The sequence below is a fragment of the Leptospira ryugenii genome, from assembly GCF_003114855.1.
GTDB lineage: Bacteria > Spirochaetota > Leptospiria > Leptospirales > Leptospiraceae > Leptospira_A > Leptospira_A ryugenii.
The window spans coordinates 530777-588447 of the sequence record NZ_BFBB01000003.1 but is presented as its reverse complement, the minus strand read 5'-3'; the positions used below and the strand labels follow the sequence as shown (position 1 = coordinate 588447).

Sequence of the window (57671 nt, the reverse complement as noted above, 5' to 3'; positions counted from 1 at the left end):
TACCAATGTTCCTGCCCTGGGTTTAGGAGTCTGGAAATCAAAACCAAAGGAATGTTATGCGGCTGTCGAGGCTGCATTACGATTTGGTTACCGACATATTGATTCTGCTGCAATTTATGGAAATGAGTCCTCGGTGGGTGAAGCTATTCGGGATAGTGGCATACCAAGATCAGACGTATTTGTCGTGACCAAACTTTGGAATGCGGACCAGGGGTATAAGGAAGCATTGGCTGCTATGGATCGTTCCTTAGAAAAGTTGGGTATGGACTATGTAGATATGTATTTGATCCATTTCCCTGTCACAGGCAAGAGACTCGATTCTTGGAAAGCCTTAGAGAAAATTAAGGAATCAGGTAAGGCCAAGTCCATTGGCGTTAGTAATTTCATGGTTTCTCATTTGGAAGAGCTGATAAAGGAGACCTCCATTCTACCTGCAATGAACCAAGTTGAATTCCATCCCTTTCTCAACGACACTAAGCTTTTTGATTATTGTAGATCGAAAGGTATCCTTTTAGAAGCATATAGCCCCTTAGCTCATGGTAAAAAACTGGAAGATCCAAAAGTAACCGCTATGGCAGAGAAGTATGGCAAAACCAATGCGCAAATATTGATCCGTTGGTCTTTGCAAAAGGGAAATGTTGTTATTCCCAAGTCCGTTAATCCTAATCGTATCGCTGAAAATGGGACTGTCTTTGACTTTTCTATTTCAGAAGCTGATATGAAAGAAATGGATTCATGGAATGAAAATTATCGAACTTGTTGGGACCCTTCCGACGTTCTCTAATTTTTTTTCTCTAGTACAAGAATGCTGGATTGGTTTGACTTCTTCGATCCTAAAACCCCATAACCAAAAGGGAAGGGCAGAGGTTCTTGGTTTGCCTCTGTACTGAGTTTCAACATTTCAGCTTGGAACTCCGGTTCGATTGCGCCTGAAAGGTTCCATGATTTCTCATACCTTCCTAAAAGAGTCCTTTCCCATGTCGACTCCGGGAAAAAACGAATGGGAAAACCAGAATCATCTTGGACAACAAACGTAGCTTTGGCGAGGAGGAGGCTTCTAAATGCATTTCTTTTCTCTCCATGGAATAGATACTCCGCAGACTTTGTAAATATACTAATTTCTCCAAGAGATGAAAAGTATTCAAACAATCCATCTCCTTGGACACCTTCCTTGCCCGTTAAAAAGATCTTATAGTAAGTCAATGACTGTTCTTGTTGGTTTAGCTCATCGAAAAGAACCAAAGTAAATCCTTTGTATACGATACCATTGCCTTGGATCAATTCTTCTTTACTCCCGATGACTTTTTTCCCTAATCGGTTTAAAAAAGCAACGAAGACCGGATAGGCACCCGATAGCGCAGGTTTTTTTGTTTCTTCTTTCATTTTCCGATAGGTAAAATAATTTCTTCCCGCTAAATGAAGAGATAATTCCGAAATTCCTTTTAAAACGATTTTGCGGTCTCCCTCTTTTTTTGACTCCCAATGGAAAGGATAACCTGGATCTTCTAGACCAAATAACACATAACGATCTGCTTTTGGAAAAAAAGAAAAAAGATTCAAAACATCAATCCCACTGAAAGGGTATACAACTGTCTCTCCCTTGGCTTTAAAGGACTTTGCCTGTAGGTAAGAGGTGATTTGCTCTCTGCGTTCCAACATTAGCTTCCAAGATTGGTTCATTTCTGTCGAATGCTTGGGGTTTATGGGAGACTCTATCTCTCCAGACCAAATACGATGTGTTAGTTGTTCCTCACTGTTTATTTCTACATTTTTCTTTGAGAGACTTTGGCAGTGGAATGTGAATACGAGCAATACAATAGGCAGCAGACGAAACAGAAACATTCTTTTACCAAAAATGAAAAAACGCCTGTCCTGACAATGAATGGAAAAAAAATGACTGCCTCTTTCTTAAAAAAAAAGACCGGGGCCGACATAGATCGACTCCGGTCAATGGTTCCTAAAAAGAAAGCCGTGTTTGGACCGAAACTGCTATTCTCCGACAGCAACCTCGTCAGTAGAGAAGCTCACGGGTTTTGACTTTGGATCCCGCTCGATGGATTTGACCTCTCTAGTTTGAATCTTCGCACCCTCTTCTAAAAGTGGCAACCCATTTAAATCCCTGATTTGATTTTCTAGAGTAAATGCGATTTCGGGGTGCTCGTTTAGGTAGTTTTTGACCTGCTCTTTGCCTTGGCCGATTTTGTCGGATTTGTAGGAATACCAGGAGCCTGCCTTTGCGATCAGGTCATGTTTCACCGCCAGATCAATGAGCGATGACTCACGACTTATGCCATTGGCATACATAACGTCAAATTCCGCCTGACGGAAAGGAGGCGCACATTTGTTTTTGACAACTTTGACACGTACCCTGTTTCCGATTGGCTCCTCCTTTTCCTTTAAGGTTTCGATCCGACGGATGTCTAGACGAATGGAGGCATAGAATTTAAGGGCGTTTCCGCCTGTTGTCGTCTCGGGGCTACCGAACATCACTCCGATTTTCATACGGATTTGGTTGATGAAAATAACGATGGTATTGGATTTTGCTATGGTACCTGTCAGTTTCCGGAGCGCTTGGGACATAAGGCGTGCCTGCAGACCCATATGGGAATCACCCATGTCGCCTTCAATCTCGGCTTTCGGAACGAGAGCCGCCACGGAATCGATGACGATGAGGTCAATGGCATTGGAACGGACGAGAGATTCGCAAATTTCGAGGGCCTCTTCCCCATTGTCTGGCTGTGCCACAAGAAGGTCGTCCACATTGACACCTAACTTTTTGGCATAGGAAGGATCTAGTGCATGTTCGGCGTCAATGAAGGCAGCAATGCCCCCCTTTTTCTGGCATTGGGCAATGGCAGAGAGAGTCAGAGTTGTTTTCCCAGAGGACTCAGGGCCGTAGATTTCGATGATCCTGCCGGTAGGGAAGCCACCGATGCCCAGAGCGATGTCTAGGTCCAAAGAGCCGGTGGAGACCACATTGAGCTCTGCCATGCGTGTATCAGAACCAAGGCGCATGATGGAACCTTTCCCAAATTGCTTTTCAATCTGACCCAGTGCGGCGTCGATTGCCTGCTTTCTTTGGTCGGTTTCTTTATCTACGGTTTTCTCAGACTTTTCTTTTTTCATACTTAGTTCCATCTCCTCAACGTGTCTCCGAAAGAGTAGGGTCTTGATCGGTCAAACGTGGTTCCGAGGCTCTTGCCTAGATACCAATAAAATCTGCCGCACCCAGCTTTGCGAGTATCTCTTTGCGAGGACTCTGCCCTTTCTTGCGAATTTATAACTGATTATGTCAGATAGCTAAGACAAAATTCCCTGCGGAGGGTTTTTTTTTGATTATGTCCTATATTTTCTGCGCAAGAGACATACTATACAGCCGGTAAGTACTTGTATAGTATTTTTTTAGGAGGGAAAGCCCTCCCTATGCCGATTTTTAGTCTGTATGACAGAATCCACTCTCGAAGTAAAACTCCCGTCCCATGCCAGCCAAAAAATGGTGGAATCCTTTCTTGCGTACAGAACGTACTTAAAAATTGAGAAAAATTACTCTGAACATACGCTCTTTGCTTACTTACGAGACCTCAAATTCTTTTTTGAATTTTGTTTAAAAGAAGAAATCGATTTTTTAAGTGTAGATGTACTAGATGTAAGAGGCTATTTTGCTGACCTAAAAACGACTAAAAAATTAGATAAACGTACACAAAGTAGAAAGTTATCTAGCCTTCGTACCTTCTATAAATTTTTGTTTCGAGAGGAAAAGATACCTGCAAATCCTATACTCTCTGTTAGTTTTCCTAAAACCAAAAAAAAACTACCCAAAAATTTTACACCCATAGAGACCGAAGAGATCTTAGAATTTGAATCAGAAGAAAAAACAAATTCGCTCAATGCAAGAGACAAGGCAATTGTTGAAATTCTCTATTCCACAGGATTGCGGGTTTTTGAGCTCGTCAATGCTAAGTTAAGTGACTTAAATATGGAACTGACTAGTTTGAAAGTTATGGGAAAGCGCAGAAAAGAGAGGTATGTATTTATCGGTGATGAAGCTCGCGAAGCTTTAAAGTCTTATCTGGATGAAAGGGGAAACGCGCATAAAGCAGAAGAAATCTTTCTAAACCAAAGAGGGACAAAGCTTACAACCCGCGGGATTAGATATATTCTGGCAGAACGGAGAGCTCTGTTAGGTATGGAAAAACCTATCACCCCACATAAGTTTAGACATACATTCGCAACGGATTTGTTAAACGCTGGAGCCGATATCCGCGCTGTCCAAGAGCTTTTGGGACATTCTTCATTAACGTCTACGCAAGTGTATCTGAGTGTTTCGAGAGATCGACTACGTGAGGTATACCGAAACGCACACCCTCATGCCAAGAAAGATTAACTTTTCCAAATGTACACTGTGTCCGTACGTTCTGTCCAAGATAAAGGAAAATCTATTTTTTTGAGTTTCATTTCTTTTTCTTTTAGATAGTTTCGAATGCTATTGTCGCGAAAAACAGTTTCGCTTATGGATACTTCTCCAGAACCAGTAACACCTTGCATTTTTGCAGCATAGTTCACTGTGTTTCCGAAGTAATCAATGTTGCTATCCAGGTTTACGGCTAGGCAGTTTCCAGAATGGATACTCACCCGAATCCTTATCTCGGTTGCCTCATTAGAGTTGTGGAACCATCCTTGTAAACTTTCTGCTGCTTTGAAGGCAAAGAGGGGGGCAGGAAAACTGGCCATCACTGCATCACCGATTGTTTTTACAACAGTACCTTTATGCTCTCGTATTATGGTATAAGCCTTCACGAAGTGTTCCCTCACTTGGAGAAAGGCGCCATGGTCGCCTGTAGACTCGTAAAAGCGTGTGGAACCAACGATGTCTGTAAAGAGGATGGTTTGTACACCAATATCCAATTGTAGATTGGTTGCGATTGCCTCCTCGGAGAAAAGATCTCGAAACTCATTGAAATTAAAGAGTTCTTTGGGCCGCAGGCTATTTTGGTCTTCCTTTCGCTCTTCTAATACAATCGTGATTCCCTCATCACTTTGGTTTTGGAATACGATGCCAGGCTTGGGTTTCACTTGGATTTCTTGGTTGCCAAGTTCTTCTGTCCAAACGATTTCTTTATCTAAATTACTTTCATTAACCTCGACCAAATGATACTTCTGTTTGCCTTTTTGGCGTAGACGGTACAAACCGTTTTTGATGAGTAAATCGGAAGAGAAAACTTTTCCAGCAGGTACGTGTTTTGTGAGCAAAATATGTTTTTTTGTGTTGGGTTCAGCAGCACAGAAAAATTGTTTTTCTACAACACGCACAGAAGGGTGCATATGGAATGTGACTTCGATAGAGTTTTGTTCGGTTGTATTGAACTGGATCTCACAAACTTCGCACTCATCATCGGGAGGCATATCACCTAATTTTTGTACACTGGTTCGAACTCCTCTGCAATGTGGGCAAATGACATCCCAGCTCAAGGTAAAGATACCAAATCTGCAACCGTATAAGAAAAATTTGAGCACCTCATTTGGGTCTAAGTCTAAGAGTTGCGAGATGGATTTGACACGGATTCTATCTATCTCATTGTCATTTGCTCTTTTTAAATATTCAATGATTTCATTGGTTGTGGTTTCAGAAATTCCCACTTCTTTGAACTTTCTTTTTGATTCTTCGAGTTTTTCCGGGTGTACCCATTGGAATTCATTTTGAAATGAAATTGCAGTGTTAAATAAAACCTTTGGTTTGTTAGACTTTTGATTTATGATTTCCTCTTCGATCCCAGCAAGGGTTCGCAGAAAATCTTTTTTGATGGTAGGGACTGCAAACTGTAAGAGCAGTCTCATGAAAATGTTTCTGGGTATCCAACCAAAATAAACGAAGAGTTTACTCCTCTCCTCTCCATGTGGCTCGAGAATGAAATAGGTTCTTAGATATTTTGCAAATCCTTTTGAATAAATACGTGCATTAGCTATTTCTTTGAGATATTCCCATTCCCATGGAACTTCCTCCCAAACGAGATCCATTCCGATTTGTTTTGCTTTTCCATTGAGGACCCCATTTCTTTCCTCATAACTAAATTTTGGCAATTCCATACGTTTGTTAAACGAAGAGGTATCAATCAAAAAAGGCCAAATTTCTTCTCGAGTCACTCTTAAATCAAACTCGAAAAGAAAATCCATGGGTTTACCCAGTTTGGTCCATCGATCTTCCCAAGGGTATTTGGCTAGTAACTGTTTTAACTCTATCATTTTGCTTGGATAGAAATCTTTGCGATTCCTGTCTCCTTCCCAATCACAAACAGTTTTCCTGTTTCTTCTCTTAGGATCTGAGCATTAGACGTTTCTAAAGTGTATCCGTTCGGATAAACAAAACGTGGTAGAACCACAATCGTTGGTTCTTTGGTGTTTGTATCAACCTCCCAGGTGAGTGTGAAAAATGACTTGGAGAGAGAATACTTCATCTCTATGGGTTTTCCTTGGATTGCTTCAGCAAAGGGTCGGCAAAAGCCTTCTATAGCCCTACCTCCGCCACCATACAAATCCGGTTCTCTGCCAGGGAGTATTTGGTCTCTTGAGAAAATACTCAGATCTTCTTGGTTCCATCCATCTCCCACCATCAAATCATTTTGGTTGCTCGCTGTATAATTCCAGAGTGTATTATTCAGAAACAATTCATCCATTGCATTGTACATTGTGTCCAAAGCACGTATATGGTGTTTCCAGATGGAAGGGGTATACTTACCACTTTTCCATTTGCGGTATGCCTTCCCTGCATGCAGGTCAAAAGGTATGCCAAATTCGCCGATGAGGGTCGGTACCCCTTGGCGTATCTTTGCGCTTGCCTCTTTAATTCTTGAGAGTTGGCGAACATACATATTTTGGATACCTTTTTTTCCAAATACCAGCCAATGCGAAAGAGGATCGATAGTGATAGGATACCAAAATTTTTTGAATGTTAAAGTGATAATATCATACCAATGGGTCGCATTAACAGTATTTGGTGGCAATTCAGCATTGAATTCTGGTTTCATCAAACCATCCACTGCTTCTCGTTCTGCAAACACCATCCAATCAGCTCGTACATTTTGTATTGTTTTCGCTACCTTTCTGATGAAGGGAATCATATAGTCTCTATCAAAATCGATCGCCTCTCCATTGACTTTTTGGAAAAAATCATTTCGTTCAATCATTGGCGTCCCGTCTTTACTCAAGGACCAGGCTCCTTCCAATTGAAAAGGATCTCCATCTACATAATCCATCCAGATCGAAACCCGATTGGGATTTACATTTACTGTTTTGGATGGTACAAATCCGCCCTTCAATACCGAGAGTGTGAGGTAAGGTAAGTCGATGGAGTAGCCTTGAGCGGCATAGAGCGCATCGATAGGTGACCAAGCAAGTCCAGGTTTTGCCGGATCCTCTTCTGTACCATGGATGCCTCTATCGTTCATTGCTCTTCCGATAAATCCTTTTCCAGGTTCATTCAAAGAATCAAAACCGAGAACATGTTCTTCGTCTTTGATTCGTTTTGCGATCTCTAGCATTGAATTGAGGTAATGATCCTGCAGAAAGTCTTGTACATTTTTCCCATCGATATTAAAATGCCGGGCAAAGTCTTTTCCAGCGAAAAATAAGGTCCACATGATCGCATTTCCAGCATAACGATAATTTTGTGACCAACACATCACAGGGTAGTTTTCTTCTTGTCGAATGCCAGGTCGAGAGTAGTCATATTTGTCCTGCATAACTAGGGCGGCATCTGCTTTTGCTAACTTTGTGTAGTCGATACCTATCTTTTCAAATATCCAGGCTGGTGCCCCATCACCACCTGTCATTCTAGACCAAACATCTTGGTGGAAGTCTACAAAAAGGTAGAATCCATATTTCTTTGCTAGTTTAACAAGGTTAGTAAAGTAATCCAAGTATTCTTCATCATACTCCCCAGGTCCTTTATGTTCAACAGCCTCCCATGTGGTCAGCAATCTCAGGCAATTGAAACCCCAACGAGACAGTCTTGTGAAATGTTCATCAGCTTCTTCCAAAGGAAAGGGTCTGTTTACAAAACTGACCGTTTTATGATCGGAAAAGTCTGTAGGGAACTGGGTTCCCCCCTTGGGATAAGGTACTTTTGTATCTCCTCCTAGATTTACACCTCTAAGGATTCGATAGCGACCAGTATCATCTATAAACCACTCACCTTTAACAGAGAGTTTTTTCATCTCATGTCTCCTTTGCTTGAATAACAGATAAGTTTAAATAACCTAAGAAGTAAAAAAATACAATGAGAACCTCATCATCTTGGAAATAACATTGCAATAGTCCGGAGAGAAAAAAACCAACAAGACCAAGGCACATATAACGGATGGATAGATCGATTTGAGTCGATAGGACACTACGTACGATTTGGATACCGATACAAAAATAAAATATAGCGGCCGGAATGCCAAAGATGACCGCCAAATGGAAGTAGTCATTATGAGAATGTCCTCTTTGCGTTACTTCATAAAAGTAGGCTAAGTTTGGGTGCTCTAACTCTCTTTGTTTGCGTGACCGTTCTATTTCTCTCGGATAATTTCCAGGCCCAATCCCAAAGGTAAAATTTTCTTGGATCAAAGGAAGGCTGGAATCCCAAATAAATGTTCTACCAGAATCAGTGTGTTTTTCAGAGCCAAACAATGGCTTGATTGCTTTTTGCAAACTAGGTGAGGTATAGGTGAGGGCAGCCAGCAAAAGGAAAAAAATTGAAATCGAGATTAGGGTTCTCTTCACAATTTTTTGTGATACAGCTTTTTCAATAAAGATCAATATATAAAGTCCGATAGCGATACTCAAGAGAGTTCCAATCATCGCAGAGCGAGCGTTATTTAAAAAATATACAAGAGTGATGGCGAAGAAACTAAACCCTTTTGCAAAGATCTGCATTTTGTTTTGGTTCTTTTTCCAGGCCTCAAAAAATTGGAAGAGAAAGAAAGGATATACGAAAGAGATAAGCCCGCCAAAAGTCAAATGAGTGTTCATTAGTCCAATCGGAACATAGTAGTCTATACTCGCCAAACTTCCGTAATGGTGTTGGTAGGGCCAAGTTTGAGATGTTTGGTATAGGTCGGATACCAATCGTGCCAGCCGAATGGAGGAAAAACTTGCCAGTAGGCCAGTAACCAGGATTACATACCCAAAGATTTGGAAACTTCTATGAAGTCGTTTTTGGTCTTCCTGTTTAATACCATGCACTACAAAAAAAGCGGACAAAAGCAAGATGTCTTTAAATTCGCTCTTGGATAGTTGTTTCAAACTTTCAATTGCAAAACCGCCCCTTCCAAAATGGTAGAGCACATCAGTGCATTGCCAGGCATAGAACATCACCAAAGAGACAAAAATGGCGGAATTCATCTTTGGTTTTCCAGGGAGGAAGAGATATAAAAACAAAGTAATACTCAAAAAAAGCTGACTCAAACTCACTGAGAAAGCACAGGAAATGATGGACAAGGTTAAAAGAGAGACGTAGGCTCGGTATAACATTTCTATACCGTATGGTATTAGATGGATACTTTTTGTAAAGAGGTTCCGCTTGAGAGTCTTGTATTTTTCCGATACTTTCCTTCCTAAAACAGATGGAGTGGCTGTTTCCATTAAGAATTTCAGCGAACTTTTAAGCCTACGCGGTCATGAATTTACAATTTGTGCGCCTAGATATGGCGAAGACGATTTTGAAAGAATGGGCGACCAGATCCACGTCATCCGATTCCGATCGGGTTTTTTGCCTTCCTATCCAGATATAAAAGTTGTTTTACCATCCCCAGGAAAAATCAAAAAAGTCATCGAAGACTTTAAACCAGATCTCATCCATATCCACACACCTGGTCTTATGGGTCTCTATGCAGTCAATGCAGCAGAGAGATTTGGGATACCTACAATTGGCACCTACCATACATTGATGGCTGAACAAGAGATGTATGTTTCTTTTTATCGCCTATTCAAAATGGACAAACTGTTCTTAAAAATTAACAAATTCAAAAAGAAGCTGAATTTGGATGAATTAGATAAATTGGTAAAATTTGATAACTTTAATATACGGAAAAAAATCATTTTAAAAATCTGTAATGATATCTATAATCGCTGTGATGTTGTCATTTCTCCAAGCCATTTAATCAAAAAGCAACTCGTTGAATACGGAATTCATAGACCGATTACCGTTGTTTCCAATGGAATGGACCTAAAAAGATTCACTGGGAAAGTAAAGTCCTTCTCGGGAGATGAACCAAAGTTTTTACATGTAGGGCGGATTTCATATGAAAAAAATTGTGATGTAGTCATCAATGCCTTCAAAGAAATTACCAAAACCTATCCAAAAGCCACGCTTACCATCATTGGAGAGGGTCCGGCCATAGACTCGTTAAAGAGGCAAGCGGAACACTTGGAGATTGCTCCTTCGGTACATTTCACTGGCTTTGTTCCAAATGCTCAGCTACATGAGATTTATCCCAAGTATGATCTCTTTTTAACTGCCTCCACCATGGAGACACAAGGATTGGTTGTTTTAGAAGCCATTGCTTGTGGACTTCCTGCGGTTGGCGTGGACTCCTTTGCTTTGCCGGAGCTTATCCAAAATGAAAAAAATGGGTACATTGCGCCACCTTTCGATGTAGCAATGTTAGCCAAATTGTCCATTCAACTTTTGTCCAATCCAAGCACGTACAAAACGTTCTCTAAAAATTCTCTGGATATTGCCTCTGGCCATGAAATGGGGCGCTGTGTAGATGAAATGGAATCTGTCTATGAAAAGGTAATAGAGGCAATGAAAGGAAAAGAAAAGAAATCATCACTCTTTGATATGCTAATGGACTTTATGTAAAGAGACTCTAGGATTCCCCTTTTAGGGTGATCATAATCCTAGTGTTCTTCCAGGATTTTCCCGTGCTCTTTTCCAATTCTTCTTTCATGAGTGCATGGACTTTTGATTCGGTCTCTTCATCCAGGTAAACATCTATGATGCGACCGGTGCCTTCTTCGACTGCGTGGTGGTGTCTTTCCATATTGGAATCATATAGAGTCACACCATTTTTCAATTCTAGAGTCCCGATCACACCTTTCTCTGAGAAGAGTTTTAGGTTATTGAATATAGTCGCACGCGAGGCATGTGGAAAGTGGGAATTGATGAGATGAAAGATTTCCTCGGCCGTAAAGTGTTTGTGCGCCGACAGAAGCAAATGTGCCATTTCCAAACGCTGGGAAGTCGCTCGGATGCCGTAAGATTCTAAGATCTCCTTAGTTTTCTGGTAATTTGCTTCCATACGCGCAAAGCTCTCAGTTGTCCTAAATTTGTCAATATTTAGACTGATTCTAAACTATGTCCTCAGGGAAATAATAACCCGTTTCAAGCTTTTTAGGGTTTGGAAACCACTATAGAGCGGAGTAATCGACCCTCATTGCGGTCTTCATAGAGGACTTCCGTTTTAAGGGATCGGATCGGCCAATACATTTGGATGGCTTCCACCATTTCATAGGCCTGAAGGCTATAGTCCAAAAGACTAACGATGAGACCTAAATCCAAAAATCGTTCTCTCTTTTCGGGTTTTACTTCTGTGCTTCGGGAAAGGATGAGCCATTTGTAGATCCTAGCCGATCGATTCACGGCAAGCAAATGCTCTAGGTTTAAACGAGTTTGCGGGAGTTCTGCCGGTGTCTGGTCAAAACGAATTTCTATCGGTTGGTTCGCCGAAATCTTTTGGATAGATTTTGCAAGGTTTAAATCAAATGTTTCGTCATCCAAATATTGAATTGTTGCACAGGTTGCGTACACCGTGTCACATAGATTGCCGTAATTTTTGTGATAAAAGAAAATAAGTAGGATGTGATGTTTTTGAGGGTGGTATAAAACTTTTGCATTGTAGGCTTTGAGTCTACCAAAAACAAAAAAGGATCTCAGACGTTTGTAAATGTTATAGGATACTCCCAACATATCTTTTAAAATGGGAAGATCTGTTAAGCCAAAACCTTTGTATCCTATGTAATAAGGTTCAAAGTGTACAGTCCCCTGTCGTTTTGAAATCTCTCGTAAGTATTCGAGATAATCTTCCAGTTTTGGGTCATCTAATTTTAGGAACGGTTCGTTGATTTCTACAAGAATCTTTCCCGCATTTTTTCCAAAGGCATCCCAAACTTGGTTTTCTCCTGTATCATTGGAAGTAAAAGAAATTTTGGTGCAAGATTCATCGCAGGATATTTGTTCTTCGTATTTTTTCTGATTGGGGGAGGGTAGGATGGTAGTCGGAGTATCCGAATCAAAGTCTTGGTAGCCTGGCGATATATCTTCTGAATGCAAAATCTCTACCAGTGAGAGACATACCAAAAAAAAGATTGTTCGCCTTAAGACTTTCATTGTCTACCACAGAGTATTTACATTTTGTAAGACTCGTATCCTTCTCACTACGTCATAAGGATCTATCAATTCCATACAAGCATGGTCTCCGCGCCAACATTTCACATTTCCATAGATAGAGCATGGTCTACAGGCAAGTTCTACTTGGAGTACACCAGTATCCTCTTGCGCAAATGGGCCAAATCCAGAAAGAGGGTGTGTTGTGCCAAAGATGCCTATCACTGGTTTTTTGAGTAGGGCAGCGATGTGAACGTTGGAGGAGTCCATCCCAATCAAAAGATCCAATCTTTCCATTACTCCCAACTCACCTCGGATACCTAGATGTGCACCTTGCACAATATTGACACGGCTTTCTTTATCCTTTAAGATTTCGAGTTCATGTAATTCATCTTTGCCACCAAACAAGAAAATATGGCAATCCGAAAACTCTTCGAGTAGGATCTTTACCAGCCGTTTTGATTTTTCAAAACTCCATTCCTTAAGTGCATGTCCAGCAAAAGGTGCAAACCCAAACCATTGGCCTTCTTTTTTATCCAAACCGATCGACTTAAAAAAATCTTTGGCAAACATTTTGGATTCTCCGTCCACATTCAGCCAAGGGCCTTTTCGCACCGGTGCATCCAAACCTGCTTTTTTAAAAACATTGAGATAACGATCTACCGTGTGAGGGAGTTTTTCGAGTTTTTTATTGTGGCGTCTTGTTTGTTGTAATTTCTCTTTTCTACCTTTAATGATGCGAAAGGACTCTACTTTTTGGAACCAAAATAGAAAGGAGATGAGTCTGGACCTAAGGGAGCCATGTAAGTCGATGATTTTATCATAAGGGCCTATTTTGTTGATCTCTCTATACAACTTCCAGAGTCCGAACATACCTTTGTATTTTTTTAGATTGATACCGAGGACATTCACATTCGGGATGTTATAAAAGAAAGGTGCAAAATTGCCTCTTGTAACGATTGTCAGTTGCACATTGGAATATTTCGCTGCAATGGCAATGAGAGCTGGTGTCATCAAGGCAACATCCCCCATGGCTGAAAATCTGATGACGAGAAGATTCATTTTTTAGCGTTGTAAAGCGAAGGGTTTAGATTTTGGTCATTGTACATTTTCATCTGTCGGTAAACCTTCATCTTCTTGTCGCCCTTTGCATAATCTTCCAAAAGTTCATCCAAACAAATTTTTAGGTCGGCTCGTTGTTCGAGAAGCACAGACAATTTCTTTTTACATGTTTCTATGTGCTGAGATGTAGCGGCACTATCTGTCCGATCGACTTGTTCTTGCATGTGAAAGATTTTAAGCTCTAATATACTCATGCGGTCGAGAAGCCAAGCGGGGCTTTCAGAATTCAACCGGGCACCGGGCTTGGGTTGTATATCGCGAAATAGTTCCAAGATGAAATCATCCAGCCTTTCCACCATATCCGTTCTTTCTTGGTTGAGTTTATCTATCCTTCTCTTTAAGACGACCACTTCCTCTAGGGCGAGGTTTGGGACTCGAATATCATCTTCGATGTGCCATTGAATGGTATCGATTTGGTTTTTTTGGTATAAGGTATGTTCTAAAGTATTTTCTGGGAATGGGTTTTCACTTGGCTTCTGTGCCTTATGCCAATCAAGGACTGAATTTTGAAAGATTGAGACCGCTTTGTTTGCATCAAGTTTCATCATATTCTCTAATTCTGTATGCTCACACCTGAGGTGTAAGGATTCAATCCAAATTTTAATGGAAAAAGGAACTCGTCAGATCCCTTGGGATCATCATATGCGTTCCACATCTAGACGAAAGCTCATGCTAAACCATAAATAGAAGAAAAATTTCCGAGTAGGGGCTTGGAAATGGACTCCTACTGGAATCTATTGACTTTTTTTCTTGTGATGAGACTCTTTCTTTATGTGCCTTGTTCTCTTTGCAAAAAATGTATGGGATTCTTTTCCTTATTTAATCCTTGCTAATCGAGATGAATTTTTTGACCGCCCAACGAAGGCAGCGGCCTATTGGGAGGACCAAGAAGATGTGTTTGCAGGGCGTGACTTAAGCTCGTTTGGAACCTGGCTTGGTGTATCCAAAAAAGGAAGGCTCGCATTTCTTACCAACAGAAGAAATTTACGAGAACCCAATCCTAGTTCACCTCTTTCACGTGGTAAGCTTGTGAGCGGCTTTTTATTGGCAAAGAGTAGCCCAAGGGAGTACATAGAAGAAATCCAAAACGATAAGGACAAATACCCTGGATTCAATTTATTTGTTTCCGATCTGAAAACAGATCTTTACGTTTCCAATCGCCTTCCGGAATCGCAAACCATCTCAGATGGCATCCATTCGCTTAGCAATGCAGAATGGAATACAGAATGGCCAAAGACGAGTCGCATCCGATCTGGCTTTGCCTCCATTCTAGACTCAGAAAGTCGTAAAGAATCTCTTCCCATCCCATCTTTTTTTTCCCTTTTGGATGACCAAGTGCGTGCGGACCAGAAGTTACTACCTGATACAGGCATAGGTGTGGAGAAGGAAATTCTACTCTCTTCAATTCGAATCCGGGTACCGGGCTATGGGACGCGTGTGAGTACCGTTGTAGCAATTGACCAAAAAGGAATTTGCCATTTTTGGGAGCGAACGTTCCGTACGCCTGATGATGCTGTTGGGAGCACCATCCATGAATCTTTTCGGATTGGATAATAGGTATCTCATACCTTGGGAGCAATGATGAAACGTATCTGTGTGTTTTGTGGGTCTAGTTCCGGCGACCAAAGCCTTTACCGAGAAACTGCCTTTCGGTTAGGTGAAGCCATTGGCGAGCGAGGTTTCTCGCTTGTGTATGGGGGAGCTAATGTTGGCCTCATGGGTGCCGTTGCAGAAGGTACATTGAGTAAGGGTGGTCAGGTAATAGGAGTTTTACCAAACTTTCTGCAAAAAAAGGAAATTGCACATACCAGTTTGACTGAACTCCTCTTAGTTGAGAGTATGCATGAAAGAAAGAGCAAAATGAACGAACTTTCAGATGGAGTCATCGCCTTGCCTGGTGGCTTCGGCACGATGGAAGAATTGTTTGAGGTCCTGACTTGGTCTCAATTGGGTCTACTTGAAAAACCCATTGCTTTACTCAATCTCAATGGATTTTATGAGCCACTCCTCCTTCTCCTTGATCAAATGGTGAAAAGTGGGTTTTTGAAGCAGGAAAACAAAGAGATGCTTCTCGTAGCAAACTCCATTTCTCATGTTTTGGACCAAATGTTAGCCTATTCCCCGAAACACGTAACAAAGTGGATAGAGCCCACACAAATCTAAGGGGTCTCAAAGAAATATTTTTGTATTGACATTTATATCTAAAAGATATATCTATTAGATATATGTTAAATTTCCTATACAAAACAGCGGAAGAAATGAAGGCGGGTGGAAGTTTTGTTTCCTACAAAGGCCATTCTATCTTTTTCAATCAAATCGGTAAGGGAAAAGATCTCTTGCTTTTACATGGTTATCCCTTCAATAGTTTTGATTGGAACTATATCCTTCCTGAATTTTCAAAAGAGTACCGTATAACTTACTTGGACTTTTTAGGTATGGGATTTTCTTCCAAACCACAAGAACATGTCTATTCCTTTGCAGAGTATGTGGACATTGTGCAAACGATTCTTTTTCAGCTAAAGATTCCATCTGTTCATATATTCGCACACGATTTGGGAGTGAGTGTGGTTCAGGAAATGATCGTAAAGGAAGATACCTTAGGTTTTAAAATTGAATCCATTGCTTTTATGAATGGTGGTTTGTTCACTGATGTCTATAGACCTCGTTTCATCCAAAGGCTTCTCTCCCAAACTCCCAATTTTTTTGGGAAATGGATGAGTAGTAAGATCTCGCGAAAGTCAATTGAGTCTTCCCTTTTTTCCGTATTTGGACCCGAGACCCAACCAGAGCAAAGTCTCTTAGACGAGTATTGGAAGATATTAAACGAAGGCGATGGGAAAGCCATCGCCTATCGCATCGGTCGTTTGGTCTTTGAAAAAGTGAAGTACCAAAAGAGGTGGATAGAAGCTCTCCACAAAACGAAGATTCCCTTTTGCTATATCTGTGGGCCATTTGACCCCAACTCTGGCATTCATATGGCGGAACGTTTTAGAAAAGAATACTCCAAAGCATCTGTCTATTATCTCTCCGAAAAAATTGGGCATTGGCCTCAAGTGGAGGCACCCAATGAAGTCATCCAAACTTATAAGTTGTTTTTGAATGAAATCCTCAGGAAAGAAGGATGAAGAGACGAGAAAGTAAAACTCAATATGCATTGTTGGGAATCTTAGCTCAGTGCGAAATGAACGGTTATGAAATCCATAAGTACATCGAATCTACGATTAGTTTTTTTTGGAGTGAAAGTTTTGGACAAATTTATCCAACTCTTTCTAAGTTAGAAGAAAGTGGATGGATCAAAGAATGGGAAAGAGTCGATCGAGAAGGAAAGAAAAAGAAAGTATATAAAATTACAAGAACTGGACTCGAAGAATTTCGCAAGTGGATGAATAGTTCCAAGATACAGGTTCACAAACGAAATGAACTTATGTTTAAGGTGTTTTTTGGGCGCCATATGCAAGCCTCTCGGTTGCTTGAACAATTAGAACTTGAAACAGAAAAAACTAAAGAAGACCTGACTGCCTTGCAGACCTTTCGCAAAGAGTTAAAGATGGATTGGGAAAAACACCCCGACCATGACTTTTGGAGTGTGACTTTGGATTTTGCCGAAAAACAAAATCGATTGCAGGAAGTTTGGTTAGAAAAAGTAAAAGAGATGATTCGAGAAAAAACGAATGGGGAAAAGCCACCCCTCTCCACACGGAAAGGGGCAACAAAGGTGGATTAAGCGAAGAATCGTTTTACGACTTCTTCAGGGAGCTTTTGTCCTGTGAGTTTTGCTCTTTGCACCAACTCCCAGAAATAACGATACGTTGCGCGATCGTGAAGGTCTCCATCATGTTGGATAGGACCCCAATCTGCATCCTGCGCTTTGATTAAAATATCACAAGCTGTTTGCGTTTCAGCAAAGTTTGGTGCCATTGCATCTAAGATTGACTGGATTTGTGCAGGATAAATAGACCACATACGTAAGAAACCAAATTCATCGTGTGCTCTTTTTGCATCTTGGTAAGTTTGGTAGGTATTTTTTAGGTCGAGTGTTACGTTATGTGCAGGGATCACTCCATTCATAAGAGCTGCGGCTACCATAGTAGATTTTGCTCTTCTCAATAGTTCGTGGTCGAACTGACCAGGCGACTTCATACAGCTAGCTGGAATGGCACCGTGGTGTCCTGAAATAAAGTCCATCAAACCAAAGTCCAAAACTTGGAGCCATGGGAGTGCTGCGATTTCGAAAACTTCTGCGAGAGCCCCATGTGTTTCTATCAATACGTGGATGGGTATTTCTCGTTTGATGCCTGCTTTTTTGCAAGCTTCTTGGATGTAGGTAATTTGTTCTTTGACTTGGCTTGCCTTTGTAGGCTTGGGAATCGTAATATATGCAATTACGTTTCCAGCACCTGGTACAATGATATCTACGTCACTTCTCCAGTGTTCGTTGGTATAATCATGGATCCTCACCCCACTCATTTTGTGTTTGTTGAGTTCTGAGTTTTGGATTCGAACGATCATCTCCGCATGTTCTTTTTCTTTTCCAGTTTGGGCACCATCTTCACAGTCCATGGTTATGTCAAAGAGACCGCCCAATTTATTCTGAAGCTCAAGAGCTTTTGTGATCAACTTTTCTGAGCCAGCAAAGTGTTCACATGCTGGGATGATAGGGAAAGGTTTTTCTCCTGCAAAAAGTGCAGACTGCGGGTGGGTGAGTGCCATTCAGAATTCCTATTTTCGAAGTTTTTTACCAAGTTTTGAGAGAAAACGGACAAGGCAAGGAAGAATTCAGGCCTTTTCTCGGGGAAGGCTTGAGGCCAGCGCCTATTCTTTTCCAACAAAAGCAAGAGAATCGAGGAAAGGCATTCAGATTGGGAAAGACAAATATCTTGGCTATACGTAAATGTTTCGATACAGAGAGTTTGGGAATGAAGAGTCAAAAAAAAATCGATTGGAACAAAAGTTGGGATATCACAAAGAAAATTTTGACTCAAAGCAAAATTTCCGGTAAATCTGTGTTAAATGGAGCCATAGGCAACCACTTAGAGAGGTTTGATTTCCTCGCCCAAGGTATGGGATTTTTTGTGAACGGTCAGGCCGTTCCAATCACCAAAGAAGAGTTACAGAAAAGAACTTTCAATTCCAGAATCTGTATTTTGATCCATGGATTGGTAAGCGATGAAACTATGTGGAAAATTCCGAAAACCGATTCAGACTACGGGAGTTTGCTAAAGGAGGATTTAGGCATCGAACCCTTTTATCTCCGCTACAACAGTGGACGTCATATTTCAGACAATGGAAAGGAGTTCGATGAATTGCTTTCTTTTTTGGTGAAACAGTTGCCTAAGGAGTGTAAAGAAATTGATTTAATAGGCCATAGCATGGGAGGGCTAGTGATCCGAAGTGCATGTTACTACGGCAAGAAGAGAAAGTCAAAGTGGATCGACAAAGTAAAGAATGTTATTTTTATCGGGTCACCACACCACGGTGCCCCTCTTGAAAAATTAGGCAATACAGTGAGTACGGTCCTTGGAAAAATCCCCAACCCATTCACCTACCTCACAAAAAAAGCAATCAACCTAAGGAGCGATGGAATCAAAGACCTTCGTTATGGATTTTTGGTCGAGGAAGACTGGAAGGGTAAAGATTTGGACCAATACATACGCTTTGAAAAAACACATGTTCCCTTGTTACCAAAAGTAAAATACTATGTGATCACAGGCACACTTATGGAAGACACAAGCCATTGGTTATCTGAGTTATTTGGAGATGCTATTGTTGGGAAATGGAGTGGCCGAGGGAAGTCTGCTGATGAAAAAGATGAGCTACTCATTCCCAAAGAAAACTTCAGAGAATTCGGAGGGATCACGCACATCCAATTGATGCATGATTTGAAAGTCTATGATCAAATCAAAATCTGGTTGCAATAACAGAAATCGTTTATTTATTGCCTTACGTTTCTCTACTTATACTTTTCGTTTAACATAGGCAGGATTTCCTTCTACTCAAGAAATGTGGCTAGGCATTCCGGTCTTTTCTCTTCTGAAAGAACAAAAAATGAGTGATTTCTTTTGAGCAGGTTCTAATTCTGAAGAATCAAACCTATGTTACGAATCACAATTTATTTCATAATACTCTTTACCCTTTCTTGTAAGAGTATGGGAATACCACTAGAAGAAACCAATCTAATTGCAAATGTGCCTGTAGACCAGTGTACCAAACACATTGATATGCGCTCCTATCGGATTCTATTCCTGTTGCCCATTTGGAAATCAAATCTATCAAGTGAAACTTTATCAGATGATGATAGACTTTTACAAATAAAAGAATATGCCAAACCTTTCGACGTTGTGGTCACACTTGCTGGATTTTTGTTCTCTGTTGTTTCTTCTACGTCATCGTACACATATTGCACATCCAAAGAATGGGAAAAAGTTAACTCACAGAACATGAGCACTTCTTCTCAGCTAGGAAAAATTTCTTTCTTCAAAGCGATGAATGGATCGAAACCGATTCAACAGGTGGTCTTTCAAAAGGATGATGCTGAGTTAAATGACTCTGAAAAATCAAAGATCAGAGAACTTGCCCAGTCACTAAAAAATGTGCAGGAAAATTATCAGATACTACTCGTTCATAAGACAAATACGTCTGGCGATATTGCCTACCAAACTAGATTGATGAAGAAGAGATCGGAGGAAATACGTGCCATCCTATCCGCAGAGGCGATCGATTTACAAAGGGTACAGACTGTCTTTACTGAAAAAGAAATAGATGCTGCTGACACAGTTTCGGTGACCTCTATTTACTTAGCAATCGAATAAGCAAATTTTGATGCCCGAACGAGATATATTTACTCCGCCCGAAGGCCCTCCAGGGCCCATGCCTGGATTAGAAGGTATATTTTCAGAATGGGGGGAAGAGGGGATGCGGAATTTGGTCTCTCGTTTTTATGATTTGATTGCCGAATCAAAAATAGCTGCAATGTTTCCAGAAGAGCTTACTCTCGCCAAACAAAAGCAGGCGGACTTTATGATTCAGGTAACGGGGGGACCTTCACTTTATTTACACAATTGGGGACCTGCGAGGATGAGAATGCGGCACTTTGCTTTTCTTATTAATGAAGAGAGCCGCCAGGTTTGGCTTTCTTGTTACAAACAATCACTCGAAGAATTCTCTTTCAGCCAAGAATCAAAAGCGATTTTTTTAAAATTTTTGGATCAATTCAGCCGTTGGATGGTTAACCAAGCTTAACTCTTATTTGTGGCTATCGAGTAAGTTTAGAATGACTGCCTTTTGGGCATCTAAGCGATTCTCAGCTTGCGTAAAGATGATAGAACGTTCCGAAGATACAACTTCTCTTGTGATTTCATAGCCTGCATGGATCGGCATATCGTGCATCACCTTTGCTTTTGTATGTTTTAAGAGTTCTTGGTTTACCTGGTAGGGCATCATCAATCGAATTCTCTCTTCCTTTTCTTTTTGGAATTCCGGGTCGTTGAAAAATTCCATATCTACCCAAGTATCAGTATAGATGTAATCTGCGTCTTTTACGGCTATCTTTAAGTCTGTTTCCCAAGTGAGAGTTTTTTTTGCCTGTCCCCTTTTGACGACTTCTTTTACGATAGATTCTTCGTGGGCGATCGGAGTAACCAGAGTTAGATGAATACCTAATGCTGCCGTAATTCCTATCAAGGAGTTTACAACATTGTTATGTACTCCAATGTAACAGATTTTAGTTTTTTTCCAATCATTTGGCCTGTCATTTGCGATCGTCAAAATGTCTGCCAGTGCTTGGCAGGGATGGAATAGATTGCAACATCCATTGATGACCGGTACTTGCGAGCCCTCTTTTAAGGTAAGTAAATCTTCGTGTTTCTTGAGTCTTGCCATAATGATGGAGACATTCCTAGACAGATAGGCTGCTTCAAAGTCAATGTCAGAGAGTGAAAAGTTGGATGACATCCAATCCAGAAATATGGCATGGCCTCCGAGTTCAGTCATCCCAGCCTCAAAGGAAACCCTTGTCCTCGTTGAGGTTTTTTGGAATAACATAGCCATAGAACGACCTGCCATGTGTCCAAAGAAGTAGACTCGGTTATTTTTTACATAGATGGCAAAGTTTAGGAGTTCTTCGATTTCCGAATCCGTCCAATCTTTCCAAGAGATTAAATGTTTGGGTGCAGACATACAGATGGCCTACCTTGAGTATCGGCATAGCGCAGCTCTGGATCAAGCTCCCTCTGGATAAATCGTAAGGAATCTAAACTTAGGCAGCAGCCATAGAGCGTGCAATGAATACGTCAGGTAACAAGAGCTCCTCATCAAATTTGACTCCAAATTGGATGCCTTGCTCAGTTGTTTTTAGCCAAACCACTTTCCCAGAATATTTGATCTTACATTTGGTCAGTTCACTTTCTATGATCCCAGTGACCAGATCCTTTTCTTTGACATCGACACCCATTTCCAGGGTTGCTCGCACACCCATCTCTGAGATGTTATCGAAACTCGCGAGAAGGTATTCAGGGGATCCATTCACTGAGTAAATCTTTACAACGAAATCATCCCATGCCGCCGTGATTCTTTCTTTTTTTCTCGATTCCATGATTAACTCCTGCTAGACTCATATGCATAAAGTATGCCAACATGGAAAAAAGTAGAAAAGAACTCGGTTCGAAACAGAAAAAGCACGGCTTTGCCTCATCTTGACGGATTTTAGAACAGCGATCTCTTTGGATCTAGGCAATGTGCTGAGAATCTGAGCAATTTAGGGGCATTCTAAAAAAAGACTCAGTCCATTTGAAAACTCTTGAAAAAAGGTCCAGAAGAAAAGAAATGAGCCTACCGAGGGATTTCTATGACAAAACAAAAATACACTCTTTCTGTTTTGGTAATTCTTTGTCTTGGGCTCGTAGGATGCGGCCCCTCACAAGAAACCAAAGAACTGCAAGCAAAGGCAAAACAAATGTTGGGTGCACTTCCTACCAGCATGCCAGGCGCTGAAAACGACACTCCTGAGCTCATTGCACTCGGGAAAAAACTCTACTTCGAAAAGAAACTTTCCCAGAATAATACCCAATCTTGCAATTCCTGCCACAATGTAGAAGGGAAGGCGGCTGGAGTGGACAATTTGCCTACCTCTCCAGGTGCATTTGGAAAAACAGGAGATAGAAATTCGCCCACTGTTTTAAACGCAGGATTCCATTTCTTACAATTTTGGGATGGTAGAGCTAAAAATTTACATGAACAGGCAAAAGGCCCGATTTTGAACCCAGGCGAAATGGCGATGCCGAATGAGGCAGAAGTGCTAAAGAGGCTAAAGGATGATTCTGAATACCCAGGTTTATTCGCGAAAGCATTCCCTTCTGCGAAAGACGCGATTACGTACGAAAACCTAGCAGAGGCCATTGCCGCATTTGAGAGGACCTTGGTCTCTCCTTCTCGATTTGATGACTTTGTGAATGGTGACCACAGTGCCCTCAGCCAAGAGGAACAGAACGGACTTCAAACATTTATTAGCTCAGGATGTACTTCTTGCCACGGAGGTAAGTTACTCGGCGGGGATTCGTTCCGCAAACTTGGCCAAGTCAATCCATATGAAACCAATGACTTGGGAAGGTTCAATGTCACAAAAGATGCAAGTGATAAGTACTTCTTTAAAGTGCCGTCCCTCCGCAATGTTGCTTTGACTGGACCCTATTTCCATGATGGAAAGGTGGCAACTCTAGAAGATGCCATTAAGAAGATGGGATACCACCAGTTAGGCCAAAACCTCTCTGAGGCAGATGTCACAAAGATCGCAAAATTCTTAGGTTCTCTCTCCGACAAAACAAGAACCAACTAGTCAATTCTAAAGATGATGTGCCGATAAGGCACATCACTTCCTACCATACATCCTGATTCCATCGGCAATCAAAGACTGCGTTCGGCTATGCCATTTTTCTAGAGTAGAAATCCGTTTGGATGGGTTCATGGCTTCCAATGTGCTCCTCCAGCTAGCCATGGTCAATTGGCGGAAGGGCAATAGCAATAGAGAGGCGATGATCCGGGGTTCGGGGTCGGCGGGCTCAAATCCTTCGTCTTTGGAAATTTGTTCTGCAATCAAACCTTCGTAGCGATCCCAGAGGAGGGAAAGCCGAGGCTGCAGTTCTGGAATGGTCATAGAGGTATGGAAACCAGGGAAGGATCCCAAAATGGATTCCCCTTGGAGTTCGTGGATCAAATCCCAAAGAAAGCCTTGCATGGCTTCGAGGTAGGAGCTACCTGGCTTTCGGTTCGCAAGCGCTGCCAGGATCTCTTCGCAAAAATTGGACTCTTCAAAAAACAGAAGATCATCTTTGGAGCGAAAGTAGGTGAAGAGAGTTTTTACGCTGACATTGGCATGGTCGGCTACTTCCGCAACCGTCACTTGGGAGAAGGGGCGCTCTGAAAACAATTCCCGAGCCGACTGGGCAATCGCCTCTTTGATTAGGTGTTTCTTTCGTTCTCGCAATGGCAAACGGTCCAATCGATCTCCTCCCTAGGGCTTAAAATTGGCACTTTTCTTTTTCTAATTTTGTTCTTTTTCTTATGGATTGCGAATTTTAGTCAATCTATAAATCAATTTAAAGTCTATAAATGTATATAAGACTTATAAAGTCGAGTTAAATATAATATAAGTAGTGAAAATATTTTAACTTAAATTCGTAACTGACTTTATTTTTACTTCTAATTCATTTAAAATGCTACTTTATATATAAACTCATCTTCTAAATCACTTTACTTCCGTATTTTCCCTGTTCCTACACGTTCCCATCTTTCTTAAGCCTTCCCAACTTGCCGCCGGTAACCTTTAGTCCGCCTCTATCGACATACGGAAGGTGAGCAAGGAAGGTTTTGAATTTTTGTTTTCCTAAAAAGGAAAATGGGAAGACTGTGATTATGTCCCTAGATAAGAAAAACCAGGTGTTTGAATGGATGAAATCCTATGCCTACCGCTTTTCCGAAAAACCCTTTCGGCTAGCAAGCGGAAAGGAATCCCAACACTACTTCAATTGCAAAGAAATCACCCTCCACCCAGAACGCCTCCATCTCCTGTGTGAAGTGCTCATCGAGGAGGTAATCCCCAAGTTCCCGGGTACTTTTGGCGCCATTGGAGGCCTGACCTTGGGCGCAGATCCGCTCACTTACGGACTCGCACTCGCTTACCAAGCGCGTGGAATCCAAAAATACCCGTTGATCATACGAAAAGAAGCAAAAGACCACGGCACGGGGCAACAAGTCGAAGGGTTCCACAAGGAAGTAAAACAATGTTTGGTGTTAGATGATGTGATTACAACTGGTGGCTCTACGATCAAGGCCGTAAGAGCATTGCGAGAGGTTGGGATCGAGGTGACAAAAGGTGTTTGTATTTTAGACAGACAAGAGGGTGGACGGGAAGCATTGGAAAAGGAAGGGATTCATATGGAAGCCCTCTTTCGGAAAGAGGATTTTCGATGACAGAAAAAAAACTCTTTCTTTATAACACGGATTTGTTCCGCAAAAAATTATTACAGAGAACGTTGATTGTTCTCTCGATGTTTGTTTTGTTCTTGGGCTTTAATACCCTTCAAATTCCCGCAGAAGAGAGACCAAAATTCCTTTTGATCTTTCTACCATTATTTGCTGTTCTGGTATGGTTTTTAAGAAAGAATTTCACAAAACAATTAGAAATACTTACAAAAGGGATGGTAGAGTTGCAGGGTGGCACGATTAAACAGTTTGATGCCTACGGAAGTTGTGCGGCAATTCGTAACAAAGATATTGAAAAGATAACAAGAGATAAATTTCGAGGGTATGAACGGATCATCATTGAGACAAAAGAACGTATATTCCCCATTGTCAACTTACAAGAAATAGATGCTTTTACTGAAGAATTGAGAAAAGAAACCAAACTTGAGATCGTCTATGACAATGAAGATGAAAAACTATTCACTTGGAAAAATGCTCTTTTTATGAGTCCTTCAATATTTTTTCTAGTTGTTTTGAAATTTCCTGGACTCTCTGAGAAGTTTCCTTTTTTAAACTTAGAATCCTTTTATTTGTTTTTCAACGTAAACGTGATTATCTTTTTTCTCTACCTTCCAGAAAAACCAAATTATTTGAATGTAAAGTTCTCCTTTAAAAGGAGAATGTTATTTATCAGTTTGGTATTATTTCTCTTTCAGGTGTATATCAATTTAAACAAAGCAGGTTTTTTCGAATCTTAACTAGCCTGCTTTGGCTGTGACCCTTGTCTCATGATGTTGAGCTTGGCTTGGCAATAACGTCTAAGCTCAATCATTTCTTCCATATAACGCTTCAATATACGGTCTTCGTTTGTGCGAGTTTCCATAAGGTTAAGAGTATCACGGATAAATTTTAATTCTTTTTCTTGGGAAATTTTCCCTGTTTGGATCAATTTTTTTATAATATCAAATTCATATTTTCTAAAATGTACCCTTAATAGGAATTCAACAGTGAAACTCTGAGTCGCCTTTGACCAACTAGGATCTTGCTTTTCCTTGCCAGATTCCTTCATGATGTCAACAGCTCTTTTGGTTTCTGTTGCCTGTGAGAAAGCAGAGGATATTTCTTCCGTCGTGCTTTCGCTTGCATACAGCTCTTGGAGTTTTTGTTTTCGCCACTGTTCCGTATACTCGTAACTAGTGGATGAGAGTATCCTTAAATACTCTTCTAACATAACAACAAGGTTGATCGCTCTACCTAAAGGAGTGTTGTTGTATTCTTTAATTCTTGGGAATAGCTCTCTGGAAATCTGAAAGGAAGATTTTCGTTTGTAATTACTAGATTCATAAATTCTTTCTAAACTAGTATCAGCGTCTCGTTTTAGCTCGGTCAAAATTTCATGCTCGGCAATCATGTACACTTCTTCGCCGTAGACAAATAAATTGGGATCCGGAGCTACCGTATTGATAATGAAGATATAATGGCTCTCTCTAAGATTGTAGAGAATCTTTCGAATCTCATCTTCCGTTCTACTAAACTGAGCAGCCCAAACTCGTAAAAAAGTGTCTGAACCAGGGATTTTGTCCTTGGTTTCGATATTTTGTTTTCGAATGGAATCGACCAATTCCAAGGCAACTTTGATTGTTCCAGCCATGGACAAAATTGAAGGACAAATTAGCAGATTGTAAAGTATTTATTCCTATTTTAGGTCCTGGGAAAGCTTAGAGTTTTTTTGTGAAGCGAATGCCAGTAAGGAGACAAATGTAGCTAAGACTGGTACAAGAAAGAAGCCGATCCCTAACCAAGAAATCGGGTAACGAAAATCTAGACTCCAGCCAAATGCATTTTTATTGATCCCAAAGACCACGACTGGAGCAACTAGGGCACTGTTCAAGACACCAATTAGGAAACCAAAGCCTGTTAAAAATGCGCTTTGGAAGAAAACAAATTGAAAGAGCTGAAATTTGTCCATGCCGATTGCACGTAAACTTGCGAGTAACTTCCCCTTTTCCTTGATCTGGTACAAAAGAGCATTTAACAAAGAAAGCATTGTTAAAAAAATCGAGGATAACTTCAAGAGATCTAGGCTTTTGAATACCTGCCTCATTCCTATTACATAAAGATTTTTCAACTCATTTTGGTTTAATAGTTTTAAACTTTTATGCTTTTTGACTTGGTTTTGGAGCTCTTTTTCTGCACTTGATCGATTTGCCCCAGTGGGCAATTGAATTCGCAATGAATTTAAGTATTTAATTTTGAAATAGAGGTCATAATGGTCGGAGCTCATCATAATTGTTCCCCTTTCAGAAAAGAAATGCTCTTTCACAGCTTTGATTCGAAAACTAGTCATTCCTCTTTTTTCGGTATGAAATGTTAAAAAATCGCCGTCACATTTTTTTTCTAAATAGCAAAAGTTATTCGATACCATAATTTCATTTTCTTTAGATGAAAAAGGATATGCATGTAAGGTGTAATAATTTTTTTCAACGGGGAATTTTGGCTGTATAATGAATGGTTCTAATTTCCATTCTGGATACTTATTTTTCCATTCATCATACAAAGAAATTGGAATTCCAGGTTCGCCTGTTGCTAGTTTCTCTTCGTCAATCAATGAATAGTCAAAAGGATTTTCTTCTTCCACCCACCGCAAAAGAGAACTTTCATAACTATCCGTTAATGTTTGCAAAGTGAACACAAGTGCAATCGATAAAAAGATCGTAGATACAGTTATGGAATTGTGAAGTGGCTCTCTTCTGATCTCTTCCCATGAGATCCTGAGTAAAGCCTTTCCAGCTAATGAAGGAAAGATGGCAAATAAAAAGGAGAAGGCTTTTTGGATGCACATTGGCAGAAGAAGAACTGTCCCTATGATGATGAATCCAACACCTAAGAGTCCATATATGATGGATTGTGGTTTTGGAAAGAGACCAACGGTGATGCCAATGAGCACAAATAAAATGGCCACCCAGAATGAATAGAGAAAAACCTTTGAATGTGTTTCTTTATCTTCTGATCTTTCTCGCACCAACTCAATTGCTTGGATTTGGTAGGATTTCCATGATGAAGAAAGAGCAGCAGCTAAGGCTCCTAAGGATCCAATTGCTAAACTAGAAAGATAAATCCAATCAGGTACATTATGGTAAGAACGAATTTGTTGTTCATCAGTAATGGTATTGGAGGAAGATAGAATAGGAAAATCAATGAGATATGTGCCCAATAACACTCCTAAGATAGAGCCAACTAGACCTAATACAAAGGCTTGTACAGCAAACAATACAAAATTTGAGAAACGGCTATTGCCTAAACTCAAAAGGATACCAAATTCTTTCTTTCTCGCATAGAATAAAGAAGAGAAAGCATTTGTGATCATAAAGAACGAAATGAGAACGGAGACAAGTGAGACTACTAATAAATTGATTTTGAGAGAGCCAAGTGCTTTTCCCGTTTTTTCTCTTATTCCCTCTCTAGTTTCCCATGTGATTGAGTGTTTCTTTATCTTTTCGAAAAAAAGTTCAGAAAAGCCAGCGTTCTCTTGGTTTGGAACAATAGAGTAGATAACAATTTTTGAATATTGTTGGGTTTTGCCACATATTTTCTGTATGGTTGTGATATCAGTGAGGAGAAAGGCGCCAGATTGTTTGGTAGTAGAAACTTTGTTTTTGGTAAGGTCGATTTTTTGTTGACAGATTTGAATGTTGATAGCATCTCCCTTCGCAAATAATTGGGCAAATGCTTCTTCACTCATCAGGATCGGAATTTCAAAATCGGATTGTTTTTGGTTCTCAGGAAAGATGGTATACGCAAAGATATCCTTCCCTAAGATCGGGATTGATTTTAGTTGGTCTTCGTCACCTCTAAAGTAAATAGACTCCTGCAGAATCGGATCGATTTCATAACCATTCGGCAAAATCTTTGCTAGATCTTTCAGATCAAAGTCATCAGACGGGATGAAATGTTCCATTTGACCCACAAAATTTTCACCAGAGTAGGCGATCTGTGAATCGATGAAGGATTCTTCGGCTCTCCAGGAATTCACTTGAGTTGTAAAGAAGAGTGAAATTCCCAAAGCAATGCTCACCAATGAAAGGAGCATCTTCTGTTTGTTATCTGCATGGTATTTCCAGAGATAATAATACCAGATAACTTTCATGAGGAGTGTATCACTCCATCCAACATCTTCAAATTGATATCACCTCTTTGGCCAATTTCAGGATTGTGAGTCACTACCAAGAGTGTCATCGAATGGTCTCTAACCAAATTGGAAAGTAGTTCCATAACCTCGTGCGTGGAATTGGTATCGAGATTTCCAGTAGGCTCATCTGCCAAAATTAATTTTGGATTGTGTACTATGGCACGAGAGATGGAAACCCTTTGCTGCTCTCCTCCTGAAAGTTCTCTCGGTTTGGAATGTAATTTATTTCCTAAGCCAACGCGTTTTAGAATCTCTGCGGAGATTGCATGGGCAGTCTTTTGTTTTTTGCCTTGTAATAGCAATGGAACGGATACGTTTTCAAGTGCAGTGAGGTAGGGAAGTAAATGAAAAAATTGAAATACAATTCCAATCGTATTTCGCCTGTACAGAGTTAGTTGAGTTTCCGAAAACTCTAGGATATTCTCTCCAAAAACTAGGACTTCACCTGATTTGGCTTGGTCTAGCCCAGAGAGTATATTGAGAAATGTCGACTTCCCGCATCCCGAAGGACCCATCAAGGTAATGAGTTTCTTTTCTGGTAGAGATAGTGTGATATCTTTCAGGACAAGGTTTTCGCTTCCGAATTGATCGTACGCCTTACAGAGATTTTTTATTTTGATCGAATCCATCCACTTTCCTTTGATTTGTACTCGTCTGTCATAAAAGTGCTTTCCATTTTTGGTTTTTTTGCATAAGCTACCAGAAGGATCTACCGTGTTTGTCCGAGTACTGCTTTGCCTTTTGATTCCCTTTTTTTTAACAGGTAAGGTGAGCTTTACCCTCAGTTATGACTCACTTTGGGAAGAGTCGCGCATTTCAGAATCCTCAGAGGAAATGTCAGACGTTCTCGAAGGAAAACTCTTGGGCATCCTCTCCTTGGTTTGCGAAATTCCAAGGCCCTGCCACCAAGACATTAGTCTGGTCTCTCATTTGATTCGTTCGTTTAAATCTACTGATTCTGATGATTGGATCAGAAATCGTGCACCGCCCTTCATTTAAGATTTCTCACAGTCTTTATTTTTTTGAAGAGGTATTATGACGGATAAACAGATGCGCTTTGCATTCAGCGCTTTTTTAGTTGGGATGGCAGCAGTCCTTCCTTTGTGTATGTTCTTATACATGAGCCCTGGCCCTTGGTCGGAAGATTTCCCTTTGGCCCTTGGTCTGGTCTTACAAGCATACATCGGATTTTCAGCCTTTGCCTTGGTGCAATCGTATGAAATGGTACATTCCAATCGTATAACTTTTGGCTATGTGATATTTTGGTCCGCCTTGGGCATCTGTTATCTTGCAGGAAAATCTGTCCTCCTTCCTGTATCACTTGAGATTGCGTCCTTTTCCACGATCATCATATACTCTGGAACAGAGTTCGGGAAGAAACAAATTGAAAGTTTAGGTTCACTTTTATTTGCATCTGGCATTGCAGTCCTCTTTCTCTCTGCATGGGTTTTTTTACCGGAAGAAGATCCACGTGGGTATTACTTTTTAACGATTGGACTTCTCGTGAAATCTGGATTTTCTGGCTTTCACATTTGGTTGCCAAAAGTAAATGAAGGTGGGCCATCTCACGCCTTAGGTTCGTTTGCTGGGGCACTGGAAATTTTTCCGCTTCTGCTCTTTTGTAGGTATGTCCTTCCCAATCTCCAAGATCCATTCTTGTATAGTATCCTGTTTCCTTTGGCCGCCTTGGGTGTGTTTTTCGGGGGTATTACCTCTTACTTTCATAAGGATCCCAAAAAAGCCCTTGCCTATAGCTCAATTGAATCTATAAACTTTTTATGGCTTTGTTTGGCAATTTCTGGGATGTTTCAATCAAGCTCTGAACCTGACTTACGATTTTTAAGTCATTCCTTTCTCATTTTATTTTATTTGAGTTTATTGCATCATTCCTTTTCAAAGACGTTTCAATTGTTCTCAATCGGAATGGTGGCAAGGCTAAGAAACTCTAGTTCTACGGACGAAATGAAAGGAATTGGGAGGTTGATCGGCATCAATCCTCTATGGATGGGGCTTGGGACTTTTAGTTATGCGGTCTTGCCAGGAACACTAGGTTTTATTTCGGAGGCTACCTATTTATTTTTGAATGCAAAGATCTTAGATATGCCTCTTGGGCGTTCCGTTTTTCTTCTGCCTGCAATGATTTTTATTTTCTTTGGAATCGTTTTGGGAGGGTTTACTCATATTCGACTATTCTTAAGTCTCTTTCTATCCTTCCCTCGAACGGATTTTTCCCTGACTGAATGGAATGATACACGTAGGTTTTGGGTTTTTCTGTCACTGGGAAGTTTAGGAATCATGATCATTGGGATCCCTTTGTGTTTGCCATTCTTTCTCAAAATACCTTTCCTTCAAAAACATTTGGACCCTAGTTTGGCAATTTGGCTTTCGCAATTGAGTATTGTTTCTTGTATTACGGTTGCTTTCATTTTGAGTTTAGTCTGGTTTCGTTGGTCTCATCGCATTACCAAAAGACAATATTGGGATTGTGGCAACCAATACATAGGACCTGAACTTTCTGTACCTTCCACGGTATTTACAGAACCGCTCCGAAATTCATTGGGTAGATATTTTTTGACACCAAAGGGACTTTCCATCATCGACCAAAGTATCTTTTCGATTTTTTCTTACATCTTAAATATAGGTCAATTTCTTGTAGAAAAAAAGAAGAACCATGATGAGGAAGTAAGCAAGTATTTGGCGATCTCATCTGCTTTTCTCATTATCATCTTAGCAATATCCATTGCGATAGAATGGAGCCATTTATGATACAGATCAGCAGCGAGATAATTTTATTCTACCAAATCCTTTGTTTTATCATATTGCCATTTATATTGGGCGGAATCGTTCGAAAAGTTCGAGCGAGGGCACAAGGAAGAAAGGGACCAAAAATAGTTCAGTTGTTCTACGAGATTAAAAAATTTTTACAAAAGGAACCAATTGATAATCCTGCTTCTTCCGTTTTCGCTGAAATATCTCCTATGGTAGCGGTATACTCTGGACTTATACTCTGGTCTATTGTGATTTTCGAATGGGCACCCTTTGTGATGATTCCCTTTTTTCTCGCACTTTACCGATTTGCCATTGTTAGCTTTGCCATGGAAGGAGGTACATCGTTTGGTGGATTGGGCTCTGGGAGAGAAATTTTACTTTCGGTAATGGCTGAACCTACCATTATTTTGATGATCCTTGCTGCACAATCCCATATTGAAATCTCCATGACCCCTGCGGGTGCTTTTATTGGAATTCTCTTTTTAGCTCTCTCGTTTATTGCAATTTTAGCAGAGTTAGCCAAACCTCCCTTTGACGACCCAAGGACACACCTTGAGCTTACGATGGTTCATGAGGCTATGCTACTTGAGGCATCTGGACGGACGATGGGATACTTAGAGCTCGCATCTCAGTTAAAACTTTCTGCATTGTTAGCATTTTTGATCAAACTAGCTGTAGAACATTCAAAATTGTTTCCGATAGGCGAGTTTGGAAATCTCTACAGAGAATTGGCAGTCCTGCCTGGTGTGATCCTTCTGGCAATACTACTCGGGTATTGGGAAGCGAATAGTGTTAGAAGGAAATGGTCCTGGGTGCCTGAATTTATGGGTTTGTCATTTCTTGCAATATTGATATTAGGAACGCTTGTTAAGCTATCATAAACTATATGTTATACGATTTTATTTACCTTTTGCTTTTTTTAACTGGAGTGGTTGTTCTTGTTGAGAATCGTCTGCACCGCATCACTCTTTTTTTGAGTTTGCAAGGATTTTTGTTAATTTTCCCTGTATTACAAACTCATCATGAGGACATTCCGCACTCTTTAGGATTGATCAGTTTGGTGGTCACCTTTAAGGGAATTTTAACTCCATATATTCTGAATTGGACCGCAAAAAAATCCCAAATGAGGGAAAGTACAACGCCAAGATTTGGCTACCTAGCCACTTTATTGTTTCTTGTGGTTGGCTTAGTTCTTGCTGTCAAACTTACGGAAGGTGTCATCGAACTATCGATTCCAGTTCATAAGATAGGACTCATTTACGTAATCCTTATGATTTATGTAGGAGTATTGTGTTTTATTGTTCGAAAGAACTGGTTGGCCCTGATTGCTGGTTTTTGTGTTTTTGAAAATGGAATTTTTGTACTCACTCTAGTCTTAGATGAAGGATTGCCATTTGGTTTAGAATTTGGCTCCTTTTTGGATGCAGTGCTTGTTATTGTATCAGGAGGGATATTGCAACTATCTCCTCACCTTCATGCTAAAGGAGGAAAACATTGATGAAAGAGATATTTTATGCAAGTGGCATATTTTCCTTTTTAGTTATCTTTTGTTTGTTTATCTTTGCTGCTACAAAAGGCCAAACAAGGATTTGGCTTTGGTCACTTTTAAAGATCTGTTTTTTTCTTGCACTTTTTACCTCCTGGCAAACTGACAATATTGTCCTAAAATGGATTTTGATTGAAGCATCGACTCTTTTTGGATCTTTATTAATTTCATCGAGTGGTACGGAACGTTCTTTCCAGGTAGGGTGGAAGTATCTATTAATCAATTCCTATGGTTTAGGCATTGCTTTTTTAGGAATTATTATCCTACTCTTTGCTTCAAGGCCTTTGGAGTCTTTGGATTTTACTTCCTTACGCTTAGGTCTTGAAGGACAACATGGAATTTTGATCAAAACTTCTCTGTTGTTAACTATTTATGGATATAGTGCAAAATTAGGACTCGTACCAAATCATTTTTGGGTTGGTGATACCTATGGCGAGAGTCCGAGCCAAACCTCATCACTCATTGCATCCTTTGTTCCGGTTTCAGTCGCACTTGCTCTACGTCCGCTGATACAATTAGAGAAAGAAGTGAATTCTTCTTTAGTGAATTCCGCAAATGGAATTTTGTTTTTAGGAGTCCTTACCATTCTATACGCAACATGGGTTTTGCAAAGAAGAGATGACATTCGGAGGATTGCGGCAAAGGTTGCTCTCTTTCATACAGGTATGCTGGCCGTATTTCTATGGTTAGATGTTAACGATACCATCTTTTATTTTCTACTTGCAACCACTCTTCTTATAAAATTGATCATTTTTGTCTCTATGGGGATTTTAAGAATGGATTCAGGACATCGATTGATTGAGCAGATTCTTTCTGCGAAGGGAATTAACCAATACTCTTTTTATGGTTATTTCTTTGCACTGATTTTGGCTTTTGTGTTTCCTCTTTCACCTGTCTTCATCCTTGACATGGAAATGATCAAAACTGGACTCATTAGAAATCAGATATGGCTCTTTTTATTTCCATTCCTTGGTTTGGTTTTTTTCTTTATCGCTCTCAATAAGGTTCTTCCCATTATCCGATTGGAACATAGGCCATTTGAAAAAGACCAAAGCAGAATATTGAGCATACGAATGTTTTTTTTAGTCCTTTGTTTTTTGTCGGCCTTGGCTCTAGGGTCTTACGGAATGTTTGGGCTTGTGGAAGGGGAGATGTAGATGGCAAATGTTACTGGCTTATATAAATCAAATCTTTCAGGCAAATACATTCAATTCGTATTGAACGAAAATCGGATTGTTGTCCAAGAGCCAGAAGGTAAAAAAAGTCCCATCGACTTTTTGTTAGATGATTCCTATCCGATTTGGCTTTTGAGACACTCCCTTGGCAAAGATATGTCTGAGGAGGACTATTCTCATTTAAAAGAAGAAGATTACCTAACAGAGAACCGAAGCAAAGTTTTGAGTTTGCACCAAAAGTCGGGAAATTTACGAGATTTATTCTACCATGGACTAAAAGTTCCAACCAGTGATGAGCAATACTCGCATGCTGTTGGTCCAATTCATGCCGGTATCATTGAACCTGGTCACTTTCGGTTTGTTGTAGAGGGAGAGAGCATACGGCATTTAAGTATACGCCTTGGTTTCCAACATCGTGGAATCATAAAGCAGATGTTACAGTCAAAACCAGAAAGGATTTTAGCCCTTTCTGAGACAATTTCTGGAGATAGTTCTGTTGCTTACGCTCTCGCATTTTCATCCATGATGGAAAATGGATTGGGCATTCAAATTCCATCAAATGTGAGAATCTTTCGCTCACTTCTCTTGGAATTAGAAAGAGTCGCCATTCATATCGGGGACTTAGGGGGATTAGCAGAAGATATAGGTTATTATCCATTGTATGGAGTTTGCGTAACAGACCGTGGGGCTGCCTTAGGTCTCATGGAGACTTGGATTGGAAATCGGTTTGGGAAAGGGGGGATACGTCCAGGTGGATGTCGGACCAACCAAAGGATTTCTCCGGAAGATGCGAAGAATGCCTTCTATGCATTAAAAAAAGTATTCTATAAAAATATTGAACCACAGATCTTACGTGCCCTTTCTGATTCGACCATTAAAGAACGATTGCAAGGCTGTGCAAATATTTCAAGAGACTCTGTCATTAAACACGGATTTGTTGGACCTTGTGCAAGGTCGGCCGGTGTTCCTATTGATTTAAGAACACAGCAGCTTGAATTCCCAGATTGGACTCCTCTTTCCGTACAGGATGATCATATCAATTTCGGAGGAGATGCTTGGGCAAGATTTTATTTAAGGTATCAAGAAATCAAACAATCACTCCTTTGGATGGAAGCTCAGATTGAGAAATTAGACTGGAATTCTCTTTGGTCAAAAGAGCAAATAGGTGCTACCTTGCTAGAAATCAAGTTAAAGCAAGGATTGTATTTTGAGGCGGTAGAAGGCTGGAGAGGGATTATCTTAACCTGTATAGAGGTCGATGCGAACGGAAAGATTACGGATATTTATGTGAGAGACCCATCCGTATTAAATTGGCATGCCTTAGAACTTGCCGTGCGAGGGGAATTGATTGGAGATTTTCCTTTGAACAATAAATCATTTAATTTAAGTTATGTGGGTTTTGATTTATGAGACAAATTTTAGAATTGATTAATTTCTTTCGGCCAAGCCAAGTCATGGATTGGAAAAAAGTTTCACCCATACATCCCAAAAACCGTGGTATCCCTACACCGAAAGGTACATTTGAGTCATCTTGCGGTAGTTGCCAAGTTTGCGTTGATCATTGTCCGACAGCTGCCATTCAAAAGGTCTCAAATGAACGTCTTGTATTTGATTATGGTGCTTGCCTGCAATGCGGTAGCTGCTCATTATTCTGCCCTGAAGAGCGACTTAAGGATTCTGGTTTTGTGCACGTTTTCTCAAAACACCGTGATGATCTAATTGTTGCCTATGAAAACGGAAAGATGCTCCTCAAAGTAAGTGGGGAAGACCATAGCAACCACTTAGAATTTACAAAGTTGACAGAGCGCTCTGGATTTTTGTACAGAGAGGTGGCTGCTGCGGGCAACAACACTGTCGAATGTGAATTGAATGCTTCCTTCAATTCTGTGTTCGATTCGGAACGAGAAGGGGTTCGTTGTGTAGCAAGCCCCAAACATGCGGATGCCATTGTCTTCTCAGGTCCTGTTTCCCAAGCAATGGAACAGCCTTTGGAAACGGCCTTTGCTGTTATCGCCCCACCGAAAGCATTGGTTGCTTGTGGAACGGAAGCAGTGAGTGGCGGCCTTTTCCCCCAAGGCAAACTTCCCAAAGAGCCTGACCTCTTCATCGCTGGGGACCCTCCCAGACCAGATGTGATCCTTTTGGCCTTTCGTCATTTGATGGGAAGATTTTCATTTTCTTTCCAAGAGGCGCTTCACAAATTTCTGCAATCGGGAAAATAAGGTCTGTGGAACTAGAAAAAGAAGAAATCGTTCGTATCCTATTTGTTGAGCCAAACAAAAAATCATATGAGACTCTTGCTGAGCTTCTTAAGTCTTGGTTTGGAGATTATATCGAAATTGTATGGCGCTCTCTCTTTGAAAATGGAATGGAAGAGCTTAAAAAAGGAAACTATGATCTTCTGATTTCGGAAATATCTTTTCCTGAAAAAACTGATACCGAAGAATCAGTGTTAAGCGAAATAACAGATAACGCCACTCCATTAGAAGTTCCCATAGTCATTTTTTCTCAATCACATGATAAATCTATCCCCATCTTATCCTTTCAGATGGGGATCAGTGAATTTTTTTCTAAACGAAGATTGAAACGATCACTCATGGAACATAGATTTCGAAATTTGTTCCGAGAGATTTATAGAAAGAAAGTGATTTCCATTCAGATGGACGATTCACTCAAACGATTTCAAGAAATGTATGGAATGAACCAATCCGAAATCCAAGATTTAAATACTCTGGTAAAAAAATTTAAAAAGGATCTGGAAAAGGAATACGAAGAAAAATTAAAATTAGATTTTGAAAAAAAGAAAATGCAAAACGTCTTTGGTATGTATGTAGACCCTGTGGTTGTAGAAAGTATCATGAACAATACCTTTTCTTTGGACCAAAAAGGGCATACACAAGAAATTTCGGTCATTTTTTCTGATATTCGTGGTTATACATCCCTTTCCGAAAAACAGCAACCAGACCAGGTCATTTCTTTTTTAAATGAATACTTTACCGCAATGACAGAAGTCATTCTTGGATATGGGGGGATGATAGATAAGTACATAGGTGACTCTATCATGTGCCTCTTTGGTGCGCCCATTTACCAAGAAGAACATCGCTTAAATGCTCTTGACTGTGCAATAGAAATGTTGCAGGTATTTCAGCTTTGGCAGCCCAAATGGAAAGAAATCTATGGGTTCACGCCAGAGTTAGGAATCGGCCTCGCTTCGGGTAACGCGATTGTTGGCAATGTTGGCTCCTTTCAAAAATTGTCCTACACGGCTGTTGGAGATACCGTAAACATGGCCAGCAGATTGGAATCGATGGCAAAACCAATGCATGTCTATATCTCGGAGGAGTTGTACCAAAAATTGCCAGAATCATACTTAAAAAAGTATACCTATACTGAGCTTGAACCTGTGAAGATCAAAGGCAAAGAAGGCCTTCATAAAGTAATAAGCGTACAACCTGTAACCTAGACTATAAAGAGGAGCAAAATTGATACAACTCATGGTTGTTCAATTTGTTACCATAGTTGTCAACGAATTTTGGATTTGAATCTACATCGATCGAGAGAACTTTACAATACTCTAAAAACTCATTCTCTGTATTCGCTTCTTTCTTTCCGTGCTGCGTAAGTCTAGCAACCAATCCACCAAAGCTAATCACTTGCGTGAGCAAACTTTGTTCTGCTATTGGCTTGGATTTTTCTTCAATCACTTGCACAATGGGACTTGGAAGTTTCCAAAGTTGTGCGGCGCCGATTCCTAGCTCGCTGGAATCTACACCATATGCTTTCTTTTCTAATTCAAGGATGGACAGGTCAGAAGTTTGGTATTCAGTGAGAATCTCGATGTATTTGGGTCTGTCAATTGTGTTTAAAATGATCTTTCCTAGGTCCTGCATAAGGCCACAAGTTAAGGATAGATCTGCCTCTTTTTTAAATTTCTTTTCTTCGCAGAGAAATTGAGCGAGGATGCCCTTCGCGATGGAATGGTCCCATACCTCATCTCGAAATTTTTTATAGTTTCCTTGGCTGAAAAGGGAATCGGTCATCGACATAGCCACCATAGATCGCACGGTCTTAAATCCTAAGCGAGTGATGACTTGTTTCATATTTGCGATGGCATTGCCCCGGGAGAAAAAAGGAGAGTTAGCAAGTTTGAGAAGTCGCGCAACAAGAACCTGGTCCGATTGCACCTTCTTTTCTAATTCACCAAATCCCAATTCATTGTCATCCTCTAAGGATAGAATTGAGATGAGTACAGGTGGAACGATTGTTAGATCTTTGATCTTGGAAAGGTATTCATCTAGGCTTGCCATGGGTCTTTGCGACCAGTATTTCCAGGCAAGCTCTCACTTAAAAGCAAAAAGTCTCTAGTTGTTTTGCATCATCCGCGCAAATTCAATGTCTTTGTAGTAAAAACTCAAGATCTCTTTGTAGTCAAAATTCTCTTTTGCCATAGCGTAGCTTCCCCATTGCGAAAGACCCACACCATGTCCTGATCCAACTCCCTTCAAAAAGAAATTTCCATCCTCTTCTCTGCGGATTCCGAAACGTGTAGATTTCAAACGGCTCGCACCCATTAGCTTTCGAAATTCTACAGCCTTCATTTTTTTTGTGCCGCGAGTCCCTAAGATTTCCAGTTCATTTACACGGGAAGAAGGGAAACGATTTACCACTACAACGTCTTGTATTTCTCCTAAGTTTAAAGAAGAAAGGATTTGGTTCATAGAGCCTTGCGAAATTTTTTCTTCCCAGGCAAAGTTTTCTGCGTCCTTATCATACTCTGACCGAACGCTTACGAGGTAATCCAATTTGCTTCCCCAAACATTTACTGGGTCTTCTGTTACACCACCACTGTTGGAATGAAAGAAACTTTGGATAGGAGCACCACGATAGAGAAGAATCAATCCTTGGGTGTCCTCCACAGCTCTCGTGGTATTCATATGCTCTTTGGTTTTCCCGCGATAGACTTGGGTATTTGTTGTCGTATCAACATCATAGGGCTGTTTTGCCTTTGCTATCATTTCGCGAACAACATAAGTTCTAGCACAAACAGCTTGTGCCTTCAATGCCTCATCTGGCCAAGAAGCTGGAACTTCAGAGGGCACAACAGAAAAAAGGTATTCTTCCAATGGAACTTTGTTGATAATGAGCACCTTTCCATTGTAAGGTTTGATTTCTATTTGGCCTCTATACTGGCTACCTTTGTACTCGATGTAATCTCCTGTGGAAACCAATCGAATGGGTGCTTTAAGGGCACTTGGATCCATACTTAAAAATTCATATGCCTTTTTAATGACTAAGTCATTTGCATCATAGACCTCAATGGTCTCTTTGCTTCGAAAGCTTTCTTCTGTACCTGCTTCCGAGAGGAGCACCCGTACAGTGGAAAAGCCAAGATTTTGGTCGGAAGGAACCCATGTGGAGACGACCATTGTGCGACAGCCGACCAAACTGATGAAACCTAACATTGGTATCGAAACAAGTCTTAAAAAATTCATACTTCCTCTCAATGTAAAGATCGGATGGATTTTAGATTTGCCCTGGCAAAAAACGGTTATATTTTTCTCTGCAAATGGATGACAGACTCACAATGGGGGGTGTGTGGGTAGGGGTCGACCAAAAGTCCCCCTTTTAGTTGGTAGACTTCCTTTAAGGACTTTAAATCTTCTCCTTGGGAATAGGGATTGCAAGAGATATAAAAAACATCCCTCGGACCAAAATCTTTGATCCAATACATCACCTTCGCCCCAGCCCCAGCACGCGGAGGATCTAACAATAGAACTGCGTTTTCTTCCCTTGGCTCCGTCCTTTCTTCTTGGAATAGATTTTTCACCTCGGCATAGATTTGTTTTTCTGGAAAGCGAGCTAGCAAAGTCTCCTTTGCCATGGCAATCGAAGAGGGACTGAGTTCCCAACAGTGAATCCGTTCAAAACGTTCTCCAAATAGATGGGAAAAAAAGCCACTTCCCGAAAACAGGTCTAACAATGCCTCACTCTCTTTGGGGAGTGAAGCTTCCAAAAATTCTAAAATCGGTAAAAAACCTTTAGGATTTGGTTGAAAAAAGGAATCGAAAGGAATTTTAAATTCCTTATCTAATATAGTCTCTTTAAAATAAGAGTTCCCTCGGACTACATTTGACTCACCTTGGGCTGACACTTCTGATTTCATTCGATTGAAACAAAATACAATGTGTTCGCAGGAAAGAGCCTCTTTCGTGCTGGAAACAAAAGATTGGTATATCTCTTGGCGATCAAAGCCTTCGGTAAAGGTAAAAATGACCATCCTGTCTGTTTCACTTTGGGAAGTGCGAATGGTAATGTACTTCAATCCACCGCTTTCTGACCTTCGGTCCCAAGGAATCTCAGGGTATTGGGAGAGGAGGTTTCTGCATTCACTAAGCAATGCATTTGCATTGTCTGCCTGGATCAAACAGGTACCGACATCTACGACTCGGCGAAAATTACCACGTGCCCGTAGGCCAATGGTAGGCCCTGGGAAAACGCTGAAGTCCATTCTCCCTCTATATCCAAAGCTTTGTTCCGCGGGCATCGTTTGGAAGGTAAATCCGAAACCATCAGAGAAAAGTTTTTGGATGGGTGCGAATTTCAAATCACATTGTAGAGAGTAATCTATGTGTTGGCCAAGGCATCCACCACAAGCACCGAAATGCGTACACAGACCTTCTGGCCGTTCTACTTTTTCTTTCCATCCTTCCCAAAGATAACGTGCCTTCCGTGATCTTTTTTTAAAAAAACTGACCTGGATGGTATCTCCCGGGAGCGTATAAGGATAAGACACCTTTCTTCCGTTAGGTGCAACTCCGAGTCCATGAAATTCATGATTTAATGCGGTTATGAGGATTTCTTCCAATGTTTTATTCTTGCCAAGCAGGATTCTAACCTATAAACTTTCGCTATGTCTTTTCTGCATAGATACTTTTCGGTTAGCTTGGTCTTACTTTTTCTTTTACCCATTCTCGACCTCCACGCGCAAATCCTATTTACAAAACAGATCTTGGACCTTCGGTCCGAGAAAAAAATTGGTTCAGGTGGACAGCGCTGGAGCTTTCGACCTGGAGACTCTTTGGTCGTAGAAGAAAAATCGGCAGATCTAGATGATGATCCAGAATTTGAAGAGATCAAACCTTTGGTGTTTGCGAATGCACTTCCCACCTTGCCAGACCAAGCAAAAACTGGATGGATCTCAGGGTTCCAAATCCAAACATCCTGGGACACTGTAAAGGATGGCGATGGAGAATTCTACTTTCCTGATTTCTCTGAATACTTTGAAAAATACAAAGGCTATGCCTGGTACAGAACCGAAATCTCTATTAGTCCAGAAGACCTTAAATCAAAATTTAAGTCTCGTTATTTGGTGCTCCGATTGGGGCAGATCAGTCAGGCCGACGCAGTCTATTGGAATGGACATTTTATTGGTAGTACTGGGCTAAGTCTTGACACCCCTCCAGATACCTTTTTAGAAGAAAAACAATTACTCCCAGATAAAACTCGCTTTTATAGAATTCCTGTTGGGCTGATTCGTTTAGATGAGCCAAATATTCTTGCTGTGAGAGTTTTTGCCAAGTACCCGATTAGCCCGGGCCTATCTCATGATAAATTTTACATTTCCTCATTGAAGTATTCAGAACGTGCAGAGTATTGGAATGATTTCAAGAAAATATTTGTCATCGTATTAACACTGTTACTTGGTGCTTTCTATCTATATTGGCAATTTTTATTTCGGAAAGATGAACATGCCACGATCTTCTTCTCACTTGGATCGATCTTCATGGCTCTAAATACTCTATTCCAAAGCCAAATCATTTATTCAATAGTCAATGACGGATTTTGGATCAAAAAGATTGAATATGCAACATGGATTGCCTTGGCTCATTTTCTCTTTAATTTTGTCGTACAGTTTGCTAAAGTTCACCAACATTGGATATCCCTTGTGAATAGAGGCTTGGATATCGTTGGAGTCATTAGCTTTGTCATTGCACTTGCCCTTCCTAACTTACATTCTTTGAGTATCTTTTTCTCCTATTGGTCATTCCTAAATATTGCTCTAGGGATTGGGCTTTGTTATATCATCTTCTTAGGAAGAAAGATACCTGCAATGGGCACGGTTTCTTTTGGCGTTTTGTTTATGTTTTTATTGATCCTGAACGATGTGTTTGTCGACTTACAGTTGTCTTTCTATCCAGGTGACACCTATCTGAAAGATTATGCCTTCGCAGGTTTCTCAATCTCTATTGCATTTTCCATCATTGGCAATATGGTTGAGTCTCGAAAATTGGTAGAACGACAGAAAGAAGAAAAAGATAGACTCTCTCGGTATTTTTCTCCTGCAGTTATGGAAACTATCGTGAATGATCATATTAAATTAGGTGGTGAAGAAAGAGACATTGCCACACTTTTCTCTGACATTGTTGGTTTTACTACATTTTCTGAAAAAAATCCTCCTTCTGTCGTATTGGATCATTTAAATGCAATATTTGAATCACTTTCGGAACTAATTTTTGAATACTCCGCCACCTTAGATAAGTTCATCGGTGATGCGATTATGGCATTTTGGGGAGCTCCGAAAAAAACAGAATGGGATGCCTACAAAGCCATTGCCTGCGCTGTACAAATGCAGAAAAAAATGATCCAAATCAATGAAGAATTGGGTTTGCCACCGGGGACTTTTCGGCTACGGATCGGAGTGAACTTTGGAGAGGCCATCGTCGGAAATATTGGATCAGTCAAAAGGATGGATTATACGGTTATTGGTGACGCCGTGAATACAGCAGCACGTTTGGAAAGCCATGGTGTTCCAGGTAAAGTAGCCGTTTCAGAAGCCGCATTTTTGGCGGCCGGTGGAGATAAATATATCAAATATGAAGAAAAAAAGGAGCTTAGCCTAAAAGGAAAAGCAGAACCTGTTTTGGTCTATTTTGTTACGGAAGTATTGCCGCACGATTGATTCAAAGGTTCAACCAATGCTTTCGCTCGGTGTCTGGTAAACGATCTATCGCATAACGAAGCATGGTACGAGGCATCTCTTTGTGGTGCTCTGAGAGAAATTGGTTGAGACTTGCTTTGTGCCGGTTTCCAATTTCACGTAGCATCCAACCTGTTGCTTTGTGGATGAGGTCGTGTGGGTGTTTGAGTAGGATTTTGCACATGTGCAAAGTATCTGAAAAATCTCCCATACGTATCCAATAGAAACTAGTCATTACCGCGATACGAGTTTCCCATAGATCCTTTGAGTTTACCAAACTGTGGATGTAGGAACGATCAGCTTGGAAATAATAGTGACCAAGAATTTTATCAGCTGAGGAGTCCACGAGATCCCAATTATTGACGCGGTCCATTTTTTCTATGTAAACTCTAACCCAGGCCTCTCTTTCCTCGACTGTTTTGGCTCTCTTTTGGTAACATAAAACCAGTAGAAAAAGAGCTGTTAAACGAGCTTCATGGAAAGGTTCATCCAGTAAAAATTGAATATCCTCTTTTTGGATTTGTTTATAGTATTGTTTTGCAATATTTCTTTGCTCAGGCACAACAACGCCTAAAAATTTATCCCCGTATCCATATTCACCTTTTTCTGTTTTGAAAAATTTAGGATAGAACTTTGCCTTTTCTGGATTTGCTTTTTTCTTTAGGGATTTTAGGACTTCTTTGGCAAGAGTTGTCATATCTGTATAGAAACCGTTAGACCTTCGTTACTCAATTTTTCACTGACAGTCTCACACTCTTCTAGAGAGCCTATGAAGCAAACAGCCTTACCATGATTATGTGCTTCAATGGCAATCATTTTGGCTTCTTTTTTGTTTTTAAAACAAATCTTCATTAAACACATTTCGACATGTGAAAACTCATTCACGGAATCGTTGTATAGAATCACCTTTCGAAAGTAGATATTTTCTTCTTCACTAAGTGTATCTTCCTCTATGAGGACATCTATCTTTCTGCGAGTGCTCATGAAAAAAGCGATTCAGGGTCTCCTTCCAACGATTTTACATAGTCCAGATAAGATTGCATCTTAAATTTTTTCATCGTTGACTGAGATGACATATACCGTATATTTCCAAAAACATTTCTTTCCGGAAACCATGGTCTGTCGAAGAGTCCGAAACACCAAAGGATTCCTGTATACGAATTTGGATTTCTTCCATCATAGGCGTACTTGTTGTTTAGATACTCTAGAGTATCAAAGGCTTCTTCGTAAGTGGCCGACCACTCTATCACTTTTTTCCCCCAAAGCATTCGCATATAATTGTGCATCCGGCCAGTCAATGCTAACTCAGTTTGCGCTGCGTTCCAGAGAGGGTCATGCGTTTTCGCTGCTTCCCAGGTACTTCGGTCGTATAGGAATTCCCTATGGTCTTTTTTATGTTTTTTAAGATTCTCTTTTACCCAATCAGGTAGATCTTTTAAATCTTTTCTAAAACTAGGGTTTTTGAAAAAGAACAAATAGCCAATGTCTCGCCATGTGATGAGTTCATCTAAGTAATGGTTGGCTGCTGGATCCTTTGTGTAAAAAGTCTCCCTATCCCCAGCTTTTCCAAAGCTCAATTGTTCCCAATCGAGCCCTTTCGGAGAAACGGATTCCATTACGGCTCGCACAATCTCCTCTGCTCCAATGTGGCCAAAATGTAAATAGGGAGATAAAAAGCTAACAGGTGTTTCTACGGGAGGTTTTGGGTTGGACCTTTCGTCGGCATACTTCGTTATTTTTTTGTCCAAAAAATCTTTTAGCAATCGTAAGGCGACACTACGTCCACCGATGACACCTTTCACTGGGGAGGTGGTTTCTTTCAACTGGATTTGCATGAGGAGACTTGAGATTTGGTTTGTTTCAAGTTTTAGTTCAGAAAAGGGTGCGGCATACTTTCCATTTGTTCCTTGTATATCCGATTTGTTCCACTTAGGTTTTGCAAAGGAAAGAAGGAAATCAGGAAATTTTTTCTGAATCCATGTGCGCATGATCCGAGCTGCAGAGGCTGGTCTCTCAAAGAGTGAAAGTGGGATAACAGAGTTCCCATCTACGGCTAGTAACATGACATCGCATTTGTCAGCCAATGACTTGCTTTGTTCCGGGATGATGAAACATGGAAAATCATCGGTTACAATTGCATACGCATCCTTCGCGATATTTCTTAAAATTCCCTTTCCATTTTGCGCTCTTGTCTCTACAAAAGCCCAATAATTGATCCCCAATTCTTCGGCTCTCTTTCTGTTTTCTATCATACCCTCCAGAATGAACTGGTGGATCCTGGGAGAGCTCCATTCATAATCTGATCTGAGGCCTTCATAGACTAGCAAATGTTTGTTGTATGATTTTGCGAGTTGTAATGCATATGCAAATGAATGGTTTGCATCAAACCTTCGGTAGGCCTGCATCCAATAAAGAATGTATTTCCCTTGTTCATTGATAGGCTTGGAGTTGAGCTTGCGGATTCTTTCTTTGGGAACAGTCATATTTCATTAGATAGATGTAGGATTTTGTTTGATCAGTCTTTTCTTACAAATCTGAAATAAAACTCACCTCTTCATCTGATTCAACTCTTTGCAAACCTAGAATTTTGTTTCCGTTTAAGAAAAAACCTGCCTTGTGTCTTTTGGATTCAATCTTTTCCATGTAGCTGATGTGGAGGAGAAGTCCGAAAGAGACTGTCCTGACTGGACCAAACTTTTCTAGTTCTTTCTCGTGGCAGTAATCTTTCACTTCATCCCAATGGTTGCCTGGGGAGAGTTTTTGCTGTATGGTCGCCACTTTCGTCCATTGGTTTTGATTTTTTGCAAGTAGGTGGATTTCCTCAATTCCGTTTGCAAAATTGGAAGATCTCTTATAAGAACCTAATATAAGTTTGCAGAATTTTTCTTGGTAAGTTTTGAGATTCCAAAGAGTCTCTTCTTCGAATAATGCTCTTTTAAGTTCGAATTGAAAAGGGATTTGGTTTTTTTTCAGTATCAATTTTAAATACAGATACCTTTCTTCTTCCGACATTCTTTGCAATTTTTGAAACACAAACTCAAAGGTATCTTTTTTCTCAATTCTCTCCTGTAGTCCGTCCAAGTTTTCTACTTTCCAGTCATTTAATTCTGGATCTTTTGGGTATTTGTTTGGAGGGAAAAGAAGCGCCATCGTTAAACAAGAGTTTTTTGTTCTTTTTTTGCTTTCCTCAAACAGAGATTCCGGTATCTGGAATGTTTGGCAAAGAAAACGTTTCAATTCAAGACTGGATAGTACCTCGTAAGGCCTTGATTCTATAATTTGTTTTAAAAAAGCAAATTCTGAGACATTTAGATTCTCTTTCCACTCACTAGCTAGCGATTGTGCTTTCTGTCTGTCTATGGAGCTTTGTCCTGTGCTAAGGATATTGAGAAATTGAGATAGTTTCATGAAAAAATGAATGGTTCTGCTTGGATGCCAAGAGTTTGCAAATAGGATACAAGTGGTTCACAAAAGCCATGCATGACCAATACTTTTTCAGCTTGTGTGGATCGTATGGCTTGTAAGAGTCCATTCCAGTCTGCATGGTCGCTCATGATGATTTTATCTCTAGAAAATGGGTTATTCGTATCTGAGCGCAACCAGCCGGATGCAAAATATGATTTAATATCTCCAAGATGCTGTGCATATCGCCTAAGATCTGTTTGTGGAGTGCAAATTAGGAAAGGCGAAGACTCCTTTGTTCGAAGTTCCGAGAGTGGGGAGTGTTTTGGAAATAAAATACCTTTGTCTTGGTAGATTTTTGTGATTCTGTATCCTGGATCTTCCAGATATATATTTCCCAAGGATTCAGATAGCCCCGCCAATACCCTTTGCGTTTTTCCTAGGGAGTAGGCGAGTACAAGCATCGTTTTTTGTTCCGCTATGCAGTCCAACCAGAGTTGGTTAATTCTCTGAGAGATGACTTCTTCTTCTTCCCAATGGTAAATGGGGAGACCAAATGTTGACTCCGTCACAAATACATCGCAGCGGACTGGTTCAAAGGCTTGGCAGGTAGGATCAGTTTGTAATTTATAATCACCGGATACAACCCAAACCCCTGCTTTGGTTTCGATACGGATTTGAGAAGAGCCCAAGATATGGCCTGCCGGGTGGAAACTTACCTTTGCATCGCCCAAGCGAATTTGTTTTCCGTACGGAATGCCCTCTATCTGCAATTTATTTCCTAAACGTTCTCGCAAGAGAGGGATAGTGTCCATATGGCATAAATAGTATTTACTTCCTCGGCGTGCATGGTCTGAGTGGGCATGTGTAATCAGGGCACGTTCCACTGCGAGTTGTGGGTCGATAAAGAAATTGCCAGCTTCGCAATAGATGCCTTCTCTCTTTCCGACTAAAGTAGCCTGCATGTTGGAATTCTACGCAAAGCTAGTCTAGGGAGGCAAATGATTCTTCCCAATCCCTCCTTTTTGGTCACTATGCTAAATAAATAAGCATAATGCCAATAAAGCCTTTAGATTCTCTGCAGATCTAGTCCAAGGATTATATACATAAATAGGCAGAATGAGGGCTTTCTAGACATCTCTCTATTTTTTTTATCCTTTTTGCCTATTTTTTACCTGCTAGGTACCATTCTTGCACCCCATTCTGTAAAAAAAGGAAAGGATTAATGGCAAATATGAAAACACATTTCAAAAAGATAGCCCTCCTGCTCCTGGTACTTCCGATGTTCCTGTATGCAGATGAACCTGCGAAGGTTGCGGACCCAGTGGCAGAAAAGCTGGCAGAGATCGATACTCTGAAAGTTGGTTTAGACACACTCTGGGTTTTAGTAGCAGGTATGCTTGTGTTCTTTATGAACGCAGGTTTTGCCTTGGTTGAGTCTGGCTTTTGCCAAGCAAAGAACACAGTGAACATCCTCGCAAAAAACTTTGTCGTTTTTGCTGCGGCCACATTTTCGTATTGGGCCATCGGTTGGGGCCTCATGTTTGGTGATGGAACACCCTATTATGCAACGGAAGGTCTTTTTTTCCTAGGTGGAGCTGACAATTCTCCGCTCACAGGAGACGCCTACCAAGGGGTGTACTCCTCCATGAATTGGACAGGAGTTCCACTTTTAGCAAAGTTTTTCTTCCAATTAGTGTTTGCAGCGACAGCGGCAACCATCGTTTCGGGAGCAGTTGCGGAAAGAATCAAATTCCACTCCTTCCTCATCTTTTCTTTTATCTTAGTGGCATTTATGTATCCCTTTACCGGCCATTGGGTCTGGGGTGGTGGATGGCTTTCCAGCATGGGTTTCCATGACTTCGCAGGTTCGACCGTCGTACACTCCGTAGGTGGTTGGGCAGCCCTCGCAGGTGCTATTGTACTTGGTGCAAGAAAAGGTAAATTTTTACCAGATGGTCGCATCAAACCTATATTAGGTCACAATATGACATCTGCTGCACTGGGAACTTTGATTCTCTGGTTGGGCTGGTTTGGATTTAATCCAGGTTCTACGATGGGAGTAGGTGATGGTTCTGTTATGGCTCACGTCATCGTTACGACAAATATCTCTGCGGCTTTGGGAGCTTTGGCTTCTACCATCACGGCTTGGGTCATTCTAAAGAAACCTGATCTTGGTATGATCCTGAACGGAACACTCGCAGGATTAGTGGGCATCACAGCACCATGTGCCATCGTAAGCCCTGCCTCAGCTGCCATCATCGGAACCGTTTCTGGTATCCTAGTTGTCTTGTCTGTGTTATTCTTTGACAAAATGAAAATCGATGACCCGGTTGGTGCAACATCCGTTCACTTAGTATGTGGTATTTGGGGAACACTCGCTGTGGCCATCTTTGGTTACGAAGGTTCTCCTGCCGGTGTTCCAGTTCCATCCCTAGGAACCCAAATCACAGGCATTCTCGCAATCGGTGGATTCACTTTAGGTATCTCGTTCATTCTTTGGTTTGTCCTAAAACTAGCTGGTGGAATCCGAGTGAGTGAAGAAGAAGAAGTATCAGGACTTGATCTTGGCGAACACGGTGCTGAAGCATATCCAGACTTCAATATCCGAGTTCACGGTTAATATAAGGAGCATATAAATTATGAAAATGATCGTAGCTATCATTCAACCGCATAAACTTGAAGAAGTGAAAGCGGAACTAACCAAAAACGAAATCTATCGTTTGACTGTTTCTGATGTGCAAGGGTATGGACAGCAGAAAGGTAAAACTGAAGTTTTCCGTGGGCACGAATATACCGTGAACCTCTTACGCAAAGTTCGTCTCGAAATCGCTGTCAATGATGAGTTTGTAAAACCAACAGTGGATGCAATTCTGAAAGCAGCTAAGAACGGAGATGGTAAAATTGGGGATGGAAAGATCTTCATTATGCCACTTGAAGAAGTAGTTCGTATTCGAACTGGCGAAAAAGGAAAGAACGCAATCTAATTCTCGTTAGGTCTGGTGTTCGAACAATCGGAAGCGCAAATTTCTCGGTAAGAGGGATTTGCGCTTTTCGTTTTAAATATCGATTCTGGAAAAAAATTCTCCAGCCTTTTCAGAAAACTGAATATCCATCATGGATTGGTAGCCGCTCGGCATTGGGTTGATCTCGACTGTGGTCGCACCATTTGCTTTTGCAAAGGCAGCCAATTGAACTGGTACGCCAACCGATCCGGATGTCCCGACCACGAATAGAAAATCCGTTTCTTTCAAAAAAGAAAACGCAAAATCTAAATCACCCTCAAAGTAAGATTCTCCAAACCAAACGATATGAGGCCGCAGTAGAGAACCACAAGAGGGGCAATGCGGAGGTAAGGAATCCCAAAAGCGATCACGATCGGACAAGAAGTATTTACACTTCGTACACCTAGCGGAAAAAATATCTCCATGTAAACTTGTGACTTGTTGCGAACCAGCTCTTCTGTGCAGGCCATCTACATTCTGAGTGAAGAGATGGAATTCAGGGAATTTTTTCTCCCAGTCCGCTAACTTGAGATGTGCAATGTTGGGTTTTGCTTCAGAGCATATTTTCTTTCTCCATTCATACCATTCCCAAACCAACTGAGGGTCTCTTCGGAAGGCTTCCGGTGTCGCCAATTCCTCTGCTCTGTATTGTTTCCAAAGCCCGCCTTCTCCTCGAAAGGTAGGGATCCCAGACTCCTGAGAAATGCCGGCACCGGTGAGGACTGCAACTCGCTTGGCTTGTTTTAGTTTGTGTATGAACTCTTGCATCCACTCGAGCTTGGGAGCTTTGTCATTTCCTTGTCCACCAGAAAAAGTTCAGACAACCTGCCTTGCTTGACGAGCCTCATCAAAAGACTCAGAATGGTCTCGGTCATTGTACCAAAGGAAGAATATGAAATCGATACTGCTTAGTCTTTGTATATTTTTATTAGGAGCCAATCTCTTTGGAAAAGATGTCGCAAAAAATAAAATCCAATTCCTCGTCGAAGAAAATTTTATCTCGCTAAATGACGAGCCCTTACAAGCTACTCTTTCAGAAGAATACTATGTGAAAGTTTTGGGACAATACAATCTCAAGGAAAATCGACCAGACGGTCTCTACTATACTTGGGACCAATTGGGCATCAAAGTAAAAGAAGACCCAGCCAGTAAACAAATCAATCAAATCTCAATCTATCTAACTGCAGGAGGAACAAGCACCACCAAATCTCCGTTTAAAGGTAAACTTACCATTATGGGCAAATCACTTTCTTCCTCTGCTAGTCCAAGCGCATGGAAAAATGAGCTTATCTGCCAGCAGATCTTTTGTGCTTTTAAAATGGATAACCAGACAGTGGTCACAAATTTGACCTCTGACCAAAAAAAGTTCCAATACGTGCAGATCACACTTCCGTGAAACCTGTTTTGGAGTGACCAGAATATCTAAATTTTTCAAAAAACTAATTGCATTAGTTTTGTATAGCTGGACTCCTTGTAAAAAGCTAATCTAATTAGTTTTTTACAAGGAGTTGTTTATGAATCGTTTTCTGTTTTCTATTTCATTTTTTGCCTTGGTTTTTCTGGCAAAGAATCCTGTTTTTGGGGAAACCGTATTGGGATTGGGCTACAAAAAAATCGGTGTTGGGACAAGAAACATAGTGATGTTACCGGGTATAGGAGATTTGAAAGAGAACTATCTGGATTTGGCTACCGAACTTAGCCAAGAAGCCCAAATCCATTTATTGGACCTACGGGGAACAGGTGAATCAAGGACAGACTTTGCTTCCTACGGAGCGGATGAAACTGCAAACGATTTGGAGGCCTTTATCGTGCAGAATGATTTGAGAAATGTGATCATCGTCGGCAATTCTATGACCTGTGCCTCTGCAATCTTAGTGGCCACTCGCATACCAGAACGCATCCAACATATATTTTTAACAGGTCCCTTTGTTGAGGACAAAGAATTAAGTTGGGGACTCAAATGGGGAATCAAGGCTATGTTTAATGGTCCTTGGGGAGCTTGGATGTTCCAGAATTATTATATGAGTTTATATCCAGTTACCAAGCCAAAAGATTTAGAGACACATGCATCTCGCATTTATGAAAACCTAAAGGAAAAAGATAGATTAACGGCTGTTCGGTCCATGTTCCTTGCATCTAAACCTAAATCGGCCGAGGCACTTTTTAAGCTAAAAGTGCCACATACCTTTGTGATGGGAGACAAAGACCCAGACTTTGATGATCCCGTTTCGGAAGCAAAGAGGCTACAAAAGATCACGAATGGAGATCTAGAAATTTTCGAAGGAAGTGGTCATTATCCTTATAAAGATAATTTTAAGAGATTAGCGCAGGTAATTCGGAGACAATGGGAAAAAAACTAGTCCATAAAACAGGAAGGCCTAGAAAAGAAACTAGAGTGCTAAATCGAGAGCTCATAACCGATGCGGCCTGGGCTCTTGCCAATCAATTCGGAGTCAGTGGTTTTTCTTTGAAAGACTTGGCAGAGAGATTGAACATTCGTTCGCCTTCTCTCTACAACCATATTCAGGATTTAGGAGAGGTGCAGAGAGAACTCTCTGCCAGAGCGCTCCTCGAGCTAAATCGGTATTTGGTGGAAAGCCAAATGTCTTCCCAAAACAAACCATCTAAAGAAAGGTTTCAAAATTTTTGTGCCTCCTATAGAAAGTTTGCCGCAACTCACCCCAAGGTCTATGAAACAATCTTAGGCAGTCCGAAAGAAAACGAAAGCCATAAAAAAGCTGCCGAACAAACTCTACGGATATGCCAAGATTCTCTCGGCTTAAAAGTCCTAGATAGTGAGGCAGTTCATAAAATCAGAATCCTCCGTGCCACCTTACATGGATTTGTGAGCATAGAGTTCCAGTCTGGATTTGGTTTGAAGGAATCAGTAGAAGAAAGTTTCCAATGGCTTGTGCAAATGCTCTACGAGCAAGTGGTATCGCGATGATTTGTATTTCCCTATAGGCAAATCTGAGACAGAGGAAAAAACTATACTTTTCTTACGGAGGAATCCAAAAAATCCTGTAATTATCTATGTCAAATTTACAGATCACACTTCCCGACGGTTCTCACAAAACACTCGAGAAGGGAAAATCCTTTCGAGATTTTATCGAGACCCAGCTTCCATTTCTGAAAGATAAGGCCTTGGCCGTACGTGTGAATGGAGAAACCAAGGACCTCAGCCTCTGTCCAGAAACTGATGCGACGGTACAATTTTTGACATTTGAAGATACAGAAGGTAAGGAAGTTTTCCACCACTCTTCTGCACATTTATTGGGTATGGCTGTTCAACATCTTTGGCCTAATGCTCGTTTAACGGTAGGACCCGTTATTGAGAATGGTCCAGGTTTCTTTTTTTATGATATTGATTTTGGTGATGTTGTCATCACCACAGAGGATTTACCAAAGATAGAAGCAGAGATGGCAAAAATTGTAAAAGAGGATCTCTCGGTAAAACGATGGGAGCTCAAAAAAGAAGAAGCCATTCAAAAATTTAAGAGCGAAAATGAACCATATAAGGTTGAACTCATCCAAGGATTTGATTCCGAAACTGTTTCCCTCTATGGGCAAGGGGATTGGTATGACCTTTGCCGTGGTCCACACGTGCCACGCACTGGACTCTTAAAAGCATTTAAGCTAACAGCCATTTCGGGAGCATATTGGAAGGGTGATTCCAAAAACAAGATGCTGACTCGGATATATGGAGTTTCTTTCCCATCCAAAAAGTTATTGGACGAATACATCTTTCTCATCGAGGAAGCAAAGAAAAGAGACCATAGAAAGTTAGGAAAAGAATTGGATTTGTTTAGTTTCCAAGATGAAGCTCCTGGCTTCCCATTTTGGCACCCTAAAGGAACTCTCCTCTGGAATACTTTAGCCTCCTATATTAGAGAGCAATGTTTCCAAAGAGGTTACCACGAAATCAAAACCCCAACCATCTTAAATTCAACGTTATGGAAGAGGTCAGGCCACTGGGATAACTTCAAAGAAAATATGTACTTCACCGAGATCGATGAAGCCGACTTTGCCGTAAAGCCCATGAACTGCCCCGGCTGTTCCTTGATTTATAAATACCATATGCATTCGTATCGTGAACTTCCCCTCCGCTATATGGAATTGGGAACAGTCCACCGACATGAGATGTCGGGAGTATTACATGGTTTATTCCGAGTGCGCGCCTTTACACAAGATGATGCTCATATCTATGCTCCCTTAGATAAGGTAGAATCAGAGGTAGAAGACATTATCGACTTTACATTTGAGGTGTACAAAAAGTTCGGATTTTCGGAATTTAAAACCTTTATAGCGACAAGGCCAGAAAAATCACAAGGAAGCGACGAAGATTGGAACCTTGCAACCAATGCCCTCCACGATGCCCTCAAAAAGAAAGGTATCGAATACGGCATCAAAGAAGGGGAGGGAGCCTTTTATGGTCCCAAGATCGAATTCAACATCAAAGACTCTTTGGGTCGATTGTGGCAATGTGGGACTGTACAGATTGATTTTTCAATGCCCAACCGTTTTGAATTAGAATTCACAGCCTCCGATGGAAAAAAACATGCACCTGTCATGATCCATCGTGCGATTTATGGCTCCCTGGAACGATTCATTGGAATCCTCATCGAACACTACGAAGGCAAATTCCCTCTTTGGCTGAACCCAACTCAGATCCGCATTGTCACAGTCGCAGAATCTCACAATGATTATGCGAAGGATGTGTTCAGGGATTTGAAGAGCCGAGATTTTCGCGTCGAGATGGACTTGCGAAACGAAAAAATTGGTGCCAAAATCCGAGAATCCATCTTGCGCCGTGCGAACTATACTGTAATCCTTGGCGATAAGGAAAAGGAACAGGGAACAGTTTCCATTCGCCGATTGGGTGAAGAAACTACAGAAACACTTTCTAGAGATGGCTTTTTAGCACTTTTAGTAGGCGAAGTTTCCTGAAAGCGAAAGATTATGGATGCAGAAAAAGAAGACCGCGCAAAGGCATTAGCGGCCATTCGCGAACGGGAGCAAAGTGCTCAGAATTTAGTCCGAAAGGAGGCTTTGCTCTGCTTTCGGATCATCCAAAGGCAAGAGGAGGCACGTGAAGGTTCGGCTCAGATCCTACGCGATACCTTTATCAAAAACTTTTTGTCACTCGCATCCGAGTTTGACCTTAAATCTGACGAAAAATTTCGCAACACTCTCCAAAAGGTGATCACGAGCTCAGGTCGTTTCCGTCTTGCAGACCTGAATGAATTTTGTACCAAGATTTCGCAAGCCTTCCGAAAGGAACTTCTCTACAAAAAAGATAGGCGCAACCAGTTCTCACTCGATGTTCTATTCCAAACCATTGACCTTCTCAGCACAGGTAAAAGCGAGGAAGGCGGAAGCCTTGCTGACAAAGACACAAGCGACCTCTCGCACACCGAAAAAGAGTCTATGCTCCAGCATTTCCGGGCATACAATACTATGAATGCCAAGATCCTAGCCCAAAGTTCCTTGAAGGATGCCCTCCTCAAAAGAGAGCAATTGGAGGATGAAGTGGCTTTGGCTTTTAAAGACCTTACCATAACCTCGGTAGAGCTGATCTTTCGTAATATCATAGCCCAACATCTACTCGCGAAGAAATACCGTTGTGATACTTTGATCTCGGAATGGGCCAAAGAATATGGTTTCGATGAAGAGATGAAACAGAGAGTGGCAAAGTACATCCCACCTGATACTGCCCTCCTACAATTCCGAACCAAATATGCCCAAGCTGTCCAATCCAGCAAAAACCAGGACCAAGGCTCTTTGGATGTCTTTGAATCCGACCTCTTTCTCCTTAGGTCTTTGGCAAATTACTTCACATCTTGGATTATGCAGGTTTCGGAGATGATTTCCGGTTAGTTTGCCCCTAAAATCGGGCAGAAATGTACTTGATCCCCGTATCCTTGGCACAAGCATGGAAGTTTTAAGAACGTTCGGAGACTGAATGCAGAAAAGGCCCAACCCGAGAGGGAACCCAAACCAAGATAAATTTGCCCACATAAGAATCAATGAGCAGATCACAGGAGTGAGTACCGTAAGGCTCGTTTCAGATGAAGGATCTGATATCGTAACATTTGATGAAGCTTTGCGAAGAGCAAAGGAAGCTAACTTGGATTTGGTGGAAGTTTCGGGAGATCAAGATGTGCATGTGTGCAAATTGATCGATTTTGGTAAGTACAAATTCGAACTTCTCAAAAAGACAAAAGAAGCGAAAAAGAAACAACACATTGTCACTGTCAAAGAGATCAAAATCAGACCTCGTATTGACAACCATGACTTTGAGATTAAGAAGAGACACGCGCTGGAATTCCTGTCTAAAGGGGATAAGGTGAAAGTAACTCTTCGATTCCGAGGCAGAGAGATGGTTCACTCTGAAATCGGAATGAATATTATTAACCGGTTCGTCGAGGACCTAAAAGAGCAAGCCTCTCCCGAAAAGTTACCGGTACACGACGGAAAAACCATAGTGGTCGTGCTGAACCCAATCGCCCAAAGTAAGGGCTGATCAAAGGAAAAACAACTATGTACAAACTCAAAACCAACAGAGCTGCTGCAAAGCGCTTTAAGTTCACAAAGAATGGAAAGATCAAAAGAGGAGCTGCTTTTCGAAGGCACATCCTTGAAAAAAAATCTCCCAAGATGAAGCACCAAAGCCGTGGAATGCATGTCATCCACGAAACCGATTACAACCGAGTAGAAAAACTTCTACCTTACGGAGGTTAAGCGATGCCACGTGCCGTCAACGGAACTATCCATAAAAATAGAAGAAAAAAAGTCCTCCAAAAAGCGAAAGGCTTTCGTGGTGCTCGATCAAAACTCTTCAGGACAGCAAAGTCTGCTGTTATGAAAGCAGGCCAGTGGGCCTATCGTGACCGTCGCAAGAAAAAATCAGAGTTTCGGAAACTTTGGATCACAAGGATCAATGCAGCTGTTCGTGAAAATGGAATGTCTTATTCCAAGTTCATACATGCATTGAAAACCCACGGGATCAATTTAGACCGCAAAACTTTGGCGGACCTTGCATACAACCACAAAGAAGTGTTCAATGCCCTGGTAGAAAAAACCAAGGTATCAAAATAAATTAAATGCTTGATTGGAATAGAATAGCACGTCTATTCTATTCCATCGGATTGCCACCATGTTGAAACTCGAAACCATTGAAGAGCTTGAAAGCAAAGTAGTGAAGGCCCTGGAACTCATCCAGGATCTCAGAACGGAAAATAGTCGTCTCGAAGCAGAGAATGAGTCTTTGCGTGCAGAGAACGACCAGATGAAGCTTGCCATGGAAGAAAAGGAAAGAGAGCTCAAATCTCTACGCTCTCAACTCCAGGATGCAAACCAACAGTTGGCGGAATTAAAGGCAAGAGAAGAACAGCTTGAGACAAAGGTGCATAAACTTTTGGGCCGTTTGGATGGCATCCCGACTTCCTCATCCCAGCCAAAGGCTGCGCCAAGCCCAGCACCTGAGCCAGTTGCTCCGAAAGCGGCTGCCCTTGCCCCAAGCCTACCGATGGCATCCGAAGACGATGATGAAATTATTTTACTCGATGAAGATGACTCTGATTTCTCTCCAGAGGAGTCCGTAGAAATCGCACCTGCACAGTCCTCAGTTGGGAACGAAGAGATTTCCATCGTTTCTGATGATAC

Annotated in this window: 58 protein-coding genes (2 of these 58 running past the window's edge); 33 read left to right on the top strand and 25 right to left on the bottom strand. The window is 41.0% G+C overall.

The features are described 5' to 3' along the window. A protein-coding gene (locus tag DI060_RS07200) for an aldo/keto reductase (RefSeq protein WP_108975720.1) crosses the window boundary here: on the top strand, positions 1–784 show its 3' portion. Its footprint begins 44 nt before the window's first position; the window shows 784 of its 828 coding nt (coding positions 45–828); the start codon falls outside the window, past its left edge; it ends in the stop codon at positions 782–784. On the opposite strand, the gene DI060_RS07195 is transcribed toward DI060_RS07200, so the two are convergent. Beyond that, positions 781–1842 carry a hypothetical protein gene (locus DI060_RS07195; RefSeq protein WP_108975184.1) on the bottom strand — a complete coding sequence of 354 codons (1062 nt, stop codon included), beginning with the start codon at positions 1840–1842 and terminating at the stop codon, positions 781–783. The two genes, DI060_RS07200 and DI060_RS07195, sit on opposite strands and share 4 nt — an antisense overlap. A 147-nt stretch (positions 1843–1989) precedes the next feature. Further along, the gene (gene recA, locus DI060_RS07190; protein WP_439956892.1) at positions 1990–3138 is read right to left on the bottom strand and encodes a recombinase RecA; all 1149 of its coding nucleotides are present in this window, start codon (positions 3136–3138) and stop codon (positions 1990–1992) included. Between the two features lie 304 nt (positions 3139–3442). Between recA and xerA the strand changes: the two genes are divergently transcribed. Further along, positions 3443–4384: a site-specific tyrosine recombinase/integron integrase gene (gene xerA / locus DI060_RS07185; protein WP_108975180.1), complete on the top strand. Its 942-nt coding sequence runs from the start codon at positions 3443–3445 to the stop codon at positions 4382–4384. Here the strand turns inward: xerA and DI060_RS07180 are convergent. The 3 genes from DI060_RS07180 to DI060_RS07170 are packed head-to-tail and all read right to left on the bottom strand — an operon-like array spanning position 4381 to position 9510. Continuing rightward, positions 4381–6240: an adenylate/guanylate cyclase domain-containing protein gene (locus DI060_RS07180; protein ID WP_108975178.1), complete on the bottom strand. Its 1860-nt coding sequence runs from the start codon at positions 6238–6240 to the stop codon at positions 4381–4383. The genes xerA and DI060_RS07180 overlap by 4 nt on opposite strands. Then, positions 6237–8210, bottom strand: a complete 1974-nt coding sequence (locus tag DI060_RS07175) for a glycoside hydrolase family 5 protein (RefSeq protein ID WP_108975176.1) — start codon at positions 8208–8210, stop codon at positions 6237–6239. The genes DI060_RS07180 and DI060_RS07175 overlap by 4 nt, the downstream gene beginning before the upstream one ends. A gap of 1 nt (position 8211) precedes the next feature. Continuing rightward, positions 8212–9510, bottom strand: coding sequence for an O-antigen ligase family protein (locus DI060_RS07170; RefSeq protein ID WP_108975718.1), 1299 nt, complete (start codon positions 9508–9510; stop codon positions 8212–8214). A gap of 49 nt (positions 9511–9559) precedes the next feature. On the opposite strand from DI060_RS07170, the gene DI060_RS07165 reads away from it, so the two are divergent. Beyond that, positions 9560–10843: a glycosyltransferase gene (locus tag DI060_RS07165; protein ID WP_108975174.1), complete on the top strand. Its 1284-nt coding sequence runs from the start codon at positions 9560–9562 to the stop codon at positions 10841–10843. 7 nt (positions 10844–10850) lie between these two features. On the opposite strand, the gene perRA is transcribed toward DI060_RS07165, so the two are convergent. From perRA to DI060_RS07145, 4 genes are all read right to left on the bottom strand, one after another. Beyond that, positions 10851–11282 carry a peroxide-responsive transcriptional repressor PerRA gene (gene perRA / locus DI060_RS07160; protein ID WP_108975172.1) on the bottom strand — a complete coding sequence of 144 codons (432 nt, stop codon included), beginning with the start codon at positions 11280–11282 and terminating at the stop codon, positions 10851–10853. Between the two features lie 92 nt (positions 11283–11374). After that, positions 11375–12370, bottom strand: coding sequence for a hypothetical protein (locus DI060_RS07155; RefSeq protein ID WP_108975170.1), 996 nt, complete (start codon positions 12368–12370; stop codon positions 11375–11377). A 3-nt stretch (positions 12371–12373) separates the two neighbouring features. Next, positions 12374–13429: a glycosyltransferase family 9 protein gene (locus tag DI060_RS07150; protein ID WP_209451995.1), complete on the bottom strand. Its 1056-nt coding sequence runs from the start codon at positions 13427–13429 to the stop codon at positions 12374–12376. After that, positions 13426–14034 (bottom strand): DUF4254 domain-containing protein, encoded by a 609-nt coding sequence (locus DI060_RS07145; RefSeq protein ID WP_167836947.1) that lies wholly within the window; start codon positions 14032–14034, stop codon positions 13426–13428. The genes DI060_RS07150 and DI060_RS07145 overlap by 4 nt, the downstream gene beginning before the upstream one ends. 226 nt (positions 14035–14260) lie before the next feature. On the opposite strand from DI060_RS07145, the gene DI060_RS07140 reads away from it, so the two are divergent. The 4 genes from DI060_RS07140 (at position 14261) to DI060_RS07125 (ending at position 17213) form a co-directional block, all read left to right on the top strand. Next, positions 14261–15043, top strand: coding sequence for an NRDE family protein (locus DI060_RS07140; RefSeq protein ID WP_108975166.1), 783 nt, complete (start codon positions 14261–14263; stop codon positions 15041–15043). Positions 15044–15067: 24 nt separating this feature from the next. Then, a complete protein-coding gene (locus tag DI060_RS07135) occupies positions 15068–15652 on the top strand; it encodes an LOG family protein (RefSeq protein ID WP_209451994.1) in 585 nt (194 codons plus the stop codon). Positions 15653–15714: 62 nt separating this feature from the next. After that, positions 15715–16614 carry an alpha/beta fold hydrolase gene (locus tag DI060_RS07130; RefSeq protein ID WP_108975162.1) on the top strand — a complete coding sequence of 300 codons (900 nt, stop codon included), beginning with the start codon at positions 15715–15717 and terminating at the stop codon, positions 16612–16614. Then, on the top strand, positions 16611–17213 hold the full coding sequence (locus DI060_RS07125) for a PadR family transcriptional regulator (protein WP_108975160.1): 603 nt from the start codon (positions 16611–16613) through the stop codon (positions 17211–17213). Before DI060_RS07130 ends, DI060_RS07125 begins: the two co-directional genes overlap by 4 nt. On the opposite strand, the gene DI060_RS07120 is transcribed toward DI060_RS07125, so the two are convergent. Continuing rightward, positions 17210–18199, bottom strand: a complete 990-nt coding sequence (locus DI060_RS07120) for an HpcH/HpaI aldolase/citrate lyase family protein (protein WP_108975158.1) — start codon at positions 18197–18199, stop codon at positions 17210–17212. The genes DI060_RS07125 and DI060_RS07120 overlap by 4 nt on opposite strands. A gap of 206 nt (positions 18200–18405) precedes the next feature. Here DI060_RS07120 and DI060_RS07115 point away from each other — a divergent pair, with 206 nt between their 5' ends. The 3 genes from DI060_RS07115 (at position 18406) to DI060_RS07105 (ending at position 20728) form a co-directional block, all read left to right on the top strand. Beyond that, complete coding sequence (locus DI060_RS07115; RefSeq protein ID WP_135355011.1) at positions 18406–19407, top strand: esterase/lipase family protein; 1002 nt, start codon at positions 18406–18408, stop codon at positions 19405–19407. Between the two features lie 228 nt (positions 19408–19635). Then, complete coding sequence (locus tag DI060_RS07110) at positions 19636–20298, top strand: OmpA family protein (protein WP_167836939.1); 663 nt, start codon at positions 19636–19638, stop codon at positions 20296–20298. Positions 20299–20305: 7 nt separating this feature from the next. Further along, positions 20306–20728, top strand: a complete 423-nt coding sequence (locus DI060_RS07105; protein WP_439956891.1) for a globin domain-containing protein — start codon at positions 20306–20308, stop codon at positions 20726–20728. A 3-nt stretch (positions 20729–20731) separates the two neighbouring features. Here the strand turns inward: DI060_RS07105 and DI060_RS07100 are convergent, their stop codons facing one another. Next, a complete protein-coding gene (locus tag DI060_RS07100; protein WP_108975149.1) occupies positions 20732–21664 on the bottom strand; it encodes an ornithine carbamoyltransferase in 933 nt (310 codons plus the stop codon). Positions 21665–21743: 79 nt separating this feature from the next. Beyond that, positions 21744–22079, bottom strand: coding sequence for an LEPBI_I2431 family sigma-54 regulated protein (locus DI060_RS07095; RefSeq protein WP_108975147.1), 336 nt, complete (start codon positions 22077–22079; stop codon positions 21744–21746). 252 nt (positions 22080–22331) lie between these two features. On the opposite strand from DI060_RS07095, the gene DI060_RS07090 reads away from it, so the two are divergent. Then, positions 22332–23318: a cytochrome-c peroxidase gene (locus DI060_RS07090; protein WP_108975145.1), complete on the top strand. Its 987-nt coding sequence runs from the start codon at positions 22332–22334 to the stop codon at positions 23316–23318. Between the two features lie 33 nt (positions 23319–23351). On the opposite strand, the gene DI060_RS07085 is transcribed toward DI060_RS07090, so the two are convergent. Beyond that, positions 23352–23981 carry a TetR/AcrR family transcriptional regulator gene (locus tag DI060_RS07085; RefSeq protein ID WP_108975143.1) on the bottom strand — a complete coding sequence of 210 codons (630 nt, stop codon included), beginning with the start codon at positions 23979–23981 and terminating at the stop codon, positions 23352–23354. A gap of 413 nt (positions 23982–24394) precedes the next feature. Between DI060_RS07085 and pyrE the strand changes: the two genes are divergently transcribed. Both pyrE and DI060_RS07075 read left to right on the top strand, forming a co-directional pair. Then, complete coding sequence (pyrE, locus tag DI060_RS07080) at positions 24395–24952, top strand: orotate phosphoribosyltransferase (protein WP_108975714.1); 558 nt, start codon at positions 24395–24397, stop codon at positions 24950–24952. Then, positions 24949–25701, top strand: coding sequence for a hypothetical protein (locus tag DI060_RS07075; protein ID WP_108975141.1), 753 nt, complete (start codon positions 24949–24951; stop codon positions 25699–25701). The genes pyrE and DI060_RS07075 overlap by 4 nt, the downstream gene beginning before the upstream one ends. Here DI060_RS07075 and DI060_RS07070 read toward each other — a convergent pair. From DI060_RS07070 to DI060_RS07060, 3 genes are read right to left on the bottom strand one after another with little or no spacing between them, the layout of a single operon-like run. Next, positions 25698–26594: a hypothetical protein gene (locus DI060_RS07070; RefSeq protein ID WP_108975139.1), complete on the bottom strand. Its 897-nt coding sequence runs from the start codon at positions 26592–26594 to the stop codon at positions 25698–25700. The genes DI060_RS07075 and DI060_RS07070 overlap by 4 nt on opposite strands. 45 nt (positions 26595–26639) lie before the next feature. Continuing rightward, positions 26640–29090 (bottom strand): FtsX-like permease family protein, encoded by a 2451-nt coding sequence (locus DI060_RS07065; RefSeq protein WP_108975137.1) that lies wholly within the window; start codon positions 29088–29090, stop codon positions 26640–26642. Beyond that, positions 29087–29761, bottom strand: coding sequence for an ABC transporter ATP-binding protein (locus DI060_RS07060; RefSeq protein WP_108975135.1), 675 nt, complete (start codon positions 29759–29761; stop codon positions 29087–29089). Before DI060_RS07060 ends, DI060_RS07065 begins: the two co-directional genes overlap by 4 nt. 85 nt (positions 29762–29846) lie before the next feature. On the opposite strand from DI060_RS07060, the gene DI060_RS07055 reads away from it, so the two are divergent. Genes DI060_RS07055 through DI060_RS07020 form a run of 8 tightly spaced genes read left to right on the top strand, consistent with a single transcriptional unit; the run spans position 29847 to position 38085 of the window. Next, a complete protein-coding gene (locus tag DI060_RS07055) occupies positions 29847–30131 on the top strand; it encodes a hypothetical protein (protein ID WP_135355010.1) in 285 nt (94 codons plus the stop codon). Between the two features lie 36 nt (positions 30132–30167). Then, a complete protein-coding gene (locus tag DI060_RS07050) occupies positions 30168–31898 on the top strand; it encodes a proton-conducting transporter transmembrane domain-containing protein (protein ID WP_108975131.1) in 1731 nt (576 codons plus the stop codon). A gap of 5 nt (positions 31899–31903) precedes the next feature. Beyond that, positions 31904–32782, top strand: coding sequence for a respiratory chain complex I subunit 1 family protein (locus tag DI060_RS07045; RefSeq protein WP_108975712.1), 879 nt, complete (start codon positions 31904–31906; stop codon positions 32780–32782). 5 nt (positions 32783–32787) lie between these two features. Continuing rightward, positions 32788–33399 carry a formate hydrogenase gene (locus DI060_RS07040; protein ID WP_108975129.1) on the top strand — a complete coding sequence of 204 codons (612 nt, stop codon included), beginning with the start codon at positions 32788–32790 and terminating at the stop codon, positions 33397–33399. Continuing rightward, the gene (locus tag DI060_RS07035; protein WP_108975127.1) at positions 33396–34604 is read left to right on the top strand and encodes a formate hydrogenase; all 1209 of its coding nucleotides are present in this window, start codon (positions 33396–33398) and stop codon (positions 34602–34604) included. Before DI060_RS07040 ends, DI060_RS07035 begins: the two co-directional genes overlap by 4 nt. Beyond that, positions 34605–36032 (top strand): hydrogenase large subunit, encoded by a 1428-nt coding sequence (locus DI060_RS07030; RefSeq protein WP_108975125.1) that lies wholly within the window; start codon positions 34605–34607, stop codon positions 36030–36032. Next, complete coding sequence (locus tag DI060_RS07025; RefSeq protein WP_108975123.1) at positions 36029–36844, top strand: NADH-quinone oxidoreductase subunit B family protein; 816 nt, start codon at positions 36029–36031, stop codon at positions 36842–36844. Before DI060_RS07030 ends, DI060_RS07025 begins: the two co-directional genes overlap by 4 nt. Positions 36845–36849: 5 nt before the next feature. Next, positions 36850–38085 (top strand): adenylate/guanylate cyclase domain-containing protein, encoded by a 1236-nt coding sequence (locus DI060_RS07020; RefSeq protein WP_108975121.1) that lies wholly within the window; start codon positions 36850–36852, stop codon positions 38083–38085. 1 nt (position 38086) lies between these two features. Here DI060_RS07020 and DI060_RS07015 read toward each other — a convergent pair whose 3' ends face one another. Genes DI060_RS07015 through DI060_RS07005 form a run of 3 tightly spaced genes read right to left on the bottom strand, consistent with a single transcriptional unit; the run spans position 38087 to position 41487 of the window. Continuing rightward, complete coding sequence (locus DI060_RS07015) at positions 38087–38929, bottom strand: HDOD domain-containing protein (RefSeq protein ID WP_108975119.1); 843 nt, start codon at positions 38927–38929, stop codon at positions 38087–38089. Positions 38930–38983: 54 nt separating this feature from the next. After that, the gene (locus DI060_RS07010) at positions 38984–40114 is read right to left on the bottom strand and encodes a SpoIID/LytB domain-containing protein (RefSeq protein WP_108975117.1); all 1131 of its coding nucleotides are present in this window, start codon (positions 40112–40114) and stop codon (positions 38984–38986) included. A 56-nt stretch (positions 40115–40170) separates the two neighbouring features. Continuing rightward, positions 40171–41487, bottom strand: a complete 1317-nt coding sequence (locus tag DI060_RS07005) for a class I SAM-dependent RNA methyltransferase (RefSeq protein WP_244594303.1) — start codon at positions 41485–41487, stop codon at positions 40171–40173. A gap of 45 nt (positions 41488–41532) precedes the next feature. On the opposite strand from DI060_RS07005, the gene DI060_RS07000 reads away from it, so the two are divergent. Beyond that, on the top strand, positions 41533–43581 hold the full coding sequence (locus DI060_RS07000) for an adenylate/guanylate cyclase domain-containing protein (protein ID WP_108975113.1): 2049 nt from the start codon (positions 41533–41535) through the stop codon (positions 43579–43581). A 1-nt stretch (position 43582) separates the two neighbouring features. Here the strand turns inward: DI060_RS07000 and DI060_RS06995 are convergent, their stop codons facing one another. The 5 genes from DI060_RS06995 to DI060_RS06975 are packed head-to-tail and all read right to left on the bottom strand — an operon-like array spanning position 43583 to position 47966. Then, complete coding sequence (locus tag DI060_RS06995; protein ID WP_108975111.1) at positions 43583–44296, bottom strand: DNA alkylation repair protein; 714 nt, start codon at positions 44294–44296, stop codon at positions 43583–43585. After that, the gene (locus DI060_RS06990) at positions 44293–44583 is read right to left on the bottom strand and encodes an ATP-dependent Clp protease adaptor ClpS (protein WP_108975109.1); all 291 of its coding nucleotides are present in this window, start codon (positions 44581–44583) and stop codon (positions 44293–44295) included. The genes DI060_RS06995 and DI060_RS06990 overlap by 4 nt, the downstream gene beginning before the upstream one ends. After that, positions 44580–46082, bottom strand: a complete 1503-nt coding sequence (locus DI060_RS06985; RefSeq protein WP_244594302.1) for a cryptochrome/DNA photolyase family protein — start codon at positions 46080–46082, stop codon at positions 44580–44582. The genes DI060_RS06990 and DI060_RS06985 overlap by 4 nt, the downstream gene beginning before the upstream one ends. Positions 46083–46125: 43 nt before the next feature. Then, positions 46126–47007, bottom strand: coding sequence for a hypothetical protein (locus DI060_RS06980; protein WP_108975107.1), 882 nt, complete (start codon positions 47005–47007; stop codon positions 46126–46128). After that, positions 47004–47966 carry a ligase-associated DNA damage response exonuclease gene (locus tag DI060_RS06975; protein ID WP_108975105.1) on the bottom strand — a complete coding sequence of 321 codons (963 nt, stop codon included), beginning with the start codon at positions 47964–47966 and terminating at the stop codon, positions 47004–47006. Before DI060_RS06975 ends, DI060_RS06980 begins: the two co-directional genes overlap by 4 nt. A gap of 269 nt (positions 47967–48235) precedes the next feature. Here DI060_RS06975 and DI060_RS06970 point away from each other — a divergent pair, with 269 nt between their 5' ends. Both DI060_RS06970 and DI060_RS06965 read left to right on the top strand, forming a co-directional pair. Next, on the top strand, positions 48236–49624 hold the full coding sequence (locus tag DI060_RS06970) for an ammonium transporter (RefSeq protein ID WP_108975708.1): 1389 nt from the start codon (positions 48236–48238) through the stop codon (positions 49622–49624). A gap of 19 nt (positions 49625–49643) precedes the next feature. After that, entirely contained in the window at positions 49644–49988 is a 345-nt protein-coding gene (locus DI060_RS06965) for a P-II family nitrogen regulator (RefSeq protein ID WP_108975103.1), read from the top strand. Between the two features lie 72 nt (positions 49989–50060). Here the strand turns inward: DI060_RS06965 and DI060_RS06960 are convergent, their stop codons facing one another. Further along, positions 50061–50774: an SIR2 family NAD-dependent protein deacylase gene (locus DI060_RS06960; protein ID WP_108975101.1), complete on the bottom strand. Its 714-nt coding sequence runs from the start codon at positions 50772–50774 to the stop codon at positions 50061–50063. A gap of 124 nt (positions 50775–50898) precedes the next feature. Here DI060_RS06960 and DI060_RS06950 point away from each other — a divergent pair, with 124 nt between their 5' ends. From DI060_RS06950 to DI060_RS06910, 9 genes are all read left to right on the top strand, one after another. After that, positions 50899–51402: a DUF7738 domain-containing protein gene (locus DI060_RS06950; RefSeq protein ID WP_108975099.1), complete on the top strand. Its 504-nt coding sequence runs from the start codon at positions 50899–50901 to the stop codon at positions 51400–51402. 118 nt (positions 51403–51520) lie between these two features. Next, entirely contained in the window at positions 51521–52366 is an 846-nt protein-coding gene (locus DI060_RS06945) for an alpha/beta fold hydrolase (protein WP_108975097.1), read from the top strand. After that, entirely contained in the window at positions 52351–52953 is a 603-nt protein-coding gene (locus tag DI060_RS06940; RefSeq protein WP_108975095.1) for a TetR/AcrR family transcriptional regulator, read from the top strand. Before DI060_RS06945 ends, DI060_RS06940 begins: the two co-directional genes overlap by 16 nt. A gap of 86 nt (positions 52954–53039) precedes the next feature. Next, positions 53040–54953 carry a threonine--tRNA ligase gene (gene thrS / locus DI060_RS06935; RefSeq protein ID WP_108975093.1) on the top strand — a complete coding sequence of 638 codons (1914 nt, stop codon included), beginning with the start codon at positions 53040–53042 and terminating at the stop codon, positions 54951–54953. 12 nt (positions 54954–54965) lie between these two features. Then, complete coding sequence (locus DI060_RS06930) at positions 54966–55883, top strand: LIC_13029 family protein (RefSeq protein WP_108975090.1); 918 nt, start codon at positions 54966–54968, stop codon at positions 55881–55883. 85 nt (positions 55884–55968) lie between these two features. Continuing rightward, positions 55969–56529 (top strand): translation initiation factor IF-3, encoded by a 561-nt coding sequence (gene infC / locus DI060_RS06925; protein ID WP_108975088.1) that lies wholly within the window; start codon positions 55969–55971, stop codon positions 56527–56529. A 17-nt stretch (positions 56530–56546) separates the two neighbouring features. Further along, positions 56547–56747: a 50S ribosomal protein L35 gene (gene rpmI / locus DI060_RS06920; RefSeq protein WP_108975086.1), complete on the top strand. Its 201-nt coding sequence runs from the start codon at positions 56547–56549 to the stop codon at positions 56745–56747. 3 nt (positions 56748–56750) lie between these two features. After that, a complete protein-coding gene (gene rplT, locus DI060_RS06915) occupies positions 56751–57104 on the top strand; it encodes a 50S ribosomal protein L20 (protein WP_108975084.1) in 354 nt (117 codons plus the stop codon). 58 nt (positions 57105–57162) lie between these two features. Next, positions 57163–57671, top strand: partial view of a hypothetical protein gene (locus DI060_RS06910; protein WP_108975082.1) — the 5' portion only. Its footprint extends 127 nt past the window's final position; the window shows 509 of its 636 coding nt (coding positions 1–509); the start codon lies at positions 57163–57165; the stop codon falls past the right edge of the window.

Bases quoted from the DNA above. Each gene is read 5' to 3' on its own strand.
- DI060_RS07195 (WP_108975184.1), bottom strand. From the start codon at position 1,842: ATGTTTCTGTTTCGTCTGCTGCCTATTGTATTGCTCGTATTCACATTC.
- recA (WP_439956892.1), bottom strand. From the start codon at position 3,138: ATGGAACTAAGTATGAAAAAAGAAAAGTCTGAGAAAACCGTAGATAAA.
- xerA (WP_108975180.1), top strand. From the start codon at position 3,443: ATGACAGAATCCACTCTCGAAGTAAAACTCCCGTCCCATGCCAGCCAA.
- DI060_RS07180 (WP_108975178.1), bottom strand. From the start codon at position 6,240: ATGATAGAGTTAAAACAGTTACTAGCCAAATACCCTTGGGAAGATCGA.
- DI060_RS07175 (WP_108975176.1), bottom strand. From the start codon at position 8,210: ATGAAAAAACTCTCTGTTAAAGGTGAGTGGTTTATAGATGATACTGGT.
- DI060_RS07170 (WP_108975718.1), bottom strand. From the start codon at position 9,510: ATGTTATACCGAGCCTACGTCTCTCTTTTAACCTTGTCCATCATTTCC.
- perRA (WP_108975172.1), bottom strand. From the start codon at position 11,282: ATGGAAGCAAATTACCAGAAAACTAAGGAGATCTTAGAATCTTACGGC.
- DI060_RS07155 (WP_108975170.1), bottom strand. From the start codon at position 12,370: ATGAAAGTCTTAAGGCGAACAATCTTTTTTTTGGTATGTCTCTCACTG.
- DI060_RS07150 (WP_209451995.1), bottom strand. From the start codon at position 13,429: ATGAATCTTCTCGTCATCAGATTTTCAGCCATGGGGGATGTTGCCTTG.
- DI060_RS07145 (WP_167836947.1), bottom strand. From the start codon at position 14,034: ATGAAACTTGATGCAAACAAAGCGGTCTCAATCTTTCAAAATTCAGTC.
- DI060_RS07140 (WP_108975166.1), top strand. From the start codon at position 14,261: ATGTGCCTTGTTCTCTTTGCAAAAAATGTATGGGATTCTTTTCCTTAT.
- DI060_RS07135 (WP_209451994.1), top strand. From the start codon at position 15,068: ATGATGAAACGTATCTGTGTGTTTTGTGGGTCTAGTTCCGGCGACCAA.
- DI060_RS07130 (WP_108975162.1), top strand. From the start codon at position 15,715: ATGTTAAATTTCCTATACAAAACAGCGGAAGAAATGAAGGCGGGTGGA.
- DI060_RS07125 (WP_108975160.1), top strand. From the start codon at position 16,611: ATGAAGAGACGAGAAAGTAAAACTCAATATGCATTGTTGGGAATCTTA.
- DI060_RS07120 (WP_108975158.1), bottom strand. From the start codon at position 18,199: ATGGCACTCACCCACCCGCAGTCTGCACTTTTTGCAGGAGAAAAACCT.
- DI060_RS07115 (WP_135355011.1), top strand. From the start codon at position 18,406: ATGAAGAGTCAAAAAAAAATCGATTGGAACAAAAGTTGGGATATCACA.
- DI060_RS07110 (WP_167836939.1), top strand. From the start codon at position 19,636: ATGGGAATACCACTAGAAGAAACCAATCTAATTGCAAATGTGCCTGTA.
- DI060_RS07100 (WP_108975149.1), bottom strand. From the start codon at position 21,664: ATGTCTGCACCCAAACATTTAATCTCTTGGAAAGATTGGACGGATTCG.
- DI060_RS07095 (WP_108975147.1), bottom strand. From the start codon at position 22,079: ATGGAATCGAGAAAAAAAGAAAGAATCACGGCGGCATGGGATGATTTC.
- DI060_RS07090 (WP_108975145.1), top strand. From the start codon at position 22,332: ATGACAAAACAAAAATACACTCTTTCTGTTTTGGTAATTCTTTGTCTT.
- pyrE (WP_108975714.1), top strand. From the start codon at position 24,395: ATGTCCCTAGATAAGAAAAACCAGGTGTTTGAATGGATGAAATCCTAT.
- DI060_RS07075 (WP_108975141.1), top strand. From the start codon at position 24,949: ATGACAGAAAAAAAACTCTTTCTTTATAACACGGATTTGTTCCGCAAA.
- DI060_RS07070 (WP_108975139.1), bottom strand. From the start codon at position 26,594: ATGGCTGGAACAATCAAAGTTGCCTTGGAATTGGTCGATTCCATTCGA.
- DI060_RS07065 (WP_108975137.1), bottom strand. From the start codon at position 29,090: ATGAAAGTTATCTGGTATTATTATCTCTGGAAATACCATGCAGATAAC.
- DI060_RS07060 (WP_108975135.1), bottom strand. From the start codon at position 29,761: ATGGATTCGATCAAAATAAAAAATCTCTGTAAGGCGTACGATCAATTC.
- DI060_RS07050 (WP_108975131.1), top strand. From the start codon at position 30,168: ATGACGGATAAACAGATGCGCTTTGCATTCAGCGCTTTTTTAGTTGGG.
- DI060_RS07040 (WP_108975129.1), top strand. From the start codon at position 32,788: ATGTTATACGATTTTATTTACCTTTTGCTTTTTTTAACTGGAGTGGTT.
- DI060_RS07030 (WP_108975125.1), top strand. From the start codon at position 34,605: ATGGCAAATGTTACTGGCTTATATAAATCAAATCTTTCAGGCAAATAC.
- DI060_RS07025 (WP_108975123.1), top strand. From the start codon at position 36,029: ATGAGACAAATTTTAGAATTGATTAATTTCTTTCGGCCAAGCCAAGTC.
- DI060_RS07015 (WP_108975119.1), bottom strand. From the start codon at position 38,929: ATGGCAAGCCTAGATGAATACCTTTCCAAGATCAAAGATCTAACAATC.
- DI060_RS07010 (WP_108975117.1), bottom strand. From the start codon at position 40,114: ATGAATTTTTTAAGACTTGTTTCGATACCAATGTTAGGTTTCATCAGT.
- DI060_RS07000 (WP_108975113.1), top strand. From the start codon at position 41,533: ATGTCTTTTCTGCATAGATACTTTTCGGTTAGCTTGGTCTTACTTTTT.
- DI060_RS06995 (WP_108975111.1), bottom strand. From the start codon at position 44,296: ATGACAACTCTTGCCAAAGAAGTCCTAAAATCCCTAAAGAAAAAAGCA.
- DI060_RS06990 (WP_108975109.1), bottom strand. From the start codon at position 44,583: ATGAGCACTCGCAGAAAGATAGATGTCCTCATAGAGGAAGATACACTT.
- DI060_RS06985 (WP_244594302.1), bottom strand. From the start codon at position 46,082: ATGACTGTTCCCAAAGAAAGAATCCGCAAGCTCAACTCCAAGCCTATC.
- DI060_RS06980 (WP_108975107.1), bottom strand. From the start codon at position 47,007: ATGAAACTATCTCAATTTCTCAATATCCTTAGCACAGGACAAAGCTCC.
- DI060_RS06975 (WP_108975105.1), bottom strand. From the start codon at position 47,966: ATGCAGGCTACTTTAGTCGGAAAGAGAGAAGGCATCTATTGCGAAGCT.
- DI060_RS06970 (WP_108975708.1), top strand. From the start codon at position 48,236: ATGAAAACACATTTCAAAAAGATAGCCCTCCTGCTCCTGGTACTTCCG.
- DI060_RS06965 (WP_108975103.1), top strand. From the start codon at position 49,644: ATGAAAATGATCGTAGCTATCATTCAACCGCATAAACTTGAAGAAGTG.
- DI060_RS06960 (WP_108975101.1), bottom strand. From the start codon at position 50,774: ATGCAAGAGTTCATACACAAACTAAAACAAGCCAAGCGAGTTGCAGTC.
- DI060_RS06950 (WP_108975099.1), top strand. From the start codon at position 50,899: ATGAAATCGATACTGCTTAGTCTTTGTATATTTTTATTAGGAGCCAAT.
- DI060_RS06945 (WP_108975097.1), top strand. From the start codon at position 51,521: ATGAATCGTTTTCTGTTTTCTATTTCATTTTTTGCCTTGGTTTTTCTG.
- DI060_RS06940 (WP_108975095.1), top strand. From the start codon at position 52,351: ATGGGAAAAAAACTAGTCCATAAAACAGGAAGGCCTAGAAAAGAAACT.
- thrS (WP_108975093.1), top strand. From the start codon at position 53,040: ATGTCAAATTTACAGATCACACTTCCCGACGGTTCTCACAAAACACTC.
- DI060_RS06930 (WP_108975090.1), top strand. From the start codon at position 54,966: ATGGATGCAGAAAAAGAAGACCGCGCAAAGGCATTAGCGGCCATTCGC.
- infC (WP_108975088.1), top strand. From the start codon at position 55,969: ATGCAGAAAAGGCCCAACCCGAGAGGGAACCCAAACCAAGATAAATTT.
- rpmI (WP_108975086.1), top strand. From the start codon at position 56,547: ATGTACAAACTCAAAACCAACAGAGCTGCTGCAAAGCGCTTTAAGTTC.
- rplT (WP_108975084.1), top strand. From the start codon at position 56,751: ATGCCACGTGCCGTCAACGGAACTATCCATAAAAATAGAAGAAAAAAA.